The 57,671-nt window shown below is 64.0% G+C and carries 47 protein-coding genes and 1 pseudogene (1 of these 48 running past the window's edge); 24 read left to right on the forward strand and 24 right to left on the reverse strand.

The features are described from left to right. Nucleotides 1-74 precede the first annotated feature (74 nt). On the reverse strand, nt 75-287 hold the full coding sequence (locus tag IAE36_RS00715; RefSeq protein WP_028633867.1) for a PLD nuclease N-terminal domain-containing protein: 213 nt from the start codon (nt 285-287) through the stop codon (nt 75-77). Between the two features lie 58 nt (nt 288-345). Further along, entirely contained in the window at nt 346-819 is a 474-nt protein-coding gene (locus tag IAE36_RS00720) for an FAD/FMN-containing dehydrogenase (RefSeq protein ID WP_201209680.1), read from the reverse strand. Nucleotides 820-979: 160 nt separating this feature from the next. Here IAE36_RS00720 and IAE36_RS00725 point away from each other — a divergent pair, with 160 nt between their 5' ends. Beyond that, nucleotides 980-1,987, forward strand: a complete 1,008-nt coding sequence (locus IAE36_RS00725) for a GlxA family transcriptional regulator (protein ID WP_201161630.1) — start codon at nt 980-982, stop codon at nt 1,985-1,987. 26 nt (nt 1,988-2,013) lie between these two features. Here IAE36_RS00725 and IAE36_RS00730 read toward each other — a convergent pair whose 3' ends face one another. After that, nucleotides 2,014-2,685, reverse strand: a complete 672-nt coding sequence (locus tag IAE36_RS00730) for a TetR/AcrR family transcriptional regulator (protein ID WP_060481085.1) — start codon at nt 2,683-2,685, stop codon at nt 2,014-2,016. 96 nt (nt 2,686-2,781) lie between these two features. Beyond that, on the reverse strand, nt 2,782-3,663 hold the full coding sequence (locus IAE36_RS00735) for a hypothetical protein (protein ID WP_201209682.1): 882 nt from the start codon (nt 3,661-3,663) through the stop codon (nt 2,782-2,784). A gap of 197 nt (nt 3,664-3,860) precedes the next feature. On the opposite strand from IAE36_RS00735, the gene IAE36_RS00740 reads away from it, so the two are divergent. The 3 genes from IAE36_RS00740 (at nt 3,861) to IAE36_RS00750 (ending at nt 7,193) form a co-directional block, all read left to right on the forward strand. Continuing rightward, the gene (locus tag IAE36_RS00740; RefSeq protein ID WP_201209684.1) at nt 3,861-4,841 is read left to right on the forward strand and encodes an aliphatic sulfonate ABC transporter substrate-binding protein; all 981 of its coding nucleotides are present in this window, start codon (nt 3,861-3,863) and stop codon (nt 4,839-4,841) included. A 17-nt stretch (nt 4,842-4,858) separates the two neighbouring features. Further along, nucleotides 4,859-6,250, forward strand: a complete 1,392-nt coding sequence (locus tag IAE36_RS00745; RefSeq protein WP_201209686.1) for an LLM class flavin-dependent oxidoreductase — start codon at nt 4,859-4,861, stop codon at nt 6,248-6,250. 106 nt (nt 6,251-6,356) lie between these two features. Beyond that, entirely contained in the window at nt 6,357-7,193 is an 837-nt protein-coding gene (locus IAE36_RS00750; protein ID WP_060481089.1) for a bifunctional allantoicase/(S)-ureidoglycine aminohydrolase, read from the forward strand. Nucleotides 7,194-7,250: 57 nt separating this feature from the next. Here the strand turns inward: IAE36_RS00750 and sodC are convergent, their stop codons facing one another. The 3 genes from sodC to ggt all read right to left on the reverse strand — a co-directional run bounded on the left by sodC (nt 7,251) and on the right by ggt (nt 10,607). Then, on the reverse strand, nt 7,251-7,766 hold the full coding sequence (gene sodC, locus IAE36_RS00755; RefSeq protein WP_201209687.1) for a superoxide dismutase family protein: 516 nt from the start codon (nt 7,764-7,766) through the stop codon (nt 7,251-7,253). A 102-nt stretch (nt 7,767-7,868) separates the two neighbouring features. Continuing rightward, complete coding sequence (locus tag IAE36_RS00760; protein WP_201209688.1) at nt 7,869-8,750, reverse strand: LysR family transcriptional regulator; 882 nt, start codon at nt 8,748-8,750, stop codon at nt 7,869-7,871. Nucleotides 8,751-8,816: 66 nt separating this feature from the next. Beyond that, nucleotides 8,817-10,607, reverse strand: coding sequence for a gamma-glutamyltransferase (ggt, locus tag IAE36_RS00765; protein ID WP_201209689.1), 1,791 nt, complete (start codon nt 10,605-10,607; stop codon nt 8,817-8,819). A gap of 192 nt (nt 10,608-10,799) precedes the next feature. Here ggt and IAE36_RS00770 point away from each other — a divergent pair, with 192 nt between their 5' ends. Both IAE36_RS00770 and IAE36_RS00775 read left to right on the forward strand, forming a co-directional pair. Continuing rightward, nucleotides 10,800-11,198, forward strand: coding sequence for a MerR family transcriptional regulator (locus tag IAE36_RS00770; protein WP_060481093.1), 399 nt, complete (start codon nt 10,800-10,802; stop codon nt 11,196-11,198). 17 nt (nt 11,199-11,215) lie between these two features. Continuing rightward, on the forward strand, nt 11,216-12,115 hold the full coding sequence (locus IAE36_RS00775) for a hydroxymethylglutaryl-CoA lyase (protein WP_201209690.1): 900 nt from the start codon (nt 11,216-11,218) through the stop codon (nt 12,113-12,115). Nucleotides 12,116-12,649: 534 nt separating this feature from the next. Here IAE36_RS00775 and IAE36_RS00780 read toward each other — a convergent pair. Then, nucleotides 12,650-13,168, reverse strand: coding sequence for an MgtC/SapB family protein (locus IAE36_RS00780; protein ID WP_028633854.1), 519 nt, complete (start codon nt 13,166-13,168; stop codon nt 12,650-12,652). A gap of 169 nt (nt 13,169-13,337) precedes the next feature. Here IAE36_RS00780 and IAE36_RS00785 point away from each other — a divergent pair, with 169 nt between their 5' ends. From IAE36_RS00785 to IAE36_RS00800, 4 genes are all read left to right on the forward strand, one after another. Next, nucleotides 13,338-13,577 (forward strand): DUF3203 family protein, encoded by a 240-nt coding sequence (locus IAE36_RS00785; protein WP_201209691.1) that lies wholly within the window; start codon nt 13,338-13,340, stop codon nt 13,575-13,577. A 120-nt stretch (nt 13,578-13,697) separates the two neighbouring features. Then, a complete protein-coding gene (gene ccoG / locus IAE36_RS00790) occupies nt 13,698-15,101 on the forward strand; it encodes a cytochrome c oxidase accessory protein CcoG (RefSeq protein ID WP_201209692.1) in 1,404 nt (467 codons plus the stop codon). A 50-nt stretch (nt 15,102-15,151) separates the two neighbouring features. Continuing rightward, on the forward strand, nt 15,152-16,561 hold the full coding sequence (gene mapR / locus IAE36_RS00795; protein ID WP_201209694.1) for a GntR family transcriptional regulator MpaR: 1,410 nt from the start codon (nt 15,152-15,154) through the stop codon (nt 16,559-16,561). A 511-nt stretch (nt 16,562-17,072) separates the two neighbouring features. Next, nucleotides 17,073-18,689, forward strand: a complete 1,617-nt coding sequence (locus IAE36_RS00800) for an ATP-binding protein (protein WP_442967435.1) — start codon at nt 17,073-17,075, stop codon at nt 18,687-18,689. Here the strand turns inward: IAE36_RS00800 and IAE36_RS00805 are convergent. From IAE36_RS00805 to IAE36_RS00820, 4 genes are all read right to left on the reverse strand, one after another. Continuing rightward, nucleotides 18,673-19,419: an SDR family oxidoreductase gene (locus tag IAE36_RS00805; RefSeq protein ID WP_201209698.1), complete on the reverse strand. Its 747-nt coding sequence runs from the start codon at nt 19,417-19,419 to the stop codon at nt 18,673-18,675. The genes IAE36_RS00800 and IAE36_RS00805 overlap by 17 nt on opposite strands. 105 nt (nt 19,420-19,524) lie before the next feature. Then, nucleotides 19,525-21,060, reverse strand: a complete 1,536-nt coding sequence (locus IAE36_RS00810) for a DHA2 family efflux MFS transporter permease subunit (RefSeq protein ID WP_201209700.1) — start codon at nt 21,058-21,060, stop codon at nt 19,525-19,527. After that, nucleotides 21,057-22,250: an HlyD family secretion protein gene (locus IAE36_RS00815; RefSeq protein WP_201161617.1), complete on the reverse strand. Its 1,194-nt coding sequence runs from the start codon at nt 22,248-22,250 to the stop codon at nt 21,057-21,059. Before IAE36_RS00815 ends, IAE36_RS00810 begins: the two co-directional genes overlap by 4 nt. A gap of 30 nt (nt 22,251-22,280) precedes the next feature. Beyond that, nucleotides 22,281-22,754, reverse strand: a complete 474-nt coding sequence (locus IAE36_RS00820; RefSeq protein WP_201209702.1) for a MarR family winged helix-turn-helix transcriptional regulator — start codon at nt 22,752-22,754, stop codon at nt 22,281-22,283. Nucleotides 22,755-23,031: 277 nt separating this feature from the next. On the opposite strand from IAE36_RS00820, the gene IAE36_RS00825 reads away from it, so the two are divergent. Then, on the forward strand, nt 23,032-24,036 hold the full coding sequence (locus tag IAE36_RS00825; protein WP_201209704.1) for a FecR family protein: 1,005 nt from the start codon (nt 23,032-23,034) through the stop codon (nt 24,034-24,036). 9 nt (nt 24,037-24,045) lie between these two features. Here IAE36_RS00825 and IAE36_RS00830 read toward each other — a convergent pair whose 3' ends face one another. Further along, on the reverse strand, nt 24,046-25,365 hold the full coding sequence (locus IAE36_RS00830) for a Na+/H+ antiporter family protein (protein WP_201209706.1): 1,320 nt from the start codon (nt 25,363-25,365) through the stop codon (nt 24,046-24,048). A 535-nt stretch (nt 25,366-25,900) separates the two neighbouring features. Here IAE36_RS00830 and IAE36_RS23960 point away from each other — a divergent pair. The 6 genes and pseudogenes from IAE36_RS23960 to IAE36_RS00855 all read left to right on the forward strand — a co-directional run. Next, nucleotides 25,901-26,866 (forward strand): annotated as a pseudogene (locus IAE36_RS23960) (PDC sensor domain-containing protein); the annotation flags it as partial. Between the two features lie 102 nt (nt 26,867-26,968). Then, nucleotides 26,969-27,724: a methyl-accepting chemotaxis protein gene (locus IAE36_RS23965; protein WP_371262495.1), complete on the forward strand. Its 756-nt coding sequence runs from the start codon at nt 26,969-26,971 to the stop codon at nt 27,722-27,724. Between the two features lie 72 nt (nt 27,725-27,796). After that, nucleotides 27,797-28,819 carry an ABC transporter substrate-binding protein gene (locus IAE36_RS00840; protein ID WP_201209710.1) on the forward strand — a complete coding sequence of 341 codons (1,023 nt, stop codon included), beginning with the start codon at nt 27,797-27,799 and terminating at the stop codon, nt 28,817-28,819. Beyond that, a complete protein-coding gene (locus IAE36_RS00845) occupies nt 28,816-29,664 on the forward strand; it encodes an ABC transporter permease (RefSeq protein ID WP_201209712.1) in 849 nt (282 codons plus the stop codon). The genes IAE36_RS00840 and IAE36_RS00845 overlap by 4 nt, the downstream gene beginning before the upstream one ends. 86 nt (nt 29,665-29,750) lie before the next feature. Then, nucleotides 29,751-30,668 (forward strand): AEC family transporter, encoded by a 918-nt coding sequence (locus tag IAE36_RS00850; protein WP_201209714.1) that lies wholly within the window; start codon nt 29,751-29,753, stop codon nt 30,666-30,668. Nucleotides 30,669-30,914: 246 nt separating this feature from the next. Continuing rightward, a complete protein-coding gene (locus tag IAE36_RS00855) occupies nt 30,915-31,766 on the forward strand; it encodes a CAP domain-containing protein (protein WP_201161610.1) in 852 nt (283 codons plus the stop codon). 31 nt (nt 31,767-31,797) lie between these two features. On the opposite strand, the gene IAE36_RS00860 is transcribed toward IAE36_RS00855, so the two are convergent. Further along, on the reverse strand, nt 31,798-32,766 hold the full coding sequence (locus IAE36_RS00860; protein ID WP_201209716.1) for a GlxA family transcriptional regulator: 969 nt from the start codon (nt 32,764-32,766) through the stop codon (nt 31,798-31,800). A gap of 101 nt (nt 32,767-32,867) precedes the next feature. Here IAE36_RS00860 and IAE36_RS00865 point away from each other — a divergent pair, with 101 nt between their 5' ends. The 3 genes from IAE36_RS00865 to IAE36_RS00875 all read left to right on the forward strand — a co-directional run bounded on the left by IAE36_RS00865 (nt 32,868) and on the right by IAE36_RS00875 (nt 37,543). Further along, nucleotides 32,868-33,479 (forward strand): LysE family translocator, encoded by a 612-nt coding sequence (locus IAE36_RS00865; RefSeq protein ID WP_201209718.1) that lies wholly within the window; start codon nt 32,868-32,870, stop codon nt 33,477-33,479. A 211-nt stretch (nt 33,480-33,690) separates the two neighbouring features. Continuing rightward, a complete protein-coding gene (locus tag IAE36_RS00870; RefSeq protein ID WP_201209719.1) occupies nt 33,691-36,108 on the forward strand; it encodes a glucose/quinate/shikimate family membrane-bound PQQ-dependent dehydrogenase in 2,418 nt (805 codons plus the stop codon). A gap of 166 nt (nt 36,109-36,274) precedes the next feature. Then, nucleotides 36,275-37,543 (forward strand): carbohydrate porin, encoded by a 1,269-nt coding sequence (locus IAE36_RS00875; RefSeq protein ID WP_201209720.1) that lies wholly within the window; start codon nt 36,275-36,277, stop codon nt 37,541-37,543. Here the strand turns inward: IAE36_RS00875 and argE are convergent. Next, nucleotides 37,527-38,705, reverse strand: coding sequence for an acetylornithine deacetylase (gene argE, locus IAE36_RS00880; RefSeq protein ID WP_201209721.1), 1,179 nt, complete (start codon nt 38,703-38,705; stop codon nt 37,527-37,529). The two genes, IAE36_RS00875 and argE, sit on opposite strands and share 17 nt — an antisense overlap. Next, on the reverse strand, nt 38,698-39,375 hold the full coding sequence (locus IAE36_RS00885) for a DUF1028 domain-containing protein (protein WP_201209722.1): 678 nt from the start codon (nt 39,373-39,375) through the stop codon (nt 38,698-38,700). The genes argE and IAE36_RS00885 overlap by 8 nt, the downstream gene beginning before the upstream one ends. Nucleotides 39,376-39,674: 299 nt before the next feature. On the opposite strand from IAE36_RS00885, the gene IAE36_RS00890 reads away from it, so the two are divergent. Both IAE36_RS00890 and IAE36_RS00895 read left to right on the forward strand, forming a co-directional pair. Beyond that, on the forward strand, nt 39,675-40,994 hold the full coding sequence (locus IAE36_RS00890; RefSeq protein ID WP_028633833.1) for a flavin-containing monooxygenase: 1,320 nt from the start codon (nt 39,675-39,677) through the stop codon (nt 40,992-40,994). Beyond that, nucleotides 40,994-41,410, forward strand: a complete 417-nt coding sequence (locus IAE36_RS00895) for a RidA family protein (protein WP_201161602.1) — start codon at nt 40,994-40,996, stop codon at nt 41,408-41,410. Before IAE36_RS00890 ends, IAE36_RS00895 begins: the two co-directional genes overlap by 1 nt. A 13-nt stretch (nt 41,411-41,423) precedes the next feature. Here the strand turns inward: IAE36_RS00895 and IAE36_RS00900 are convergent, their stop codons facing one another. From IAE36_RS00900 to pgm, 4 genes are all read right to left on the reverse strand, one after another. After that, nucleotides 41,424-43,829 (reverse strand): TonB-dependent receptor, encoded by a 2,406-nt coding sequence (locus IAE36_RS00900; protein WP_201209723.1) that lies wholly within the window; start codon nt 43,827-43,829, stop codon nt 41,424-41,426. Between the two features lie 66 nt (nt 43,830-43,895). Further along, nucleotides 43,896-44,855, reverse strand: a complete 960-nt coding sequence (locus IAE36_RS00905; RefSeq protein ID WP_201209724.1) for a FecR domain-containing protein — start codon at nt 44,853-44,855, stop codon at nt 43,896-43,898. Next, nucleotides 44,852-45,364 (reverse strand): sigma-70 family RNA polymerase sigma factor, encoded by a 513-nt coding sequence (locus tag IAE36_RS00910; RefSeq protein WP_201209726.1) that lies wholly within the window; start codon nt 45,362-45,364, stop codon nt 44,852-44,854. Before IAE36_RS00910 ends, IAE36_RS00905 begins: the two co-directional genes overlap by 4 nt. A 79-nt stretch (nt 45,365-45,443) precedes the next feature. Next, nucleotides 45,444-47,081 carry a phosphoglucomutase (alpha-D-glucose-1,6-bisphosphate-dependent) gene (gene pgm / locus IAE36_RS00915; RefSeq protein ID WP_201209728.1) on the reverse strand — a complete coding sequence of 546 codons (1,638 nt, stop codon included), beginning with the start codon at nt 47,079-47,081 and terminating at the stop codon, nt 45,444-45,446. Nucleotides 47,082-47,239: 158 nt separating this feature from the next. Here pgm and IAE36_RS00920 point away from each other — a divergent pair, with 158 nt between their 5' ends. Beyond that, nucleotides 47,240-47,887 carry a DUF1345 domain-containing protein gene (locus tag IAE36_RS00920; protein WP_201209730.1) on the forward strand — a complete coding sequence of 216 codons (648 nt, stop codon included), beginning with the start codon at nt 47,240-47,242 and terminating at the stop codon, nt 47,885-47,887. Between the two features lie 272 nt (nt 47,888-48,159). Continuing rightward, a complete protein-coding gene (locus IAE36_RS00925) occupies nt 48,160-48,420 on the forward strand; it encodes a DUF1652 domain-containing protein (RefSeq protein ID WP_028633826.1) in 261 nt (86 codons plus the stop codon). Here IAE36_RS00925 and IAE36_RS00930 read toward each other — a convergent pair. From IAE36_RS00930 to IAE36_RS00945, 4 genes are all read right to left on the reverse strand, one after another. Further along, nucleotides 48,417-50,504: a putative bifunctional diguanylate cyclase/phosphodiesterase gene (locus IAE36_RS00930; protein WP_201209732.1), complete on the reverse strand. Its 2,088-nt coding sequence runs from the start codon at nt 50,502-50,504 to the stop codon at nt 48,417-48,419. The two genes, IAE36_RS00925 and IAE36_RS00930, sit on opposite strands and share 4 nt — an antisense overlap. 109 nt (nt 50,505-50,613) lie before the next feature. Continuing rightward, on the reverse strand, nt 50,614-52,101 hold the full coding sequence (locus IAE36_RS00935; protein WP_060481118.1) for an efflux transporter outer membrane subunit: 1,488 nt from the start codon (nt 52,099-52,101) through the stop codon (nt 50,614-50,616). Next, the gene (locus tag IAE36_RS00940) at nt 52,098-55,205 is read right to left on the reverse strand and encodes an efflux RND transporter permease subunit (protein ID WP_201209733.1); all 3,108 of its coding nucleotides are present in this window, start codon (nt 55,203-55,205) and stop codon (nt 52,098-52,100) included. The genes IAE36_RS00935 and IAE36_RS00940 overlap by 4 nt, the downstream gene beginning before the upstream one ends. 31 nt (nt 55,206-55,236) lie before the next feature. Continuing rightward, on the reverse strand, nt 55,237-57,671 hold the 3' portion of the coding sequence (locus IAE36_RS00945; protein WP_201209734.1) for an MdtB/MuxB family multidrug efflux RND transporter permease subunit. The gene runs 661 nt beyond the window's last position; only the last 2,435 of its 3,096 coding nucleotides appear in the window; its start codon lies beyond the right edge, outside the window; it ends in the stop codon at nt 55,237-55,239.

Here is a 57,671-nt window from a genome sequence, read left to right on the forward strand (position 1 = left end):
AGGGCACTTTGCCTTGGCACGGGCTGCAATCACAGCGTTCAGTGTTTAAACAGGGGCGCGCTACTAGATGCTACCTACTTCTCTTCCAGCACCGAGCGCCCCTTGACGGCGCGTGGCCCGCGTACCGCCCAGGCCAGAAGGCCCAGCACAGGCAACCAGACTACAACGATCACCCAGAGCATCTTGCGCTCTGCGCGTCGGTCGCTGCCGATGATGTGCCAGATGGCCCACGTCTCCAGCAGAACCACGAAGATTGCGACGAAGAACCACATTGTTCCGATTTCCATGAGCATCCTCCCAATGGCACTTACTGTATTGGTGCACGCCGAGGGCTCAGGGTTCCGTTCATTGTGTGGCCTGGGCCTGCTCAAGTGCCGAGCGCAGTGCCTGCGCGTCGGCGAAGCTGCGTTGGCTGACCCATGTGCCGCGGTCCAGTTGCAACCACTGCACCTGCCCTTCCTCACCCTGGTATCGGCTGGCTACCTGCCCCTCTCGATCAAGCAGTACACGGTAAGTGTAATCGCGCATTGCGGGGACGGCGAACAGCTTGCTGATCAGGGCTGGCATGCGCTGGATATCAGCCACGAAGACTGCGTGCCGGGCCTCCAGATACCCTTTGGGCAGCTCGGCCATGGCGGCCTTGACCAGTTTGGCGCCGTCCATGTCACGCGCCACCAGCAGAATGCGGGTGTCTGCATCCAGGGTGTACGGGCGGTCGTATTGGTCCAGCAAGGTCCAGGGTGCCAGCTTGCTGCCCGGCTCGGCAGCCTGCGCCCACAGCGGTAACAGACAGAACAACAGGGCAACGGCGTATTTCATGAGGGCGTCCTCAGTGGCGGGGACGCCAGCATAACCACAATGCGTGTCGCCAGACAGCGTGCCTGTACGCGACCTGCACATAGACACGCCCACCCAGGCGATTGTCTTTCGCCGGGGCACCGGCCACACTCAGCGGGCCAGCCAGCAAGCGGAGTCCAGAGTGGCCACAGCACGTCAGTTCAGCAAGAAGACCAGTACCAGCAACATGCTGAGGCTGAAGTCTGCCAGCGCCAGCGCGCTGACACCCTATCGGGTTGATTTCGTCCTGCTCGAACACTTCTCCATGGCCAGCTTCACCGTGGCCATGGACGTGCTGGTCACGGCCAACTTGCTGCGCGCTGACAGCTTCCAGTTCACCCCGCTGTCCCTCGACGGTGACCGGGTGCTCAGTGACCTGGGGCTGGAACTGGTGGCCACCGAACTGTCGCCCCAGGCACTCAAACACCTGGACCTGCTGGTGATCTGCGGCGGCCTGCGCACGCCCCTGAAATACCCGGAGCTGGACCGCCTGCTGGACGACTGCGCCAGCCAGGGCATGGCCCTTGGCGGCCTGTGGAACGGCGCCTGGTTTCTCGGCCGCGCCGGGGTGCTGGACGATTATGGTTGCAGTATCCACCCCGAACAACGCGCCAGCCTGTCGGAACGCAGCCCGCAGACGCGCATCACCCCGGCCAGCTTCACGCTCGACCGCGACCGCCTCAGCGCCGCCAGCCCCAATGGGGCCATGGAACTGATGCTGGGCCTGGTGCGCAGGCTGTACGGTGACGGCCTCGCCGAGGGAGTGGAGGAAATCCTGTCGTTCTCGGGCGCACGCTACAGGCAGGTTGGCCCAGGCGCGAAAAAATCGATGAGCCTGCACCTGCGCACCATTGTCGAGCTGATGGAAAACAACCTGGAGGAAACCCTCAGCCTCGACCAGCTCGCCGCCTACAGCGGCCGCTCGCGGCGGCAGATCGACCGGCTGTTCCAGGCGCAGCTGGGGACGTCACCCCGGCGGTACTACATGGAGCTGCGCATCACCAAGAGCCGCCGGCTGCTGCAGTATTCCGACCTCTCGGTGATGGAGGTGGCCGTGGCCTGTGGCTTTGTGTCGGTGTCCCACTTCAGCAAATGCTACGCAGCGTATTTTGGCTACCCGCCTTCACGTGAACAGCGGCTGGGGGACTGAGCACCCCATTGCACAGGTGGGCCGGCTCAGGCGCGGATGTACCCCAATACTGCGTCGCAGATCATCGCCTTGTGGCGCTGCTTGATGTCGTCGTCCAGCAGGTCGATCTGGAAGATTTCACCGAAGGTATGCCGGTTGGACACCCGGTAGAAGCAGAACGCGCTCATCAGCATGTGCAGGTCGATCACCTGAATGCCTGCGCGGAACACGCCTTCCTGCACGCCCCGCTGCAAGGTGTTGCCCAGCGCCTGCAGCACCAGGCTACTCATTTCGCGAATGACCGGTGACTGCTTGACGTATTCACCGTAATGGATGTTTTCGGTGCAGATGATCCGCACGAAGTCGACATTGCGGTCATGGTGATCGAAGGTGAACTCCACCAGCCGGCGGATGGCCTGCTCGGCCGGCAATGATTCCAGGTCCAGGCTTTGCTCGGTCTTGCGAATGTCGCCATACAGCTTGACCAGGCACTCGCAATACAGCTGCTCCTTGCTGCCGAAGTAGTAGTAGATCATGCGCTTCGAAGTTGCGGTGCGTTCGGCAATGGCATCCACCCGTGCCCCAGCCAGGCCCTGCTGGACAAACTCGATGATGGCGGCCTGAAGGATGTCCTCACGGGTTTTTTCGGGGTTGTTCTTGCGCGTGCGGCGCCCCCGTTCTTGTTCGTGTGGGCCGGGGCTGACTACGGAATCACTCATACCACTCACAGGCTCTTTATTGGAATGTGCGCGGATTATCCGTGAGCCGGGCGGTGCAGGGAAGCGTGGCGTTGGTCGCAGGGCTTCCGCCCGCCATCACTGGTTGGCGACCTGGGTGGGCTCGGCGGGCGGTGCCAAATGCAGTACGCGGTTGCGCCCACCTTCGGCGAGCAGGTAACCCCCTTTGCCGTCGGCCACGATCGACTGCGGCGCCTTGAGGAACGACAGCACGGTCTGCTGCGTGCCATCGGGGCGAATGCGCAGCAGCCGGGCCCGGTGCGTGTTGTCTTCGCTGATCCACAGGCCGCGCTGGTCGCAGTACAGGAAGGTGGGGTTGCTAAGGCCCTCGACCACGACCGGGTCTTTGCCGTCCTTGGACAATGCCCTCACCCGGCCATCGGCCTTTTGGGTGTACAACAGGCGACCGTCGCACCGGGTAAGGCCTTCGGCTTCGGTCAAACCCGAGCGCAGCACATCGACGTGCCCGTTACGCCAGTCATAGCGCATCAGGCGGCCATCGCCCTTGCGGTCTTCAACAGCGTACAGGTGGTCACCCTCATTCCACAGGCCCTGTACGGCGATGCCGTCGAACAACGGCGTTACCTGGCCGTTACGGGCCAGGCTGACCGGCGCAAGCCCTCCTTCCTGGCTGAACACCCAGCCACCTCTCGCGGCGACCATACCGTCCGGTTTGGACAATTTATCGATGAGCACTTTGCGCTCGCCGTCGGCGGTGATCCGCAAGATGCTGCCGCGGCCGTCATCCAGTTCACGGCTGACCAGCAGGCTGCCGTCGGCCTGCGGCAACAGCGATGCCGCCTTGGCGACGTCCGTGTGCAGCACGTCTACATCCCAGCCAGGTGCGGCTTGTACGGGGTAGAAACTTTGCCAGGCAAAAAAGCCGAGGGTGGCGATCACCAGGCCAGAGGTGGCGGCAAAAGCCAGGCGGGTGCTGCGCTTGCGCAGGGTCAGCGGCATACAGGGGCTCCATTATTCTGCGCGTGATCCTATCAACCAGATGTGAAAAAAATGTCGAGCGCAGGACGATCATTACAAAACAAAAGGATATATAAATAACAAAATGATATAGCCATTAGAAATATAAAAATTGAAAGTTTGTGATTGGCTGCTTAGTTTTGATGGCATTCATTACCTCTCGCCCCAGGAGACCTGCCATGCCCAATCGCGTTTTTTCACCCCTGCGCCGCCTATTGGTGGGCGGTCTGCTGGCAGGCCTTGCCGGCGCCCTGCTCCCCACCTCGTCAGCGGTGGCCGATGAGGCCAAAACCCTGCGTATCGGTTATCAGAAGTTCAACAGCATCAACATCCTCAAAGGCAGTGGCGCACTGGAAAAAGCCCTGGCACCCCAAGGCGTGACAGTGAGCTGGCATGAGTTCGCCGCCGGCCCACAGTTGCTCGAAGCCCTTAGCACAGGTGCCATCGACCTCGGCCATGCAGCGGATGCCCCCTCGGTATTCGCCCAGGCTGCCGGCAAGCCGGTGGTCTACCTGGCTGCCGAGCAGCCTTACCCACGTGGCATCGGCCTGGTGGTGCGCGAACAGGACCAGCTGACCGCGGTGCAGGACCTCAAGGGCAAGCGCGTTGCCACCGGCCGCGGCTGGAACGCCCAATACCTGCTGGCTGTTGCCTTGGAGCAGGCCGGCCTGAGCTACCAGGACATCACTCCCGCCTACGTCAACAACGCCGCCGATGCTGTGGCGGCGCTGCAATCAGGTAGCGTACAGGCGGCGACACTGTGGGACCCGTTCCTGGCTGCCGCCGAAAGCCAGCCCGGCCTGAAAAACCTGCGTGATGGCACCGGTCTGTCCAACAACCGCACCTTCTACCTCTCCACTGCCCCATTTGCCGACCAGAACCGCGCCTTGCTCAAAACGTTCTTCGCCGAGCTGGCCAAGGTCAGCCAGTGGGCCAATACCAAGCCGGCCGACGTCGCGGCCTTGCTGGCGCCACAGCTGGGTATCAGCGCCAGCGTGCTGGAGGTGGCCAGCGAACGGCGCAACTACAATGCCGTGCCCATCACCCCACAGATCGTTGCCGAACAGCAGAAGCTGGCGGATACCTTCCAGGGGCTTGGCCTGATCCCGCGCAAGTTGCAGGTGGCCGATGCGGTCTACCCCACTTCCGTACTGCCTTGAACCGGAGTCTGCCTGCCATGCCCCGCCCTATCCGCTTCAATGCGTTCAGCATGAATGCCGCCAGCCATCAATCCCCCGGCCTGTGGCGCCACCCGCGCAATACCAGCGTGGCTTTCAACCAACTGAGCTACTGGACCGACCTGGCCCGGCTGCTGGAAAAGGGCTTGTTCGATGCGCTGTTCATCGCCGACGTGCTGGGTATCTACGATGTCTACCAGGGCAGCGCGGATGCGGCGTTGCGCGGTGGCGTGCAAGTGCCGGTGAATGACCCGTTACTGCTGGTGCCTGCCATGGCCGGCGTTACCGAGCACCTGGGCTTTGGTGTGACCTTTTCCCTCACTTATGAACACCCCTACCCGTTCGCACGGCGCATGTCCACGCTCGATCACCTGAGCAATGGGCGCGTGGGGTGGAACATCGTGACCGGCTACCTGGACAGCGCCGCCCGCAACCTGGGGCTGCCCAGGCAACTGGGGCACGATGAACGCTATGACCTGGCTGAAGAGTACCTTGAGGTGCTGTACAAGCTTTGGGAAAAAAGCTGGGAGGATGATGCCGTGGTGCTGGACCGTGAAAGCGGCCGTTACACCGACCCCTCGCGCGTGCATCTCATTGAACATGCTGGGGAGCACTTCCAGGTGCCGGGCATGCACCTGTGCCAGCCGTCGCCACAACGTACACCGGTTCTGTTCCAGGCCGGCGCGTCAGCGCGCGGTCAGCAATTTGCGGCGCGGCATGCCGAATGCGTGTTCATCAGCGGGCCGACGCCGACGGTGCTGCGCCGCTACGCCGAGGGCGTGCGCCAGGCCGCTGCGGCGGTGGGGCGTGGCCGTGATCAGGTGCTGATCTACGCCCAGGCGCTGCTGATCGTTGCGCCCACCCATGACGAGGCCCAGGCCCGCTTCGATGAATACCGCCGGTACGTGGACCTGGATGCTGCGCTGGCGCTGCTGTCCGGGTGGACGGGCATCGATTTCGCAGGCCTGGACCCTGACGCGCCCATAGAATACGTGGAAAACGACGCCGGCCGCGCGGCGCTGGCGGCCTTCACCGCGGCCGACCCAGAGCGGCGCTGGACGGTTGCCGAAGCGGCACGGTTCATTGGCCTGGGTGGGCGCGGCCCGGTACTGCTCGGCACGCCGGCAGAGGTGGCTGACCAGCTGGAGCACTGGATGGACCAGACCGGTATCGATGGTTTCAACCTGACCTATGCCGTGCAGCCGGACGACCTGACCCACGTTGTGGAACTGCTGGTGCCGGAGTTGCAGCGGCGCGGCCGCTACCCGCTGCAGTATGCCGACGGTACGTTGCGCAACAAGCTGTTTGGCAACGGTGACAGGCTGCCCCGCCAGCACGCGGGGCAGCACGTCAGTATTCAGCCAGCAAATACCGGGTATTCCAACATTTAATTTGTGGATGCGCCCGGCTCGCCCCTATTCTGTCGCCACGTCCCCTGCGCCGCACCGGCCGGTGCGGTTCACGGCATGGGGATAGAACAACAAGTCGAGATCATCCATGTCGAAACACACCTACTTCGCCCCCCACGGTGGGCACCCGGCTCAAACCGAGCTGCTGACTGACCGTGCCATGTTCACCGAAGCCTATGCTGTAATCCCCAAAGGCGTGATGCGTGACATCGTCACCAGCCACCTGCCGTTCTGGGACAAGATGCGCATGTGGGTCATCGCCAGGCCTTTGACCGGTTTTGCCGAGACCTTCTCCCAGTACATCGTCGAAGTCGCACCAGAAGGCGGCAGCGAGCGGCCTGAACTGGACCCCAACGCAGAGGCCGTGGTGTTCATCGTCGAAGGTGAACTGGACATCACCGTGGAAGGCAAGCACCACACCCTGGTGCCGGGCGGGTATGCGTTCCTGGCCCCGGGTGCTGAATGGAGCCTGCGCAACAACAGCAAGGCCAACGTCACATTCCACTGGCTGCGCAAGCACTACCAGAAGGTGGAAGGCCTCGACGTGCCCGAATCGTTCGTGACCCATCGCGACAACGCCACCGTCATCGAAATGCCCGGCACCGAAGGCCGCTGGATTACCACGCGCTTTGTGGACATGGCCGACATGCGCCATGACATGCACGTGAACATCGTTACCTTCCAGCCAGGCGGCGTGATCCCGTTCGCCGAAACCCATGTGATGGAACATGGCCTGTACGTGCTGGAGGGCAAGGCGGTTTACCGCCTGAACCAGGACTGGGTCGAGGTGGAAGCTGGCGACTTCATGTGGCTGCGCGCCTTCTGCCCGCAAGCCTGCTATGCCGGTGGCCCAGGTAACTTCAGCTACCTGTTGTACAAGGACGTGAACCGCCACGTACACCTGACGCTGAACCCCAAGCGCTGAGGCATCGGGGCCGCTTGCCGGCCCCGACTGCGCAAAAAGCGCCCGTTTGCGGCGGGGTTACTGAACGACCCCGCACGCCATCCGCGCACCACCGCCACCCAGCTTCTCAGGGTGGTCACTGTGGTTGTCGCCGCCGGCATGCACCATCAGGGCATGGCCTTTGAAGTCCTCTGCCTTCAGGCGCGGCGCCAGTACCGGGTAGGTCGCCTTGCCATCTGCACCTACATAAAGGGCAGGCAAGTCACCGCGGTGGCCGCTGTCATCGTACGGGCCTTTGTGTGCGTTGGTTTTGTCTGGGTCCCAGTGCCCACCGGCAGCCCCCGCCGGTACGGCCTTGCCGGCGTCTTCAGACGGCGCGCAGGATGCATTTTGATGCAGGTGGAAGCCATGCACGCCAGGCGGAAGGTCTTTCAGATCAGGCGTGAGCAAGGTGCCATACTTGTTCTGCTCAATGCTGATGGTGCCGATCGACTTGCCTGGGCCGTCGGGGCCCGCGAGCTTCAGCTCCACCGTCTGCGCGGCCTGGGCAAGGCCGGTGGTGGCCAGCAATGCGGCGAATACAGCTGCTTTCATAGGGGTTCTCCTTGGCTGAAAAGGGCGGGCGTCGTACCCACGTAAAGCATGGGACTACGCCCCATGCCAGTCATTCCATCCTGCCACAGCCTGAAACACTTGTTAGAGGCTGCCGCCTGCCAGCAACTGCTGCAGCACACCGGCCAACGCCTTGACCATGGCGTCCGCTGCCGACCGGTGCACGATGACGATTTCATAGCTGTCTATCTCTGGCAGCCCTTGCCCGGCGCCGAGAATCTGGTGGTCAGCCGTGGCCGCCCGGGGTGGCAGCAGGCTGATGCCCATGCCATCGGCCACCGCTGCCTGGATACCACTGAGGCTTGAGCTGGTGAAGCTGATGCGCCAGCGCCTCCCAGTGCTCTCAATGGCATTGATCATGTCCTCGCGGTACAGCCCGCGTGGCGGGAACGTCACCAGTGGCACCGGGTCCAGCTCGAAAGCAGGTTGCCGTGCGCTGTCTATCCACTGCAGGCGTTCTGGCCAGGAAGCGATGCCTTCACGGGTGCCCCGCCGCTGCTTGAGCAGCATCAGGTCCAGTTCGCCGTTGTCGTAGGCCTGGCTCAGGTCGCGGCACAAGCCGCTGGTCACCTCCAGCTTCACCTGCGGGTGCTGGCGGCTGAAGGCCGACAAGGCGTTGGTGGTGCGCCCGCCGACAAAGTCCTCGGGCACGCCCAAGCGCACCGTGGTGCCCACCATGGCGCCGGCCAGGGCTTCGAGCATCTGGTCATTCAGGGCCAACATGTGGCGGGCATAGCCCAGCAGCGTCTGCCCGGCGTCAGTGGGCAGCACGTCGCGGTTGCCACGCACCAGCAAGCGGTGCCCGACCATGTCCTCCAGGCGCCGCACCTTCTGGCTGATGGTCGACTGGGTGGAGTGCAGCCGTGTGGCCGCCGTGGTGAAACTGCCGCAGTCGGCCACCACCACGATGGCCCGCAGCAGGTCGAGGTCGAACAAGGCTGTATTCGATTTGGCGCCGACGGTCATGGTGACATTCATTTCCCAAATGCAGAGGCTGCGTTCTAGCACGCTCGCCCAAAGCCTGCAAAGCACTCAGTCACCGACCGCAACCCCTTCGCGTCGCGGGTCCGCACCGCCCACCCAGCCTGCTGCGCTGCGCTGGATGATCTGCAGCCCGCTGGTCATCGCCATGGGCGTCACGTCATGCCCCCAGGCCGCCAGTTGCCGTATCAGCGCCGGGCTGGTCAGGCCGGCCTCCACTTCAGTGCCCGCATTACGGCTGCCGAAGTTGGGCAGGCCGGCAGCCTGTTGCGGGTTCAGCTTCCAGTCCAGCAGGCCGATCAAGGCCTTGCTCACGTAGCCGATGATCTGCGAACCGCCAGGTGAGCCAAGGCTTGCCACCCATTCGCCGCTGCCGCGCGCGAACACCAGCGTCGGCGCCATGGCTGACAATGGCCGCTTGCCGGGTTGCACACGGTTGGCCACTGGCCTGCCCTGCTCCTGGGCGATGAATGAAAAGTCGGTAAGGTGATTGTTCAGCAAGAACCCTTTGACCATCAGGTGTGAACCGAACGCCGCCTCAACCGACGTCGTCATGGCCAGGGCCTGACCACGGTCATCGACAGCGCTGACGTGCGAGGTGGAGATGCGCAGCGGTGAACGGTCAGGCGCCAGTGCCAGGCTGGCGCCCTGAGGCTGCCCCGGGCGGGCCCGCTTCATGCTGTACTCCCCCACCAGCGCCGCACGGCGGCTCAGGTAGGCAGGGTCGGTCATGGCCTTCACCGGTACCGGTACGTAATCGCTATCGGCCAGGTATTGCGCGCGATCGGCATAGGCCAGGCGCTCAGCTTCGGCGATCAGGTGCACCGCACGGGGCGTTGCCTCCAACCGGGCAGCGGACGGCACAGGCTGCGGTGGCAGGCGGGCCAGGTCATTGGCTGACGATGTTTTTTGCAGCGCGTCGAGGATGCCCAAGGTCTGCAGCACCGCTACCCCACCTGAAGACGGCGGCGGCATGCCGCAGATACGCCACGCCTTGTAGGGGCCACACACCGGCTCGCGCTGCTTGGCCTGGTAGTGCTGCAGGTCTTGCAGTGTCAGGTAGCCCGCATTGGTGTGGGCCTGCACGGTTGTGACGATGGCCTGGGCAATGTCGCCCTGGTAGAACGCCCCGGCCCCTTGCTCGGCGATCTGCCCCAGGGTGTGCGCCAGCTCAGGGTTGCGCAGCAGGGTCCCGACCGCCAGCGGCCGCCCATGCTCATCAAGGAAGTAGCGGGCCATGGCCGGTGAGCGGGCAACATAGGGGTCGCCGGCCAACAGCGTGTGCAGCCGTTCAGATACCGGGAAACCGTCGCGGGCCAAGGTAATCGCTGGCGCGAACAGCGCGCGCCAAGGCAGCTTGCCATGCTGGGCATGGGCCAGTTCCAAGGCCCGGAGCACACCCGGCACGCCGACGGCACGGCCACCGATCTGCGCCTCGCGGAACGGCATGGGCGTGCCATCAGGGCCGAGGAACAGCGTCTCGCTCACCGCTGCCGGCGCTGTTTCGCGCCCGTCGAATGCCTGCACCTGTTGGCCATCCCAGTACAGGATGAACGCGCCACCGCCAATGCCACTGGATTGAGGCTCGACCAGGGTCAGCACCATTTGCATGGCAATTGCAGCATCGATGGCGCTGCCACCTGCACGCAGTATTGCCCGCCCTGCCTCGCTGGCAAGCGGGTTGGCAGCCGCCGCCATGTGCTTGCTCGCAGTGACCGGTTGCAGGCCGCTGCGGTAGCCGGAGCTGAGCTCCGGTGGTGCAGGCAGCACCTGATCGGCGTACGTTGATGCAGACGCCAGGAGCAGACACAGCGTGCCGATCAACGGGGTTCCAGGTTTCATGTAGTCGCCTCCTGCGCGGGGCCTCAAGCCAGCCAGGCCCCCTGTGGCAAAAGCGCAGAGGATACAGTCCTAACGCAGTTCGAACAAAACCGCCGCTATCACAACCCTGCCAACCACAGACCCTTCGCTTGCACTTGACGTAAACGTCAACCTGCCTTCAGGATGACCCCGTACCCCACCCAGAGTCACCGCATGAGTACCCAGACCTACAGCATCTCCGACCTGTCCCGCGAGCTGGATATCACCACCCGCGCCATCCGCTTTTATGAGGAACAGGGCCTGCTGCGCCCGGAGCGACGGGGCCTTGAACGCATCTATTCGGCACGTGACAAGGTCAGCCTCAAGCTCATCCTGCGCGGCAAGCGCATCGGGTTTTCCCTCGCCGAATGCCGTGAACTGATCGAGCTGTACGACCCCTCGGGCGGTAACCTCAAGCAGCTCACCAGCATGCTGGCCAAAATCGCCGAACGCCGCGCGCAGCTGGAGCAGCAGATGCTCGATATCCATCAGATGCAGCTTGAGCTGGACACCGCCCAGGAGCGCTGCGAGCAAGCGCTGGCCACCACGCTCGACAACAACGCCAGCCATTGACGCACAGGAACCCCGACATGCCATTGCCCCAATACGCCCGACTGGTTGAAGTAGGCCCCCGTGACGGGCTGCAGAACGAAGCGCAGCACATTAGCGTCGCAGACAAGGTCAGGCTGGTGGACGACCTCACCGCTGCGGGCCTGAGCTACATCGAAGTGGGCAGCTTCGTGTCGCCAAAATGGGTACCCCAGATGGCAGGCTCGGCCGAGGTGTTTGCCGCCATCGGCCAACGCGCGGGTGTCACCTATGCGGCCCTGGCACCTAACCTGCGCGGGTTCGAAGATGCGGTTGCTGCGGGTGTCAGGGAGGTGGCGGTGTTCGCTGCCGCGTCCGAAGCATTTTCGCAGCGCAACATCAACTGCTCCATCAGTGACAGCCTGAAACGCTTCGAGCCGATCATGGAGGCTGCCCGGGCCCAGGGCATCAGGGTGCGTGGTTATGTTTCATGTGTGCTTGGCTGCCCCTATGAGGGGAAGGTCCTGGCCGAGCAGGTAGCGCCCGTTGCCAAAGCGTTGTACGACATGGGCTGTTACGAGGTTTCGCTGGGCGACACCATTGGCACCGGCACCGCAGGCGATACCCGGCGGCTGTTCGAGGTGGTGTCGGCGCAAGTGCCCCGCGAGCAGCTGGCCGGGCATTTCCACGACACCTATGGCCAGGCCCTGGCCAATGTCTATGCCAGCCTGCTGGAAGGTATCAGCGTATTCGACAGCTCGGTAGCGGGCTTGGGTGGCTGCCCCTATGCCAAGGGCGCGACCGGCAATGTGGCCACAGAAGATGTGGTCTACCTGCTGCAGGGGTTGGGTATCGACACCGGCATCGATCTGGGCCGCCTGGTTGCAGCGGGTGAGCGCATCAGTGCCATCCTTGGCCGGCAGAATGGCTCGCGGGTGGCAAGCGCCCGCCGTGCGCAGTGATTCATCAAGGTGTCACGCAGGTGTGCGTCGAGTGTTACCGGCCTGTGCAGGTGAAGTGAAAAAGCGGGTATCAGGGAAACATCTGGACAGCATTTAGTGCTGCAAGCTCAGACCTAAATTTTTCAACTAACTGATTTATAAGGCTTTTTAAAAGTTGGCACGCACCCTGCTATATCTTCCGTACAACAAGAACAACAAAGCAGCGATCAATAAGAACAACAGGTAACGGCTCTGACATAACAAGAACAACACGGCAGAGGCGTAGCAAGCAGATCTTTTTGGAGTCGATAGGCTTTTCGGGGCACGCCCCGCGGCCTGGCACAGAACAATAAAACTACCTTCAGGTAGCCGCAGCCAGGTTCGTATCAGCAGTGATGAAAGCAGGTCAGCGCTCAAAAAAATACGTTTGCTCTTGGCCCCGGATGGGGGCCACCCGCTCCACCAGGGCAGGCTGACAAAAACAACAACAGGCCGGTCCCAATAATAAGAAACAAAGAGCAGGCAACAACGCTTTGAGGGGAGCTTCGGCTCCCCTCAGTGCTTCCTGCCCTCCTCCTCCTCGCGTTTCTCCTCATCCTGCCCCTCGGCTTTTTCTACCAGCACCGGCATCGACCCCAGTACCAGTAATGCCAGCACCGTGCTGATCAGCGCTGTGGCCTCCCGCCCCATGCCGGCAGCCGTGCCAATGGCCGCTGTCATCCACAGACCCGCAGCCGTGGTCAGGCCCTTGACGTGGCTGGTGTCACGGCCGTTGCCCTTCAGGATGGTACCCGCGCCCAGAAAACCAATGCCCGCGACTATCCCCTGGATGACCCGGCTCATAGCCTGCTCGTCAGCGCCCGCCATGCTCGGTGCCAGGACGAACAACGCAGCGCCCAGAGAAACCAGCATGTGCGTACGCACACCCGCCGACTTGCCCCTGTGCTCACGCTCGAACCCCAGCACGGCGCCCAACAGCGCTGCCATCAACAGGCGCACCAAGATGCGTGTTACCTCACGCGCGTCGGTGACATCGGCAAATTCGATCATGATTGCCTGCCAGATAATCTCCACGTCGCGTGTTCCCTCACTGATAGTGTGTTGTTGAACGGCGGCCGCCTCTGCGCGAGCCAGCCAGTGCAGTGTGGACCGTGAAGCGGGGCACAAAGTGCCGGCCGGCGGGTAGTTGCAGTAACCCGCCTGCGCTGGAGGTCCACCGATCACCTACCAAGGAGGACATCCCATGCCTGTTGAAACCAACCCCGAAACTCAGCGCTGCCTGCTCATCTCGGACGGCGTGCGGCTGGAGGCCCAAGGCCCTGACATTGAAATCATCACCGACGAGCGCCTGCGCATGTCCGTTGCGGCGCTGGCAGATCACCGGGTGCCGATCACCGAGGCGGAGGCCGACGCCCTCACCGTTGCAGGTGCGGTCGATAGCCGCAGGCATCTGAAGACCACCGCTCCAGGCTCGATAATCTGAGGCCTGCAGCTCATGCCCGGGTATCTGATATGGTTTTTATCTAAAAATCTGAGCCTGTGCCGATAACAGCCTCAGGGCCATAGTGCTCATGCCTGATCGAGGCCTGATGAGCACGGAGCCATGAACGATAGAATCCCTTATGCAGAGATCGCGGTAGTTCCAGCCAAGGTACAACCAAGGCCCGTTGTGGCCGGTATCCATACCCGCAGCTTCAGCGGCGTTTTCCGAAACCTGCGCATCGGCTTTGCCGGGGCGCTGTTTCTGCTGTTCTTCGGTACAGCCTGGCTCCAGTGGAACGGGCGCCAGGCTGTGCTGTGGGACCTGGGCAACAGCAAGTTCCACATCTTCGGTGCCACGTTCTGGCCCCAGGACTTCATCCTGCTGTCCGCGTTGTTGATCATCTGCGCGTTCGGGCTGTTTGCCATTACGGTTTACGCAGGGCGCGTGTGGTGCGGCTACAGTTGCCCGCAAAGCACGTGGACCTGGCTGTTCATGTGGTGCGAAAAGGTCACCGAGGGCGACCGTAACCAGCGCATCAAACTGGCTGCAGCGCCGTGGAGCGCCAACAAGCTGGTACGCCGGTTGGCCAAGCACAGCCTGTGGCTTGCGATCGGCCTGGTCACCGGCCTGACGTTCGTTGGCTACTTCACCCCGATACGCCCACTGGCGGCAGAGCTGCTGACCCTGCAACTGGGCGGCGTGGCGCTGTTCTGGGTGCTGTTCTTCACCGCGGCCACCTACATCAATGCCGGCCTGCTGCGCGAGGCGGTGTGCCTGCACATGTGCCCGTACGCGCGGTTCCAGAGCGTGATGTTCGACAAGGACACGCTGGCGGTGGCCTACGACCCGCGCCGTGGGGAACGCCGTGGCCCGCGCAAGAAAGGCAGCAACGCCCACGCCCAGGGCCTGGGTGATTGCATCGATTGCACCCTGTGCGTGCAGGTGTGCCCCACCGGCATCGATATCCGTGACGGCCTGCAAATGGCCTGCATCGGCTGCGCCGCGTGCATTGACGCCTGCGACGGTGTCATGGACAAGATGGGCTATGAGCGCGGGCTGATCGGCTACAAGTCCGAACACAGCCTGCAAGGCGGCACCACCCATTGGCTGCGCCCACGCCTGGCCGGTTATGCGCTGGCACTGCTGGTCATGTTCGGTGCGCTGGGGATGGCCTTGTATCTGCGGCCGATGGTGTCGCTGGATGTGATCAAGGACCGTGGCCTGTTCCGCGAAAACGCCCTGGGCCAGATCGAGAACATCTACCTGTTGAAGATCATCAACAAGACCGAACGCACCGGGCACTACCGCTTGCGGCTGCTGGACGCCGATGGTTTCAGCCTGCAGGGCAAAACCCTGTTCACGGTCGCTGCGGGGGACATGAGCGAGCTGCCGGTGTCGGTGGCGATGCTCGCCGACCGCCCCGTCAGCAGCTCACAGCCGCTGGCGTTCGAAATCAGCGACCAGGACGACCCCGCCATCAACAGCGTGGCCCACAGCCGCTTCGTCGCCCCTATGAACCGTTGATCCCTTAAACTGATATCACCTTGCCTGCCAGGCTTCGACAGAAGGCCAGAATGAAACGTTACGAACGCTTCGCCGACGACATTGCCGAACTGATCCGCTCCGGGGTATTGGGCCCCGGTCAGCGCGTCCCTTCGGTACGCTATGCCAGCCAGACCCACGGGGTAAGCCCTTCCACGGTGTTCCAGGCGTATTACCTGCTGGAGCGCCGCGGGCTGATTCGTGCCCGGCCGCGCTCTGGCTACTTCGTCAACGCCCACGCCCCACGGCAGTTCAACGAGCCGCAGGCGTTGCAACCGGCCAGCGAGTCCACCGACGTGGACGTCAGTGCGCTGGTGTTCTCGATCCTCGATTCGATCAAGGACCCGCACACCGTGCCGTTCGGGTCGGCGTTCCCAAGCCCCGAACTGTTCCCGCTGCAACGTCTGTCACGCTCACTGGCCAGCGCCAGCCGCAGCATGGACCCGCGTATGGTGGTGACCGACCTGTCACCGGGCAACCCGCAATTGCGCCGGCAGATCGCCCTGCGCTACATGGTCGGCGGCCTGATGCTGCCCATGGAAGAGCTGCTGATCACCAATGGCGCCCTGGAAGCCCTGAATTTGTGCCTGCAGGCAGTCACCCAGCCGGGTGACCTGGTCGCCATCGAAGCCCCCGCCTTCTACGCCTGCCTGCAGGTGCTGGAGCGGCTAAAGCTCAAAGCGGTGGAAATCCCGGTGCACCCGCGTGAGGGCATGGACCTCGGGACCCTGGCCCAGACCTTGGAAAAACACCCGGTCAAGGCGGTGTGGTGCATGACCACCTTCCAGAACCCGGTAGGTGCCAGCATGCCGGAGGCCAAGAAGCAGGCGTTGGTGGAACTGATTACCCGCCACCAGGTGCCGCTGATCGAGGACGATGTCTACGCAGAACTCTACTACGCACAGCAGGCACCTAAGCCGGCCAAGGCCTTCGACACTCAGGGCCTGGTCATGCACTGCGGGTCGTTCGCCAAAAGCCTGGCCCCGGGCTACCGCATCGGCTGGGTGGCAGCCGGCCGCTTCGCGCAGAAGATCGAGCGGCTGAAACTGATGACCTCGCTGTGCGCCTCGATGCCCGCCCAGGCGGCGATTGCCGATTACCTGCAGCATGGCGGCTACGACCGCCACCTGCGCAAGCTGCGCTACGCACTGGAGGGCCAGCAAGCCAGCATGCTGGCAGCCATCGGGCGCTACTTCCCGGCCCAGACGCGGGTCAGCCAACCGGCAGGGGGGTATTTCCTGTGGCTGGAACTGCCTGAGCAGATAGACGCACTGAAGCTGTTCCACATGGCCCTGGCCCAAGGCATCAGCATTGCGCCAGGGCCGATATTCTCGCCCACACGGCGCTTCGGCAACTGCATCCGCCTGAACTACGGCAGCCCCTGGGGCGACGATGCCGAGCAGGCCATGGCGACCCTTGGCCGTATCATCGCCTCGTTTTGATACAGGCAGCCCATGGTGGGGTGGCGGCCAGCTATAGTTGTCTGACTTAACCGGCCGGACACTTAGCATGCCAGCAGATAACGCCATGGGCTGTATGGAGCAGCTGCAAGCAAGGTTGCACACACTGGAGGCCGAAAATGAGCAACTCAGGCTCAAGGCTGCCAGCTTCGACGCCCTTGCCGGCAACATGGACGAAGGCCTCTGTGTGCTCGAACTGCTGGAGGATGAACATGGCCAGTACTACGACTACCGGCACGTGCTGGCCAACGATGCGTGCGTGCGCCACACCGATCACCCCAAGCACCTTGGCCTGACCGCCCGCGAAACCATCCCCGACGAGGTGGACAGTTGGCTACCCCATTTTGCAGAAGTGGCCCGGTCCGGCCAGTCCGTCCGCTTCGTGGAGCGGCTTGCCGTGTCGGACCGCTGGCTCAACCTGTCGGTCCATCGCCTGGAGCCTGCCTGCAGCAAACGCGTAATCGTGATTTTTACCGGCACCCCAGGCGAGCAGATGGCGGTTGATCGATTGCAGGCGCTTAACAAGGAGCTGGCACAGAAAGTCGGCAGGGCGCAGGCCAACAGCAAATTGCTAGGTGAGTTGGTGGACCACAGTGTCGCCAACGTGTTTGCTGCGGACCGCACCTTCCGGCTGTTGGCCATCAACCGCACGGCGCAGGAGACCTTCATGCGCTGGCGCGGCGTGGTGCCCAAGGTCGGTGAACATATCCCGCGCTTTCTTGCCCATCAGCCTGACATCATCAGCCGGTTGAAACTGTTGTGGCCGAGGATTCTCGCCGGCGAATCGTTCGTCGACACGGTGGACATAGGGCAGCCCGATGCCCAGCGCCATTACGAGGTGCGCTACAACCCGCTGCGTGACGCCGACAACGCCATCCAGGGCGGTTTTTTGTTTGCCTATGACATCACCGAGCGCGTTGCCGAGCAGGCGCGCCTGCGCCAGGTCGAAGAAACCCTGCGCCATTCACAAAAGCTTGAGGCAGTCGGCCAGTTGACCGGGGGTATTTCCCATGATTTCAACAACTTGCTGGGCAGTATTACCGGCGCGCTGGAAATTGCCGCACAACGTCAGGATGAAGGCCGTTACCCCGACGCCTCGCGGCTCATCGGCCTGGCCAGGCAGGACACCCAGCGCGCCGCGGCCCTTGTGCAACGGCTGCTGACCTTTGCACGCCAGCAAACCCTCATGCCGCAACCTGTGGACGTGCACCAACTGGTCGTTGGCATGCACGACCTGATCAAAAGCTCGCTGCACGCCAACATCGATTTCGAGGACAGCACCTGCCCCGGTCAGTGGTTGATCTCCATCGACCCGCCACAGTTGGAAAACGCGTTGCTCAACCTGTGCATCAACGCCCGCGATGCCATGCCGCTGGGTGGCCGGTTGTCCATCCGCAGTACCAATACGGCGGTGGATGCACTGCAAGCCCAACGCCTGCACCTACCCGCCGGCGATTACGTGCAGATACGGGTCAGCGACAGTGGTATCGGGATGCCCAACGAAGTGCTCGAACGCGCCGTGGAGCCGTTTTTCACGACCAAACCGCTGGGCCAGGGTTCTGGGCTTGGGCTGTCGATGGTGTATGGCTTCATCCGCCAGTCCGGCGGCCAGATGAACATCAAGAGTGTGGTGGGGTCAGGCACCTGCATCGACATCTACCTGCCCAAGGACAACGAGGCGACCCTGGCAATGGCGGTTACGCCGGAACCTGCGCAATCCCACTGCCCTGCGCCTAACCACCTGATCATGTTGGTGGAGGACGAGCACACGTTGCGCCTGGTGATCGAGGAATTGCTCGATCACCAGGGGCACACGGTCTATACCTACTCCAGCGGGCGGGATGCGCTGGCCGCCCTGCAGGGTGGGCTGCAGCCAGCCTTGCTGATTACCGACATCGGCTTGCCCGGCGGCGTAGACGGTAAGCAGCTTGCGATGGCGATGCCCGGTGACGCAGCCGTGCTGTACATCACGGGCTACACCAGCGAGCAGGTCAGCCTTGCGCCTTCGCAGCGCGGCGCCATATTGTGCAAACCCTTCGCCCTGACGGCGCTTAGCGAACAGGTCGGGCTGCTGTTGGCAGACCGGGGGCCGATCAGCGGCCGCCACTGAGGTCCACGAAAGTGCCTGTCGAGTAGGAGGCCTTGTCTGACAGCAGCCAGAGGATTGCCTCTGCAACCTCCTGAGGCTGCCCGCCGCGGCCCATGGGCAGGCTGTGCTCAAGTTTGCTGACCCGCTCGGGGTCGCCAGACAGCGCGTGAAAGCCGGTGTGTATATAACCCGGCCTAACCCCGTTAACCCTTACCCCCTCCCCCGCGAGTTCCTTGGCCAGGCCAATGGTGAAGGTGTCCAGCGCACCTTTGGAGGTGGCGTAATCCACGTATTCGTTTGGGGAGCCCAGGCGCGCTGCCATGGACGACACATTGACGATCGCGCCCCCGTGCCCGCCATGGCGGTGCGCCATGCGCAGGACCGCGTGCTTGGCACAGAGCATGGGGCCGACCACGTTGGTTTTCATTATTTTGAGCAGGCGGAATTCCGACATGTCCTCCACGCGGCTCTGCTGGGCAATGGTGCCAGCATTGTTGACCAGTGCAGTGACCGGGCCGAGTTCATGGTCGACACGCCTGAACAGCTGGATGATTTCGTCTTCGACGCTGGCATCGGCGCGCACGGCAATGGCCTTGGCGCCCAGGGCAAGGACCTGGCCAAGGATGGTTTCGGCGGCCTGGTCGTCGGCATGGTAGTTGATGCAAATGCGGTAGCCGTGCCGAGCGGCAAGCAGTGCGGTGGCAGCGCCTATGCCGCGGCTGGCACCGGTGATGACGATGACGTTGTCCATGAGATCACCGTAGGGTTGAGCGGGAAGCTTCAAGCTTCAAGCTTCAAGCTTCAAGCATATTGGATGTGGGTTGGGGTGGCGGGCTCCTGTGAGGCCTCAGGCCCATCAATGCCCACCAGCCCCCGGGCCCGCTTTCGCCGTAAACGGCGGTTTGGCGAACCATACCAACAAAATCAGGCCCGCAAACACCCACGTCATCAACGTAAAGTAATCCACCGTCGACATCATGTAAGCCTGGCCATTGAGAATTTGCTCCAACTGGGCATAGCTGTGCAAATCCGCCCCTCCTAACCGCTCGAGCGCATGCCGCGTGGCAGGGTCGAACTGGCTGATGTGCTCACTCAGATAAGCATGGTGCTGGTCCGCCCGGCGGATCCATATCCAGGTGGTCAACGACGCCGCGAAGCTCCCCCCCAGCGTGCGCAGGAACGTCGCCAGGCCCGACCCATCGGCGATCTGGTGCGGCGGCAGGTCAGACAACAAAATGCTCAACGTCGGCATGAAGAACAACGCCACCCCAATCCCCATGAACAGCTGCACCAGCGCCACGTGCTGGAAGTCCACCTCGCTGGTGAACCCCGCCCGCATGTAACAGCTGGCACCGATGGCCAGAAACGCCAGCCCCGCCAGTACCCGCAAATCAAAACGGTGCGCATACTTGCCCACGAACGGCGACATGATCACCGGCAACAGACCAATAGGCGCCACCGCCAGGCCCGCCCAGGTCGCGGTGTAGCCCATCTGCGTCTGCAGCCATTGCGGCAGGATCAGGTTGATACCGAAGAACCCCGCATACCCCCCCACCAGCACGATAGTGCCCACCCGGAAGTTGCGGTGCACAAACAGGCGCAGGTTGACCACCGGATGCCGGTCGGTGAGCTCCCAGATGACAAAAATCGCCAGGAACACCACCGAAATCAGGCTGCCGATGATGATGAACGATGACTCGAACCAGTCCAGGTCATTACCTTTGTCCAGCACCACCTGCAACGCCCCGACACCCACGATCAACGTCAGCAGGCCGATATAGTCCATCGGTTGCCGGCTGGTCACCACCGGCCGAGTGCGCATTTGCTGGCGCACCACTGCCGCCGCGAACAGGCCAATGGGTATATTGATGAAAAAGATCCACGGCCAGCTGTAACTGTCGGTGATCCAGCCACCCAGTATGGGCCCGGCGATGGGCGCCACCACCGTGACCATCGCCAGCAGGGCCAGTGCCATCCCCCGTTTGGCCGGTGGGTACACTGCAATCAGCAACGTCTGGGTCATCGGATACAACGGCCCCGCCACTACCCCCTGCAGCACCCGGAAGCCCACCAGCTCAGGCATCGACTGGGCAATGCCGCACAGAAACGACGCCAGCACGAACAGCAGCGTCGCCCACAGAAACAGCTTCACCTCGCCGAACCGGCGGCTCAGCCAGCCGGTGAGTGGCAGGGCAATCGCATTGCTCACCGCAAACGAGGTGATGACCCAGGTGCCCTGCTCGTAACTGACCCCCAGGTTGCCGGAAATGGTCGGCAAGGCAACGTTGGCGATGGTGGTGTCAAGCACCTGCATGAACGTTGCCAGCGACAGCCCGATCGTGGTCAGCAACAGGCTGGGCGGGGTGAACTGGGCCGCGGCGTTAGTGCTCATCGCTGGGCCGTCTTGCCAGGTGCGCTGTTGTCACGGATCAGTTGGGCGATCAGCTTGTCTGCCTCTCCCAACTGGCGATCGTAAACTTGCGTGGTGTAGCTGGCCTGCTGCGGCGGTTGCTGGGCCAGGGCGGGGCCGCTCTGGTCATGCAGATCGACCTCGGCCACCGTGGACAGGCCGATGCGCAGGGGGTGATCCCTGAGCTGTTCGGGGTTGATGTGAATGCGCACCGGCACGCGCTGAACGATCTTGATCCAGTTGCCCGTGGCGTTTTGTGCGGGCAGCAGCGCAAAGGCGCTGCCAGTGCCAGCGCCCAAGCTGTCCACAGTGCCTGTGTAGGTGACCGCGCCACCATACAGGTCGGCGCTGATTTCCACCGGCTGGCCAATGCGCATCTGGCGCAGCTGGGTTTCCTTGAAGTTGGCATCGATCCACACCTGGTCCAGCGGTATCACCGCCATGGTGGCAGTGCCCGGCTGCAGGCGCTGCCCCAACTGTACGGTGCGCTTGGCCACATAGCCGGTGACCGGCGCCACCAGTGTGGTACGGGCATGGTCCAGGTAGGCCTTGCGCAGGTCGGCGGCGGCGGCCATGACCTCGGGGTGCGAAGCCACCTCGGTGTCGTCCACCAGCGCCGTGCTGGTGCTGAGCTGCTGGCGGGCACTGTTGACCGCGGCCTGGGCCACGCTCAGGTCGTCGCGGGCATGGGAGAGTTCTTCAGCGGCGATGGCGCCGCTGTCAGCCAGCACCTTGCGCCGGTTGAAATCCTGCTGGGCCTTGCGCAGCTCGGCCTGGCGGGTGTCCAGTTGGGCCTTGAGCGAATCGACGTTGCTGTACAGGCCGCGCACCTGGCGAACGGTGCGCGCCAGGTTGGCCTGAGCAGACTGCAACGCGACCTCGCTGTCGGACGGGTCGAACTGCAGCAACACCTGGCCGGCGTGCACCAGGTCACCGTCATCGGCCCCGATGCTGGTGACAGTGCCTGTGACCAGTGGTGTGATCTCCACCACGTTGCCGTTGACGTAGGCATCATCGGTGCTCTCGTACCAGCGGCCAACCAGGCTGTACCACGCCCAGGTCCCCAGGCCAGCCAGTATGACCAACAGCAACAGGCCCAACAGCCAGACCTTGCGCTTGCGCGACGACTGGGGCGCTTCGGGAGGGTTCTGGGTGTCTGTGGAGGTTTCCATGACGGTACCTTGAAAAAGAGGTGGCAGGGTTCAACGGTCGCCAAAGCGACGGACCGTCAATGGGTCGCCAGCGTTCAGCAGAATCTTGGCCAGCAGGCTTTCGAGCGTTTTCAGCTCGTTGGGCGCCAGCACGCCGCACAGCTCGTTCATGGCCGCGGCGCCAATTTCCGGCAGGCGGTCGGCCAGGCGCTGGCCGTCTTCGGTCAGGGCGATGCGCACCTGTCGACGATCGTCCGGGCAGCGCGCGCGCATCAGCAGCTCCTTCTGCTCCAGCCGGTCGAGCATGCGGGTCATCGACCCGCTGTCCAGCCCCAGGTAACGGCACAACTCAGCCGGGGTATCGACCTGATACTGGGTCACGATGATCAGCACCTTGAACTGTGCAGCCGTCACGCCTTCTGACTCGAGGTGCCAGTCGAGGATGCGGTCCTTGAGAATGGCCGATCGGCCCAGCAGCATGCCGATGGCACAGGTCTGGAAGTTTTCTGGTGAAAAATGAGCCATGGGTGATCGCTCAGGCAATTATGTGAAAATATTACTGCCTAGGCAGTTAATGTCAAAGCCTTGATTAGCGAGCTACGTAAATTTCATTTTTGCGGGTACGCTCGGGTAGCGTCCTATACCCCTGCATGCGATGGGCTTTTTCCACGCGAAGGGTTCTCAAACGCGGGAAATATCGTCAGATTCGGCGAAAAATCGAAATAAATGATTTTGATTCGCCATTACTCCGGTTCTCGTCCAGCCCAGCGCAAGGTTAGAATGCGCAAAACCCGGAGCTGCAATGAACCAAGACCTCCCCAATAAACGCCCTGATGACGCCATCACCGACGCCGCGGCTCACTGGTGCATGCGCCTGCATGCCGATGATTGCCAGGCCGCCGAGCGGGAGGCATTCGCCCACTGGCTGGCGGCAGACCCTCGGCACGCTGTGGAATACCAGGCAATGCTGGAGATCTGGCAAACCGCCGACCTGCTACCCCGCAGGCACGATGTAGCGGTATCACCCAACCGATCAGGCCGGCCAGCACGGGTACGCCGCTGGCGAACCCAGGCCTGCGCAGCGGCTATCGCCCTGGCGGTGCTGCCGCTGGCGGGGTGGATGGGGTGGGAACAAGGCTGGCTGCCCAACCATTACCAGCACGTCGAGGCTGGTGATCGCTTGCAGACCGTGCAGTTGAGCGACGGCAGCACGGTGCAGCTCAACCTCAACACCGAACTGACCTACCTCAACTTCAAGGACCAGCGTCAGGTCACCCTCAAGCGTGGTGAAGCGTTCTTCAGCGTGCAACACGACAGCAGCCACCCGTTCATCGTACGTGCGGGGAACGGCCAGACTCGCGTCACCGGCACTCAATTCAATGTATGGAAGTATCAGGATCAGGTGAAGGTGACCCTGGTGGAAGGTTCGGTGCTGGTGTCCAGCGACGGCAGCGGCGGCTACCGCCTGGGCCCAGGCATGCAGGCCAATTACCGCCAGGGCGACTTCGAGCCGCAACTGGAGCAGCCTGATGACTTTGCCAACACCCTGGCCTGGCGCAGCGGCAAGCTGGTACTGGACAGCATCAGCCTGGAGCAGGCGCTGCCCATGATCAACCGCTACCTGGACAAACCGTTGCGCCTTGCCGATGCCGGTACGGGGCACATCCGCATCAGCGGCGTCTACAACACCCGCGAAGTCGGGCAACTGGTCAATAACCTGCCCAAAGTATTGCCGGTTTACCTGACCCGCAGCAAGGATGGCAGCACCGTGCTCAACCGCATTTCGCCACCCCCGCGCAAGGGCTGACGCCCTCCCCTACAACGTCATTGCCGCCAGCCAGCCGAATGCCAGCAGCGGCAAGTTGTAGTGGATGAAGGTCGGTACCACCGTGTCCCAGATATGATGGTGCTGCCCGTCCACATTCAGCCCCGAGGTCGGGCCCAGGGTCGAGTCGGAGGCCGGCGAGCCAGCATCTCCCAAGGCCCCGGCGGTGCCCACGATACACACCGTGGCCAGTGGGTCGAACCCCAACTGCACACACAGCGGCACGAAGATCGCTGCCAGGATCGGCACGGTGGAAAACGACGAGCCAATGCCCATGGTGACCAACAGGCCAACCAACAGCATCAGCAGGGCACCTATACCCTTGCTGTGATCGATCCACTGCGCCGCCGCTTCCACCAGGCTCTTCACTTCCCCGGTGGCCTTCATCACATCGGCAAAGCCCGACGCCGTAATCATGATGAAACCAATCATGGCCATCATCTTCATGCCTTCGGTGAACAGGTCATCGGTATCCCGCCATTTGACGATGCCCGACAGCGAGAAAATCAGGAAGCCGGCCATGGCCCCGATGATCATCGAGTCCAGCACCAGTTGCACGATGAAGGCGGCGACGATCGCCACCCCGGCGACCAGCAGCGTCATGGGGTTGTACTGCACGCTCACCTGCTCAACCTGCTCGATGCGCGCCAGGTCGTAGTCACGTTTCTTGCGGTAGCTGATGAACACTGCCGTCAACAGGCCTACCAGCATGCCTGCCGCTGGGATGGCCATGGCATGGGTGACATTGAGGCCAGTGATGTCCACGCCGGCGCGGGCCACGTTGGCCAGCAGAATCTGGTTGAGGAAGATGTTGCCAAACCCCACGGGCAGGAAAATGTAAGGGGTAATAAGGCCAAAGGTGATGACGCAGGCAATCAGCCGGCGGTCGATGCGCAGGCGGGTAAGCACATACAGCAGCGGCGGCACCAGCAGGGGGATGAAGGCAATATGAATGGGCAGGATGTTCTGCGAACACACGGCAACCACCAGCATCAGGCCGATCATCAGCCACTTTACCTTGCCGCCATTGGCATGCCCCTGCCGGTCGATCATGGCCAGTGCCCGGTCGGCCAGTGCGTGGGCCAGCCCGGATTTGGCAATGGCCACGGCAAAGGCGCCGAGCAAGGCATACGACAACGCCACCGTGGCCCCTCCCCCCAGGCCACCGTTGAAGGCCTTGAGGGTGCCGTCGATGCCCAGGCCACCGACCAGCCCGCCCACCAGGGCACCGATGATCAGGGCGATGACCACGTGCACGCGGGACAGGCTGAGTATCAGCATGATGCCGACCGCGGCGATCACTGCATTCATGTTGGCTTACCTCATAACGACGGAAAAAAAGCGCGCACTCTGAAGCAGTGAGCCGCAGATGTCAAAAACGCCATGTTGCGGCGTTTTACCCGCGGCCCTTCGGTTAAATTGAACGTTTGAATAAAGAAAGCGCTCTTGACGCCGATAGCCCTGTGGGGCTGCGAAGCGCCCCTTCGAAGCCATAACCCTTACTCTTAGAAAAGGGACACGCCCCATGCCTTTGCGACAACTTTCCATCCAATGGAAGATCACCCTGCTTGCCGGCCTGTGCCTGGCAGGCATCGTCACCCTGCTCGTCGGCCTGTCGCTGTACCGCATGGACCACAGCTCCGACCTGGTGAAGGCCAGCAGCATGCAGATGCTGACCGAGTCGGCCCAATCGCGCATCGAATCCCAGGGTGAAGTGCAGGCACTCAACATCCGCCGCCAGTTCATGGATGCCTACCAGTACGGTGCCGGGTTTGCCCGCCAGGTGCTGTTCCTGCGCGAGCAGGCGGAAAAACGCTTCCTTGATGCGTTCGACCTGCGTGAAGACATGACCCGCCAGGTACGCGCCGCGCTGCAGGCAAACCCTGAACTGCTCGGGCTGTCACTGGTGTTCGAGCCCAATGCGCTGGACAACAAGGACAGCCTGTTTGCCGGCAAGCCGGAGCTGGGCAGCAACGAAACCGGGCGCTTTGCCCTGTACTGGTCGCAGCCGCGCGCCGGTCAGCTGACGTCCATGGCGCTCCCGGAGCACGACATGGCCGACACCGACATCGGCCCCAGCGGCCAGCCCGCCAATACCTGGTGGGTGTGCCCGCGCACCACCGGCAAGGTCTGCGTGGTAGAGCCCTACTTCTACGACATCGACGGCCAGCAGGTGCTGATGACCAGCATCGTGTTCCCGCTCACGGTAGACGGCAAGATCATCGCCACGCTCTCGGCCGACATCAACCTGAACAGCTTGCAGGCGCTGAGCCAGGAAGCCAGTGCCAGCCTCTACGAAGGCCGTACCACAGTGGGCATCCTCAGCCCTGTGGGCTTGCTGGCCGGCTACAGCGCCGACGCCAGCAAACTGGCCCAGCGCTTCGACCAGGTGGATACCGCCAAGGGCGCCGAACTGGTACGCAAGCTGGCCGATGGCAAGATGGTCATTCTCAACGACCGCCAGCGCCTCAAGGTGCTGGCGGCCTTCCGCCCCATCCCCGACGCCAAGCCCTGGGGCGTGCTGCTGGATGTGCCGGAAAACGCCCTGACCGGCCCCGCCGAAGCCCTGAAGCAGGAACTGGATGCGCTGAATACCAGCGGCACCCTGCTGGAACTCGGCCTGGGCCTTGCCGCCGCGATTCTGGGGTTGCTGCTGGTGTGGCTGATGGCTCGCGGGGTGACCCGGCCGATTCTGGGCGTGGCCGCGATGCTCAAGGACATCGCCAGCGGCGAAGGTGACCTGACCCGCCGCCTGACCTACCAGAAGCAGGATGAACTGGGGGAGCTGGCCGGCTGGTTCAACCGGTTCCTGGACAAGTTGCAGCCGACCATCGCCGAGGTGAAGGAGTCGGTGCATGCTGCCCGTTCCACCGCCGACCAGTCGTCGGCCATCGCCACTGAAACCAGCGCCGGGATGGAGCAGCAGTATCGCCAGGTCGATCAGGTGGCCACCGCCTCCCACGAGATGAGCGCAACCGCCCAGGATGTAGCGCGCAGCGCTGCGCAGGCCGCACAGGCTGCACGCGAGGCCGACCAGGCCACCCGCGAGGGCCTGGCGGTGATCGAGCGCACCACCCACAGCATCGATGCCCTGGCATCGGACATGAGCGGCGCCATGGCCGAGGTGCAAGGCCTGGCGCAGAACAGCGAGAAGATTGGCTCAGTGCTGGAAGTGATCCGCTCCATTGCCGAACAGACCAACCTGCTGGCGCTCAACGCCGCCATTGAAGCCGCACGCGCCGGCGAGGCCGGGCGTGGCTTTGCCGTAGTCGCCGACGAAGTGCGCAACCTGGCCCAGCGCACCCAGCAGTCGGTGGAGGAAACCCGCCAGGTGATCGAAGCGCTGCAGGACGGCACCCGTGAGGTGGTAGGCGCCATGGACAATAGCCATCGCCAGGCCCAAAGCGGTGTGCAGCAGGTGGGCCAGGCGGTTACCGCGCTGCAGCGCATTGGCCAGGCGGTCACGGTGATTACCGACATGAACCTGCAGATTGCCTCGGCCGCTGAAGAGCAAAGCGCGGTGGCCGAGGAAATCAACAGCAACGTGGCGACCATTCGCGACGTCACCGAATCGCTGTCTGGCCAGGCCAACGAATCAGCGCGCGTGAGCCAATCGCTCAACAGCCTGGCCAACCAGCAGCAGGCGCTGATGGACCAGTTCCGCGTCTAAGCCTGCCAGGGCTGTTCATCCCGTCGTCTACACTTGCCCCATTCCCAAGGTGCCGTAGACGACGAGGTGTTCATGAAGAAAGGCCCAACGCTGCTATTGGGGGCGCTGCTGGCGCTGGGGCTGGGGCTGGCCAGTGCAGACAGTGCAGCGGCAGCGCAACCGCAAGCGCCGATCCACTTCGGCGCCATTGGCTGGGAAAGCGGCGCATTCACCACCGAATTGCTGCGCGTGATCGCCGAGCGCGGTTACGGCCATGCCACCGACACCCTGCCCGGCAGCACCGTCAGCATGGAAGTGGCCCTGGCGCGCAACGACCTGCAAGTGATCGCCGAAGAATGGGCTGGCCGCAGCCCGGCCTGGGTCAAGGCTGAGCAGGCCGGGCAGGTGTTCGCACTGGGCGACACCGTGAAGCATGCCGAGGAAGGCTGGTGGGTGCCGGCCTATGTGGTCGAAGGTGACACCGCTCGCAATATCAAACCCCTGGCGCCGCAGTTGCGCAGTGTCGAGGACCTGAAACAGTACCCTCAGGTGTTCCGCGACCCCGAGGCGCCAGGCAAGGGGCGCTTCCTCAACAGCCCCAGCGGCTGGACGTCTGAAACCGTCAACAGCCAGAAGCTCAAGGCCTACGGCCTGAACGACCTGTACAGCAATTTCCGCAGCGGCTCTGGCGCAGCGATGGATGCCGAAATCGGCTCGGCGATCCGGCGTGGCCAGCCGGTGCTGTTCTATTACTGGAACCCTACCCCGTTGATGGGCCGGTACAAGCTCATTCGGCTACAGGAACCGCCCTTCGACGCCCAGGCCTGGGCAACGCTCACCGATGCCGCCAACCCGGCGCCCAAGGGCAGCAGTTCATTGCCGGCCAAGCTGTCGATCGGGGTGTCCAAGGCGTTCCGTGACAACTACCCCGACCTGGTGAAGGTGTTCGAGCAGGTCGATTTGCCCATTGACCTGCTTAACCGCACCCTGGCAAGCATGAGCGAGAAACGCACACCCCCACGGGAAGCTGCACTGGCGTTCATGCGCGACAACCCGGCAGTGTGGAAAGCGTGGCTGCCCGCGGACATCGCGGCCAAGGTCGAGGCCAGCCTGTGAGTGAGGGCTTTCCACAAGCGTTGCAGTTCTCATTTGCCGACGGCATCAACAGGCTGGTGGACTGGCTGGTACTGAACTATGGCGACCACCTGCGCGCGGTGTCCGACCAACTTCTGCAGGTGCTGGTCGGGTTGGAAAACCTGCTGCGTTTGGTGCCCTGGTGGCTGCTGCTGTTACTGGTGGGCCTGGTGGCATGGCACGCCACCCGCAGCGGTGTGCGAAGCCTGGTGCTTGTGGGGTTGCTGGCGCTGATCGGCATGCTCGGGCTGTGGGACAAGCTGCTGCAAACCCTTGCCCTGGTGCTGGTGAGCACCGGCCTGTGCGTGCTGATCGGTGTACCGCTCGGTATTCTGCTGGCCGCACGCCCACTGGCCCGGCGGCTGATCATGCCAGTGCTGGACGTAATGCAGACACTGCCGGCGTTCGTCTACCTGATTCCCGTGCTGATGCTGTTCGGCCTGGGCAAAGTGCCTGCGGTGTTCGCCACCCTGATCTACGCCCTGCCACCGCTGGTGCGCCTGACCCAACTAGGCCTGGCCCAGATCGACCCTTCGCTGTTGCAAGCCGCACACGGGCTGGGCGCCAGCCGCTGGCAGCGGTTGCGGCGCATCGCACTGCCGCTGGCACTGCCGAGCATCATGGCCGGCCTCAACCAGTCGGTGATGATGGCCCTGTCGATGGTGGTGGTGGCCTCGATGATCGGTGCACGGGGGCTGGGCGAGGACGTGCTGGCGGGCATCCAGACGCTGAACGTTGGCCAGGGCATGGAAGCGGGGCTGGCCATTGTGGCGTTGGCCATGGTGATCGACCGCATCAGCCAGGCTTACGGCCGCGGGCGGCGTTGACGCAGCGACCAAAGCGTTTTCGGCGTTTCTAAAGCCTGCGCGCAACCGGTACGCTATGCGCCGTACCCGGCCACGGATCACCGAACATGCTGCACTTGCTGCTGACCACGCTGTTGCCGATCATCCTGTTGATCGCCTTGGGCACCTTTCTGCGCATCAGGGGGTTCCTGGCCGACGGTTTCTGGCCGGGTGCCGAACGCCTGAGCTACTACGTACTGCTGCCCTCGCTGTTTCTACATGGGCTGGCCACCGCCAACCTTGATGGCGTGCCGGTGTTGGGCATGGTAGCGGTGTTGATGCTCTCGACCGTGGCCGGCGCAGTGCTGCTGATGCTTTACCAGGGCATCAGCCAGCACGACGGCGCTGACTTCACGTCAGTCTTCCAGGGCGGGGTGCGCTTCAACAACTATATTGGGGCGACCCTGGCCGCCGGCATTTACGGCACGGCCGGCATTGCCTTGGCGGCGGTAGCCAACGCGGCCATCGTGCCCCTGGTCAACTTGCTTTGCGTGCTGGTGTTTGCACGCTTCAGCGCGCGCCACAGCTCGCCCCTTACGGTGCTGCGTGCGATCTTCGCCAACCCGCTGATCATCGGCTGCGCTGGCGGGCTGCTACTGCGGGTTACCGGCCTGGGCCTGCCCGCCGGCATCGAGCCGACGGTCAAGGCGCTGGGCCAGGCCGCGCTGCCACTCGGGCTGTTGTGCGTGGGCGCGGCGCTGGGCGGCGCGCGCGTGGGCCAGCAGGTGCGGCCTGTAATGGCCGCGTCGGGCTTCAAGTTCCTGGTCATGCCGACCTTGGCGTGGGCGTTGTGCCGGCTGCTTGGCCTCAGTGGCCAGGCGGCGGTGGTCGCGGTGCTGTTCCAGGCGCTACCCACCGCATCGTCCTCCTACGTCATGGCCAGGCAGATGGGCGGCAACGCACCGCTGATGGCAGCCATCATTGCGCTGCAGACAGTAACGGCTGCAGCGACCCTGCCTTTGGTGTTGATGCTGACGCTGGACTAAACCGCTGGGCCGACGCTCAAGGGAACGTGCTACCACGCTGAATCGTTGCACAAGCTCGGCCGCCTTCAGATCACCCAATCGCACTTTTGCCTCTGGCTGCGGTCCATTGCCGCTTAGGGTAAAACGCACGGCACATCGGTGCATGCCAACCCGTTCAATGGGTTGCACAGGCTCGGGCGTAAACCACCGGGCTTGTGTAGGATGAGCAGCGCGAACCACGACGCTGCCAGTTACAGGGAGATCCACATGCGCGTCCTGCCATCCGTTGCTGCCTTTTCGCTGGGCCTGCTTGTCTCGACTGGAGCGCTGGCGGTAACCGGCGAAGAGGCGCAGCTGATCGACTCGATCAATGTCTACCGCAGCACGGCACAGTCCTGTGGCACAGAGGCTTCGCTGGAGCTTCCCCCGCTCAACAGCGATACACGCCTGGCGTTGTCGCCGGAGGGCACCCGCGACCTGCAGCAGGCCATGACCCGTGCGGCCTACCCCATGGTCAACGTGCAGGCCATCAGCCTGTCCGGCCCGCGCGATGCCCGTGCGGCCATGCATGCCATCGAAGAAAGCTTTTGTCAGGTGGTGCTCGACCCGCAGTTCGTGGACATCGGCGTCAGCCAGGAAGGGCGAGACTGGCGGATCGTGCTGGCGCGCCCTCTGCTAAGCGGTCGCCTGGGTGACTGGCAGGCCGAAGGGCAGAAGGTACTGCAGGCAATCAATGCAGCACGCCAGCAACCGCGCCAGTGCGGTGGCCAGCCGTTCGCCGCCGCGCCGCCACTTACCTGGAACGCCGTACTGGCTGGAGTGGCTGCCAACCATACGCGGGCCATGGCCAACCAGAACTTCTTCGACCATATCGACAAGGATGGCCGTACGCCGGGTGATCGCGCCGAACTGGCCGGGTACCTGTACCAGCAGATTGGCGAGAACATCACCGCTGGCCGCGACACTGCGCAAAAGGTGGTTCAAGGCTGGCTCGACAGCCCTGGGCATTGCGCAACCCTGATGAACCCGGACTTCCGTGACCTGGGCGCCGCCTATGCCACCGACCCGAAAAGCGATGCTGGCATTTATTGGACCGGCCTGTTCGGCACCCCCCAGTAATCGGGCCAGGCCGGTCTGACAGGCGTCAGGCCTACCCGCCTCCTGCGCGCAACTGCTGCGCCGTACAAGCAAAACGCTTGCGCACGCATTTGCCCAGGTGGCTGGCGTCCCCCAACCCCACCTCGTAGGCGATCTGCGCCAGGCTGTGGCTTGAGTTGAGCAGGCGCCAGCGCGCCTGTTGCAGACGCATCTCGTGCCACCAGGCCTTGGCACTCATGCCCTGGCTGGCCTGGAACTGCCGGTCCAGTTGCCGCCTGCTGATCCCCAGTTCAGCCGCCAGGTGCTCCACAGGCAATGGCGTGCCCAGGTGATGGCGCATCAGCGCCTGCGCGCGTGCCACCAGTCTGCCTGTGGCGTGCCCAGGCTCCAGCGTTTGCAATGCGTGGTGGCTGTCACGGGGTTCATCCATCAGCATGTCTGCCAGCCCTTTCAGCGCTCGGGCTCGCCCACACGCTTTTGCCAGCAAGGCCACAACCAGGTCGACAACCGCGGTACCCCCCGCGCAGGTGATGCGGTCGCCATCAATGCAGAACAGCTGCTCCGGGAGCATCTGCAGGTGAGGGAACGCAGCGCGAAATTCAGCTTGATGGCGCCAGTGAATCACCGCCCTGTGTCCTCGCAGAAGGCCGCACGCTGCCAGCAAAAAAGCTGCGTTGTCCACGCCCACCAACTTCACCCCTGCCCTCGCGGCTTTTTTCAGCAGGCCTTCGTAGTCTGGCGCCTTGGCCGCCGTTGCCATGGCGCCTCGACCACCCAGCAGCACCAGGTAGTCAAAACCAGACACTTCCAGCTGATCGACTGCAGCCTCCACCTGCACCACCGCACCGCAGCTGGAGGCGACCGGCTCTGCCGTCAGCCCGGCCACTGTCCAGGCGCAATAACGCTGGCGGCTGTAATCCTCGTCGTCAGCGCTGAAACGCAGCTTGTCGAGCAGAGCACCGAAAGGAAGCAGGGCAAAATCGGGCATCGGTACGATCAGCAAGCGAATGTCGGGGTGCATACGGCTGTCCAGATATGACCATGGAATGACCAGATACTACCCTGCACCCGTCAGCAAGGCCTCCTAAACTGACGCTCTTTCCGGCAACTGGCGTTCGCAGCATGGCAATCGAAATCTGGCTTATCTACCTGCTGGCCAGTGCTGGGCTGGCCGTTACCCCTGGGCCCAACAGCCTGCTGGCCCTCACCCACGGCGCACTCTATGGCGCAGGTCGCACCCTGTTCACCATTCTCGGCGGCGTGGTGGGGTTCGTTGCGCTGATCGCCTTGGCCATGTTCGGCATCGGTGCGCTGTTGCAGGCATACCCGTCAGCGTTGAGCGGGCTGAAATGGGCGGGCGGTGCCTACCTGGTGTGGCTGGGCATTCAACTGTGGCGCAGCCCGGGGCTTCACCTCGCAGCAGCCGGGCATGGGGCTGTACAGGGCAATGGCAGCCTGTTTCTCCAAGGCCTGCTGTCGGCCCTGGCCAACCCCAAGGTACTGCTGTTCTACGGCGCCTTCTTGCCGCAGTTCATCGACCCGCAGCGCGGCCTGCCCGTGCAGTTCGCGGTGATGGCAGCCACCTTTGCCAGTGTCGAGCTTGCGGTGGAGTACCTGTTGGCCCGCTTGGCGTTTCGCATCCGGCCGTGGCTGAACCAGGGCGGCGCCGGGTTCAACCGTTGTTGCGGTGGGCTGTTCGTGGTGATTGGTTTACTGCTGCCGCTTGGCGCCTAGCTATCAACGGGTTCTACGAAAGTCTACACCTGGATTTAATAACGTTTTTAGCCGCAAGTTAACTTGTATTTGTGAGGCATTTGCCGATATTTGGCAGCATTTTATAAGTTCCAGGCCTGCGACAATCAGCCTCAGAATATTTTGTACCAACTTGTTAATTAGCAAGCTAAGCGTTTAAACTCGGCGCATTCCACCTGCTGAGATCCCTGGCATGACACACACTCCGCGCACTTCTGGCGCCTCAACCTTCGTCCTGGGCGGGCTGGGCATCATCATTGCCCTGCTTGGCCTTCTGCTGGCCGCCGGCGGCTTCAAGCTCGCCGGCCTGGGCGGTTCCTGGTACTTCCTGATCGGCGGCCTGGCCATGGCCCTGGCCGGCATCCTCATCGCCCGGCGCAAGCGGGCCGGGGCCTGGCTGTATGCCGTGTTCCTGCTGGGTACCGTGCTGTGGGCCCTGGCTGACGCCGGCCTGGTGTTCTGGCCGCTGTTCTCGCGCCTGTTCATGTTCGGCGCCATCGGCGCGGTCGTCGCCCTTGCCTACCCGATGCTGGCACGGGCCAGCGGCGCAAGCGCAGGCCGCAGCGCCTACGGCGTGGCGGCGGTCATGGGCGTAGTGCTGGCGATTGCCGCCGGCAACATGTTCGTCGCCCACCCCAGCGTTGCGCCCACTGGCAACGGCCCTGGCCTGACCCCGGTGGAGCCCGGCACCGCACAGAAAGACTGGGCCCACTATGGCAATACCGAAGGTGGCAGCCGCTTCGCAGCGCTGGACCAGATCCGCCGTGACAACGTCGACAAACTGAAAGTGGCGTGGACCTACCACACCGGCGACGTGGCCATCAGTGACGGCAACGGGGCCGAAGACCAGCTCACCCCGTTGCAGATTGGCAACAAGGTGTTCATCTGCACCCCACACAACAACCTGATCGCGCTGGATGCCGATACCGGCAAGGAGCTGTGGAAGAACGCCATCAACGCGCAGTCCAAGGTCTGGCAGCGCTGCCGTGGCATGGCTTACTTCGACGCCACCACGGCCGTGGCCCAGCCTACCCAGCCCAACAGCACCCCGGTCAGCGTCGCCAGCGTGCCTGCGGGTGCCAACTGCCAGCGCCGCCTGCTCACCAACACCATCGACGGCCGCCTGATTGCCGTGGATGCCGACAACGGTGAGTTCTGCCAGGGCTTTGGCAACAATGGCCAAGTCGACCTCAAGGCTGGCCTGGGCGATGTACCGGACTCCTACTACCAGCTGTCCTCGGCGCCGCTGATGGCCGGCACCACGGTGGTGGTTGGCGGGCGTGTTGCCGACAACGTACAGACCGACATGCCAGGCGGTGTGATCCGTGGCTTCGACGTGTATACCGGGGCCATGCGCTGGGCGTTCGACCCGGGCAACCCGCAAGACCGTCAGGCGCCACAGGGTGACAACACCTACGTGCGCAGCACCCCCAACAGCTGGGCGCCGATGTCCTACGACCCGGCGATGAACACCGTGTTCCTGCCCATGGGCTCGTCCTCCACCGACATCTACGGTGTGGAACGCAACAAGCTGGACCACACCTATGGCGCTTCGGTCCTGGCCCTGGACGCGACTACCGGCAACCAGAAGTGGGTCTATCAGACTGTCCACAACGACCTGTGGGACTTCGACCTGCCGATGCAGCCAAGCCTGATCGACTTCACCAAGGACGACGGCCAGTCGGTGCCTGCGGTGGTGATCGGCACCAAGGCCGGGCAGATCTACGTGCTGGACCGCGCCACCGGCAAGCCGCTGACCCAGGTCGACGAAGTACCGGTCAAGCCGAGCAACATCCCCAACGAGCCTTACTCGCCAACCCAGCCTAAGTCGGTGGGCATGCCGCAGATCGGTGCGCAGACCCTGACCGAGTCGGACATGTGGGGGGCCACCCCGTACGATCAGCTGCTGTGCCGCATCGACTTCAAGAAAATGCGCTACGACGGCCTGTACACCGCGCCAGGCACGGACCTGTCGCTGAGCTTCCCCGGCTCGCTGGGCGGCATGAACTGGGGCAGTATTTCCACTGACCCGGTGCATGGCTTCATCTTCGTCAACGACATGCGCCTGGGCCTGTGGATCCAGATGATCCCGTCGCAAAACCAGGGCAAGGCAGCCTCCGGTGGCGAGTCGTTGAACACCGGCATGGGCGCGGTACCGCTCAAAGGCACGCCGTATGCGGTGAACAAGAACCGCTTCCTGTCGGTGGCCGGCATTCCGTGCCAGGCTCCTCCGTTCGGCACCCTCACTGCCATCGACATGAAAACCCGCCAGGTGGCCTGGCAGGTCCCGGTTGGCACCGTGGAAGACACCGGCCCACTGGGCATCCGCATGCACCTGCCCATCAAGATCGGCCTGCCGACACTCGGTGGCACCCTGTCGACCCAAGGCGGGCTGGTATTCATTGCCGGCACCCAGGACTTCTACCTGCGCGCCTATGACAGCAGCAACGGTAACGAGATCTGGAAAGCACGCCTGCCGGTGGGTAGCCAGGGTGGCCCGATGACCTATGTGTCGCCCAAGACCGGCAAGCAGTACGTGGTGATCACCGCCGGCGGCGCACGCCAGTCGACTGACCGGGGCGACTATGTGATCGCTTACGCCCTGCCTTGAGACCGTGTCGCCCTTGGCGCGGGTGAGCCTGCTCCTACAAGGAGCAGGCGCACCCAACCCCACAGCCGGCCCGGTGCGCCGGCTTGTACAGGCGGGTGTGCTACCCGCCTGTGTGAGGGCGGTTTTACCCGCCAAGAGGCCCTGAAAGACTCCCCGAGACCCCGCAATGCTATCCGCAACCCGCATGACTCCTGCTTTGCTGCTGGCCCTGGCCAGCACCCCTGCCCTCGCCGACGGCGACCTGATGACCCGCAGCACGCTGACAGGCGACTGGGGCGGCCTGCGCCATCAGCTTGAGGCAGACGGCATCCGCTTCACCGCCGACTACAGCGGTGAAACCGCCTACAACGCTCACGGCGGCCTGCACCGCTCGGCGCGTTACTCGCAAAACGTCAAACTGGGCGTCCAGTTTGACCTGTCCAAGCTGTATGGCCTGGACAATGGCGGTAAGGTGCAGCTGACCATCAACGATCGCCGGGGCAACAGCGCCTCCGAAGACCTGGTAGGCAACCGACTGCCGATTCAGGAAAACTACGGCGGCCTCTACACCCGCCTGACCGAACTGAGCTACGAGCGCACCCTGTTTACCCCGGCGCTGAACGTGAAGCTCGGCTACATGGCCATGGGCAACGACCTGGGCGGCCTGGACAGTGGCATTTTGTGCAACTTCATGAATGCCGGTTTCTGCGGCCACCCGCTGAACATGTCCGGTGGTAGCGGCTGGACCAACTACCCCAACGCCCGTCTTGGCGTGCGCGTGAAGTACGACCTGTCGCCCGCCTGGCAACTGCGGGTTGCCGCCTTCAACGTCGACCCGGAAAGCAACGGCAATTCCAGCCGGGCCTGGCACCTGCGGCCCAAGCACACTACTGGCACCGTGGTGCCGGTTGAGCTGGTCTACAAGCTTCAGGGCGAGCTGCCCGGCGAGTACAAGCTGGGTTACTACTACGACAGCTCCGACGCCAAGCGTATCGGCAGCGACAAGCAGGTGGCGGGCCGCGGCGGCCACTACCTGCTGATTGACCAGGCCGTGTGGAACGACCCTGGCCTGCCAGGGCGCAGCCTGCATGCTTTTGGCCAGTACTCGGCGTCCAGCAAGGCGGCTTCGCCTTTCACCAAGTGGTATGGCGCAGGCGTGGTGTTGTATCAACCGTTCCAGGGGCGGCCGCGGGATACCGTGGCCCTGGGCTACGGCCGTGCGGTGCCCAACCCACGCAGCCGGGACGTCCAGCAAGCGGCTGCCTTCGATGCCGGGCGCCCCTACCCGGACATCGACAGCGCCGAGCAGTTGATCGAACTGAGTTACGGCTACCAGGCCACACCGTGGCTGAACCTGCGGCCGGATGTGCAGTACATCATCGAGCCAGGCGCGTTCTCTGGCAAAGCCATCGACAACGCCCTGGTGGTCGGGCTGCAGGTCAAGGCCAGCTTCTGACAGGCATCTGGCGCAGGTAGGCCACCAGCCTGGCCAACATCGCGTCACACGCCCGCAACTGCTCGACGCTGACGAACTCGTCGGGCTTGTGGCCCTGGTCCATGCTACCAGGGCCACACACCACGGTCGGGATACCGGCCTGGTCGAACAGCCCTCCTTCCGTGCCAAATGCCACCGTACCGAAAGCCTCCGAGCCACTGAGCAACGCCAGCAACTGCGCCGCCTCGCTGTCTGCCGGGGTCGCCAGCCCAGGGTAGGCACTCAAGGGTTGCAGGCGAATAGCGCTCTCGCGGTTGACCTTGCGCATCCGTGGCAGCAACTCGGCGTCGGCATACTGCTGCAACTCGCTGGCTACCGTGGCGGCATCGAAGCCTGGCAAGGCCCGCACTTCGAAATCGAACTCGCAATGCGCCGGCACGATATTGAGCGCCGTGCCCCCTTTGATCACGCCGGTCTGCACCGTGGAGAACGGCGGGTCGAAACGGCAGTCATGCCGTTCGGGGCTGGCCAGCGCCTCACCCAAGTCACCCAGTTTGCCAATCAGCTTGGCCGCATATTCGATGGCATTGACCCCGTACGGAGCGTACGCCGAGTGGCAGGCTGCACCCTGCACCTGGCAGCGCACGGCCAGCTTGCCCTTGTGCCCAAGCACCGGTTTGAGTTCGGTAGGCTCGCCGATCAGGCAGAGCCGGGGCTTGAGCGGGCGCTGTTCAAGGGCGGCCAGCATGGAGCGCACCCCCAGGCAGCCCACCTCTTCGTCATAGGAAAATGCCAGGTGCACAGGCATGCGCAGCGGCTCGGCCAGCAATGCCGGGACAGCCGCCAGCACCGAGGCGATGAAGCCTTTCATGTCGGCGGTGCCCCGCCCATAAAGCCGGCCGTCGTGCTCGCTGAGCGCGAACGGCGCCACCGTCCAGGCCTGGCCATCGACCGGCACCACGTCGGTATGCCCCGACAGCACAATACCCGCGACGTCTGTGGGGCCGATGGTGGCGAACAGGTTGGCCTTGGTGCCCTCTGTGTTGAGGAACAGCTCACTGGCAACGCCCAGGCTGGCCAGGTAGTCGCGCACGAAGCCGATCAGGTCGAGGTTGGAGTCGCGGCTGACCGTGGCATAGCCCACCAACCGGGCCAACAGCGCGCGGCTGGCGAACTCACTCATCGCCCGCCACCCCGTAGCTGGGGGCTGCGGTCGGGTCCAGGGCGCGGGTCACATAGTCTTGCATCTGCGGGCGATAGGCCTGCCACAAGCCCTGCAGGGCGCCGATGGGGTCGTTGTCGGCCCAGTCTACCCGCAGGTCCACCAGCGGCCAGGTCAGCTCGCCGGCAACCTTGAGCGCGGCAGAATGGACCGGCCCGGCTTCACCGCCTGCCGCCATCGCCGCGTGCATGGCGGCCAGCAGGCGGTCAGCCAGGTGCCCGCTGGCCTGCTCGAATGCCTGCACCATGGCCTCTATCACGGCGGCCGAGGCCAACAGGTTACCGGCTGCCGCGCACTGCTCCCCGGCCACGGCATGATGGGTGCCAAGCGCTTCACGCCCGGTGAACAGCGCCACCTGGCCGTGGCTGTCGATCACCGTGACCTGGCGATACTCACTCCAGCCATTGGCGCTCAGCACCTGGTCCAGGGCGGTGGCCGGGGGCAGTTGCCCGCGCTCAAGGGCGTCGAGAATCTGCGGCCCGAGGGCGGGCAAGGTGATGTTCTGCGTAGCAACCGCGCCTACCCCGGCCCTGACCCAGGGGCAGCGGGCACCGACCGCGATGCTGGAAGAACTGATGGCGATACCGACCTGGCCGGTTTCCTGGCAGCGCCCGATGATGGAGAAGGTCATGGCATGGATCCTGTTGTGCTATGCGGTTGGAAGGCATTCTGCGAGCAAACCCGAGGCCCAGGAAACCACCTTTTTCCGAGGCCTTGAGCAACAAAAAACTAACCCTTCGCCCCCCGCTGGCACGCCCGAACGGCCACCATGCACGGTGCACCCCCGGCCCGTCGGGGCCTTCGCCAATTTATCGGCAAGCACCAGCTAAATACTATTTTCGCCATTGTCCGGGCATCCCTAGTCTGGCCCCAGGTAAACGGCGGTCTTCCAACCGACCTCACAAAAACCGCCTGAACAAGGGCTCGGACATGACACTGAACAACCTCGAAATCGACACCCTCGTCGTCGGCGCCGGCCAGGCCGGTGTGGCCATGAGCGAACACCTGAGCAAGCTGGGCGTGCCGCACTTGGTACTGGAACGCAACCGCATTGCCGAAGCCTGGCGCACCGGCCGCTGGGATTCGCTGGTGGCCAACGGCCCGGTATGGCACGACCGCTTCCCGGGCCTGGCGTTCGACATGGACGCTGATGCCTTTGCCGGCAAGGACCAGGTAGCCGACTACTTCGAACACTACGTACGCAAGTACAACCTGCCGGTGCGCACCGGCATCGAGGTGCGCAAGGTAGTGCGCAACAGCGACCGCCCCGGCTTCACCATCGAAACCAACGAGGGCGTGATCCGCGCCAACCGGGTGGTGGCTGCCACCGGGCCGTTCCAGAAGCCAGTGATCCCGGCCATCGCCCCCAAGGACACCAACCTGCATCAGATCCACTCGGCGGCCTACTTCAACCCGCAGCAACTGCCTGAAGGTGCCGTGCTGGTGGTGGGCGCCGGGTCTTCCGGGGTGCAGATTGCCGAAGAACTGATGCGCGCCGGGCGCCAGGTGTACCTGTCGGTGGGGGCCCATGACCGCCCACCGCGCGCCTACCGCAACCGCGACTTCTGCTGGTGGCTGGGGGTGCTGGGCGAATGGGATGCCGAAATCGCCAAGCCTGGGCGCGAACACGTCACCATCGCGGTAAGTGGTGCCCGTGGCGGCCATACCGTCGATTTTCGCGCCCTCGCCCACCAGGGCATGACCCTGGTCGGCCTGACCCAGTCGTTCAGCGATGGCGTCGCGCACTTCCAGGACAACCTGGTAGAAAACATCAACCGCGGCGACGAGAACTACCTGGCCCTGCTCGATGCTGCCGATGCCTACGTAGCGCGCAACGGCCTGGACCTGCCCGAAGAGCCCGACGCCCGCAAACGCCTGCCCGACCCGGCCTGCATGCGCACCCCGCTGCGCCAACTGGACCTGGCCGAGGCCGGTGTGGCCACCATCATCTGGGCGACCGGCTACGGCGTGGACTTCAGCTGGCTGCAGGTGGACACCTTCGATGCCAACGGCAAGCCCCAGCACCAGCGCGGTGTCGCCCGCGAGCCCGGCGTGTACTTCCTCGGCCTGCCCTGGTTGTCGCGCCGTGGCTCCTCGTTCATCTGGGGCGTATGGCACGACGCCAAGCACGTCGCTGGCCACATCGCCACCCAGCGCACCTACCTGGCCTACCGCGACCGCGAGCAGCGCGCCGCCGATGACCAGCCACACCCCAAGCTCAGCACCGTCAGCACCCTAGGAGCCCACTGATGCCTACCCACACCCGCATCCGCATGTTCAACACCAAGGTCACCTACCCCAACCAGACCCTGGACAACGACCTGTGCCAGGCGGTGCGCGCCGGCAACACGGTCTATGTTCGCGGCCAGGTAGGCACCGACTTCGAAGGTAACCTGGTAGGCCTGGGCGACCCCCGGGCGCAGGCCGAGCAAGCCATGAAGAACGTCAAGCAATTGCTGGAAGAAGCCGGTTCCGACCTGTCGCACATCGTCAAGACCACCACCTACATCACCGACCCGCGTTTCCGCGAGCCGGTGTACAAGGAAGTGGGCAAATGGCTGAAGGGGGTGTTCCCCATTTCCACCGGCCTGGTGGTTGCCGGGCTTGCCCAGGCCGAGTGGCTGATGGAGATCGACGTGATCGCCGTCATTCCCGACCCGGCCTAGCAGCCGCCGGGGCTCAGAAGCCCACGGTGGCGGACAGCAGGTAGGTGCGCGGGGTGGACAAGGTGAGCCCCGGCTCGGCGTCATCGGGCGCACCGGCCGAGCTCCAGTAGCGGTCGTCCAGCACGTTCTCGACACTGGCGCGCAGGGTGACCTGCGTGGCGTCCACCTTGAAGGCATAGCGGGCACCCAGGTCGTAGCGCTCCCAGCCGTCGATCTTCTTGCTGTTGTTCTGGTCCAGGTACTGGGAGCTGGAGTGGGTGCCGCGCGCTGTCAGCGTCAGGCCGTCCACCCCGGGTACGTCCCATTCGGCGCCCAGGTTGACGTTGTATTCCGGAGTGGCGGGGGCGCGGTTGCCGTCATAGGCGCCGCCCACGGTATCGGTCAGTTCGCTGTCGATGTACATCACCCCGCCCAGCAGCCGCACCCCGTCCAGCGGCTCGCCGAACACGCTCAGCTCGATGCCACGGTTGTTGCGCTTGCCATTGGCACCGAACACGCGGGAGCCGGGGTTGGTTTCGTAGGCGGGCTGGCGGATACGGAACGCGCTGGCGGTGAACGCGACCTTGCCCAGGTCGTATTTGGCGCCCACTTCAACCTGGCGGCTGGTGAACGGCGGGAAGATTTCATCTTCGTTGATGGAGGTCGAAGGTGCGATCTTGCCCTGGCTCAAGCCCTCCATGTAGTTGGCGTACAACGACAGCTGGTCGGTGACTTTCAACAGCACGCCGCCCGACGGCGAGACCTTTTCTTCGTCGTAGGCTGTGTCGCCTTTCACACCATCGCTCCAGTCGTCCACCTGCACGCGCTGCCAGCGCAGGCCCAGGGTGACCAGCAGGTTGTCGTCGAAAAAGCCCAACGTGTCGGCCAGGGCCACGCCCGAGAAGCGGTTCTCGGTGTAGTCCTTGGAGTCGCGCCGGGTGGGTGTGCCAGGGGCCGGTATTGCGACTGGGTTGTACAGGTTGCTGGGCGACGACGCATAGCGGGCGCCGCCGTTGGTGAAGTCCATGTAGTAGTAGGTGGCGGCCAGGTTCACCTCGTGGCTGACCGGGCCGGTGTGGAACCAGTTGCGTAACCCGGCCATGGCCGTGCGCACCGACTCGTCACGGGTAAAATCACGTGGCTGCACAGTGAAGTCGCCCGCATCGTTGATGATCGACACGTTGTGGCGCAGGAAGTCATGGTTGCTCTTGCGCGCGCCCACAGCGCCGTAGGCAAGCAGCGATTCGCTGATGTCGTATTCGGCATGCACGGCACCGAAAGTGTCGTTGGTACGTGCCTTGCTCCAGGCCTGGGCGTAGTTGCGGTGCACATCGCTGGCCTTCGGCACCTTGGCGCGCGCGCCTACCAGCACCCGCTCCTGCGGGGCGTCGGTATCGCGCTCGGTATGGCCCAGGTCGGCCGACAGCCGCAGGCGGTCGCCGCGAAAATCCAGGCCCAGCACCGCCATTTCACGGTCGACGCTCTGGTGGTCCCATTCGGTGTCGCCCGATTGCTTCACACCGTTGAAGCGCACGCCGAACTGCTGGCCTTCACCGAAGCGCCGGCCAATGTCCACCGCGCCGCCGGCCTGGCCTGCCGAGGCATAGCTGCCTGTGAACTCGGTGATGGGCTTGTCGGTGGCGCGCTTGGGCTGCACGTTGATGCCGCCCCCTACGCTGCCACGCGGGGCGATGCCGTTGATCAGCTGGCTGGGGCCCTTGATGATGTCCACCCGGTCGGCCATTTCCATGTCGATGGAATAGGTCGGCAGCAGGCCGTACAGGCCGTTGTAGGCCACGTCGCTGTTGAACAGGCTGAAACCGCGAATGGTGAACTGCTCGAAGCGCCCGCCCGCCGGGTTGGTGGTACGTACCGAAGGGTCGCTGGCGACCAGCTCACCCAAGGTGCGCGCCTGCTGGTTCTTGACCAGGTCGCTGGTGTAGCTGGTGATACTGAACGGCGTTTCCATGAAGTCCCGCGCCCCCAGCAGGCCCTGGGCACCCTGCCGCGCCACCTGGCCGCCGGCATAGGGCTGTGCGTCGTTGCCGGCGGGCAGGCCACTGACGATGCTGGTGGGGGCGATTTCCAGGGCAGCGCCCGCTTGCGGTGCCGGCATGAGCGTAAAGGCGCCCTCGCCGACCGGCAGCAGTTGCAGGCCACTGCCGCGCAGCAGGTGCATGAAGCCTTCATCCACGCTGTAGCGGCCAGACAATCCCTCGCTGTTCAAACCACGCACCAGCGCAGGGTCCAGCGAAAGGCTCACGCCAGCCTGGTCGGCAAAGCGGGTCAAGGCCGCGCCAAGGCTGGCGGCAGGTACTTGGTAAGCCCGCCGCACGGGCTCCTCGGCCCAGGTGGGCAGGCTCAGCAGCAGGCTCATGGCAAACAACGGACGCACGGCGCGCACCAGCGGGCGCACGCGGTTGGACTTTACTGCACGCATCTGAAAAAGCTCCCCTTCATGGTCTTCTACCGGTAATGACCGGTGAGCGAAAAAAAGGGGACAGCCTCATGCGGAATTTTCTCGTGGGGCCAGGGTGACCCAATAACGGGTGCGGGCCTGCACCTGCACCGGCAGGCTGGCGGCGAGCAGGGCCAGTACCTGGTCCGTGTCGTCCAGGCGGAAGGTGCCGGTGACCCGCAACCCGTCGATGGCCGGTGACCAGCGCAGCACGCCGGGGCGATACCGGCGCAGCTCGGCCAGCAGTTCGCCCAGGCGGCGATCATCCAGGCGCAGCACGCCCTCGCGCCAGCCCAGCAGCCAGGGTTCCACAGTGGTCACGGCATCCACCCCGCTACCGAGCAGGCTAGCCTGCTGGCCGGCTTCGAGGACCACGGGCGAGCCATTCCCGGGCTGCAGGCGCACGCGGCCACCCGTCACCGATACTCGGCAACCTGAATCCAGCAGGCGCAGACAGACATCGGCGGCGCCTGACCCTTGGCCTCCCAGCTGTACCTGGCCGGTAGGCACCTGCACCCGCAGGTCGAGGTGGCCAGGGGTCTTCACCGCCACCTCTCCCCGCCTGAGTGTGATGCGCCGGCCTGGGCCGTCGATATCCACGGCGCTGTCGGTGTTCAACTGCACCGACGTGCCATCGGCCAGCCGCAATTCGCGGCGTTCGCCCACCCCGGTCCTTACGTCCGCGGCCCAGGCGTCGATAGGCAGTTCGCGGCTGATCAACCAGGCCGACGGTAACAGCACCGCCACGCCCAGTGCCTGCTTGAGCAACGCACGGCGGCCAGCATCCGGCCGGTCCAAGGTTGCCATGGCCAGGCTGCCGGGCAAGCTGCTGAAGCGCTGGCGCAGCAGCAGTGCCTTCTGCCAGGCGTGCTCATGGGCCAGGTTACTGGCCCGCCACTGCTCAAGGCGCAACAGGTCCGCATCGCTGGCACTGCCCGAGTCCAGCAGCGACAGCCAGCGCGCGGCGCCACGCAGGGCATCGCGCATTTCGGAGGGGTGCGGGTTCATTCCAGCTCGGCCAGCAGGCAATGTTCGTAGGCCTGAGCCATGTAGCGCTTTACCGAACGCTCGCAGACGCCAAGGCGCACGCCGATTTCGGCATAGCCCAAGCCCTCGATCTGGCTCCAGAGAAATGCCTTGCGCACCGCAGGCTTCAAGCCATCGAGCAGTTCGTCCAGCGCCTGCAGGGTTTCCAGCAACACCCAGCGCTGCTCGGGCGAGGGCACGTGTTGCTCGGGCAGTTGCGCCAGGGCATCCAGGTAAGCTTGTTCAAGGCTGCGGCGCTGATAGAAGTTGCTGAGCAGGCGCTTGCCCACTGTCAACAGGTAGGCACGCGGTTCGTGAATGTCGGCAAGCGGCTGAGCACTGGCCAGTACGCGCAGGAAGGTGTCCTGGCTGAGGTCGGCAGCATCCCAGGCATTGCCGATGCGCCGGCGCAGCCAGTTTTCCAGCCAGCCGCGATGCTCGCGGTAGAACGCAGGCAGGCTGGGCGTGGGCGGCGGCGCGGCATCGATCATGGGGATGGCCCTGCAGTGGAAGTAAATAGGATTAATTCTAATTTACATCGCACAGCAGGACCAACCTCTTTATCACCTGTCAGGCAATGGCGGCGTCCACAAGCACTTGGGCTTCTTGCACCAGGCGCTGAAGATGCGCTTCATCGATGAAGCTTTCGGCGTAGATCTTGTAGATGTCCTCAGTGCCCGATGGCCGTGCCGCAAACCAGCCATTGGCGGTCATCACCTTGAGGCCACCAATGGCCTGGCCGTTGCCCGGCGCATGGCTCAGCACCTGCACGATCGGCTCGCCGGCCAGTTCCGTGGACTTCACCTGCTCGGGCGCCAGCTTGCTCAGCAGCGCCTTCTGGCGGGCATCCGCCTTGGCCTCTACCCGGGTGGCGTAAGGTTTGCCGAGGGCTGCAGTCAGGTCCGCGTAGGCCTGGCCCGGGTTACGGCCGGTACGGGCAGTCATTTCCGCCGCCAGCAGCGCAGGGATCAGGCCATCCTTGTCGGTCGCCCAGACCGACCCATCACGGCGCAGGAACGAGGCCCCGGCGCTTTCTTCGCCACCAAAACCCAACGCGCCGTCGAACAGCCCCTGGGCGAAATATTTGAAGCCCACCGGCACTTCGTAGAGCTCACGGCCCAGCCGCTCGGTGACACGGTCGATCAAACCGCTGGACACCACGGTCTTGCCCACCGCTGCGTCGCTGCGCCATTGCGGGCGGTGGCGATACAGGTAATCGATGGCCACGGCCAGGTAGTTGTTGGGTTGCAGCAGGCCTTCAGGGGTGACGATGCCGTGGCGGTCGTGGTCCGGGTCGCAGGCGAAGGCCACGTCAAAACGCTCGCGCAGGCCGATCAGGCCCTGCATGGCGTAAGGCGAGGAAGGGTCCATGCGGATCTGGCCGTCCCAGTCCACGCTCATGAAGCGGAAGGTCGGGTCTACCTCGGTGTTCACCACTTCCAGGTCGAGCTTGTAGTGTTCGGCAATGGCCGACCAGTAGCGCACTCCTGCCCCACCCAGCGGGTCGACGCCCAGGCGCAGCTTGGCGGCCCGGATCACGTCGAAGTCGATCACGTTCTCCAGGTCGGCCACGTAATGGCTGACATAGTCGTGGCGGCGGGTGGTCGGCGCCAGCAGCGCCTGGGCATGGTCAATGCGCTTGACCCCGGCGAGGTCCGCCGCCAGCAGTTCATTGGCCTTGTTTTCGATCCACTTGGTGACGTCGCTGTCGGCAGGCCCACCGTTAGTGGGGTTGTACTTGAACCCACCGCTTTGGGGCGGGTTGTGCGACGGGGTAATGACGATGCCGTCGGCCAGGCCCTGCTCGCGCCCGCGGTTGTAGCACAGGATGGCGTGGGAGATGGCGGGTGTCGGGGTGTACTCGTCGTCCTTGGACAGCATCACCTGCACGCCGTTGGCGGCCAGCACCTCCAGGGCGCTGGCGGCAGCAGGTGCCGACAGGGCATGGGTATCGGCGCCAATGAACAACGGGCCGTCGATGCCCTTTTCCTGGCGATACAGGCAGATGGCCTGGGTGATCGCCAGCACATGGTACTCGTTGAAGCTCAACTCGAAGGAGGTGCCCCGGTGCCCTGAGGTGCCAAAGGCTACCCGCTGGGTCGCCACGGCCGCATCCGGGCGGCCGGTGTAATAGGCCGTGAGCAGGCGGGGGATATCAACCAGCACGCTGGCCGGTGCCGGCTTGCCTGCCAAAGGACTGAGCGTCATGCATAAACCTCGAGTTCAACGAATGGTGGGTGTTGGAACGTGCAGTGTACTGAGAGTTGCATGGCGGTGCGATGGGGCCAGTCAACAAACAACCTGGCAACCCGCCAGCTTCTGGGCGGTCTAGAGTGAAGCTCATCAGCCACTGCCTGCGAGGCCCCATGGCATTTCATCGTCTCACCCGTACCCACCCCAGGCTAACCATCGCCGCCATTGTCGGCCTGCTGAGTGGCTGGTTGATCCCAGGCGGCGACAGCGTGCAGCGCATTCTGACCGGCTGGAACCTGGGGGTATGGCTGTACTTGCTCCTGGTGCTGTGGTTGAGCTGGAACGCCAGCCCGGACAACGTACGCAAGGTGGCCCGCACCGAGGACGAAAACGCCGGGCTGGTGTTGCTCACCGTATGCGTGGCCGCCATTGCCAGCCTGGTGGCAGTGACGTTCCAGCTGGTTTCGAGCCGTGGCTTGCACGGCGACGCCCTGGCGGTGCACTACCTGTACACCGGGCTGACGATTGCCGGCTCCTGGCTGCTGATCGGCTGCATCTTCAGCCTGCACTATGCGCGGCTGTTCTATGCCGGGCAGCACCCCGAGCCGCCGCTGCGGTTCGCCGACAACGAATGCAGGCCTGACTACTGGGACTTCCATTACTTCTCTTTCACCATCAGCGTGGCGGTGCAAACATCGGACGTGGGCGTGGCCGGGCGCAACCTGCGCCGGGTGGTGCTGGCCCACTCGTTGGTGGGGTTCGTGTTCAACACGGCCATCCTGGGGTTCACCATCAACATCGCGGCAGGGCTGTTGAATTGAGGCTACCGCCTGTCCGAAAACCTCATGCGGGCGAGGAATGGAGCGCTGCCTCATGGCGCCCAGGATTCGAGGCATCTGGGCCAGGAAAACGTTTGCCCCGCGCCGGCTGTTCAGGCCGTCGGCATCCCCGTCTGTGACCTGGGTCATCCATTGATACATTTGTCATATTTGTGAACGAGAATCGCTCGGTGCAAGTGCTATGGTTACCTTCCCAGCGGTCGCATGACGCGGCCGCCCATCACCATCGTCCAGGCAAGGACAAGGAGGCTGGCATGAACAAGATGACGTTCCCCAACGCCTGCCAGGTGATGCGCTGGCACTTCCATCCGCTTGGCTTCGAAGCCAGCATGGATGCGCCTCGCAGCATGGTCGCGCGGCTGTTCGACCGTGGCACCGGTGTAACACTGCTGGCCATTGCCGGCATCCCCTGCACGGCCATCATGGCGGCAGCGGACGTCGAGCGCATCATCGAGGCGGTCGAGGCCGAAATCGATGCGTTCCAGCCAGCCTTCACACTGCGCGACGCAGGCTAGCCGACTGCAGCCAGCGCCGGGCCCATGGCCTGCAAACCGCTCATGAACTGCTCGGCCGGCACCGGCTGGCCCAGCAGGTACCCTTGCAGCGAATCACAGCCCAGGCGCGTGAGAAACGCCTGCTGCCCCCCGGTCTCTACCCCTTCAGCAACGATGCGCAGGCCTAATGCCTGGCCCAACGCCACAATGGCAGAAACGATGGCCGCATCCTCGCTGTCCTGCTCCAGTTCACGAACAAAGCCACGGTCGATCTTCAATTCGTTGGCCGGTAGCCGCTTGAGGTACAGCAAACTGGAGTAGCCCGTACCAAAGTCGTCGATAGACAGGTCTACCCCCATCTCGGAAAGCCGTCGCAGCACGGCCAGGCTGACGTCAGCGTCGTGCATGGCGGTGGTTTCCGTCACTTCCAGGGTCAGGCAGTTGGCCGGCAGGTAGTTGCTCGCCAGGGCGCTGGCCACGCTGTCAACCAACCCCGCATGGCAAAACTGGATGGCCGACAGGTTCACCGCAATACGCCAGCCGACATGCCCTTCGTTCAACCACTGGCGCATCTGCCGGCAGGCCTCGTTCAGCACCCACTCACCAATGGGCAAGATCAGCCCGGTCTTCTCCGCGAGGCCAATGAAGCGGTCGGGCAACAGCAGGCCGTGTTGAGGGTGTTCCCAGCGCAACAAGGCTTCGGCACCGATCGGCTGGCAGGCCCTGGCGTCGAACTTGGGCTGATAATGCAGACGCAACTGCCGGCGCTCCAAGGCATGGCGCAGGTCCTGCAGCAGTTGCAACTGCTGGCGGGCGTTGCTGTTCATCGACACGTCGAAAAAACTGTAGCCGTTCTTGCCCGCGCTCTTGGCGTGGTACATGGCAGCGTCCGCATTGCGCAGCAGTTCGTGTTGGTCAAGGCCATTGCCCGGGTAAAGCACAATGCCCAGGCTGGCCGACAATTGCAGCTCGTGGTCGGCCACCTGGAAGGGTCGGGACACCAGATTGACCTGCTTGACTGCCACATCCATGGCATCGGCTGGAGTCTGCAGCTCCACCAGCAGCACGAACTCGTCGCCGCCGATACGCGCCAGGGTGTCCTGGCTGTGCAAGTGACCGCGCAGGCGAGCGGCCACCGCCTTGAGCAACAAGTCACCAATGTGGTGGCCAAAGGCATCGTTCACCGGTTTGAAACCGTCCAGGTCGATGAACATCAGCGCAAAGCACCCGCCCTGCTCCGCCACCTTGGCAATCGCCTGCTCGATCCGGTCCGCCAACAGGCTGCGGTTGGGCAACGCAGTAAGGGTGTCGTGCAGCGCCAGTTGGGTGAGCTCCTGGTTGGCCAGGGTCAGCGACCTGGCCAGCTCCGCGGTGCGTACCTCAAGGCGGGCGTCCAGCACCGACGTCAGCAAGGCGACCGCCAGCACAGCCAGGGTGGGGATCAGTACCAGGTAGACCAACCCGTCGCCCTGCAGCCCACCAGGCAAGGCGCCACAATAGCTACCCACCGGGAAACTTGCCGCGGCCATGCCGGTGTAGTGCATGCCGACGATCGCCAGACCCATCACCACCGCAGCCAGGCCCCGAACCTGCCTGACATACGGCGTTTGCCTGCGCAGCCGGAAGGCGATCCACAACGCGGCCGCCGACGCCACCACGGCAATCAACAGCGATGCCATGAACAGTGAGGGGTCGTAGTCGATCCCCGGCAGCATGCGCAGCGCCGCCATGCCGGTGTAATGCATGCTGGCAATGCCGCCGCCCATGATCAGCGCCCCGAACGCCAGCTGTAGCCAGGGCAGGCGTGGCTGGCTGACCAGCCACAGGGCAAAGCCTGAGGACAGCACTGCAATCAGCAGCGACAGCGCGGTCAGGGGCAGGTCATACCCCAGGTCGACCGGAAGGCTCAGGGCAAGCATGCCCACAAAATGCATGGACCACACCCCGGTCCCCATGGCCAGCGCGCCACCCGCCATCCACAAGGCAGCCGCACGGCCTTTGGCCGTAGCGATGCGGCCGGTGAGGTCAAGGGCGGTATAGGACGCCAGGATTGCCACGCACAGCGAAATCAACACCAGCGAAGAGGAGTAGCTAGCGGTCAGCATTTGAGTTTCCGGAGACGGGCCGGGGCGGCCCGGAAAAAGCTGACGATTGTACTCAAGCTTTGGCGAAACGCACGGGGTTTTTGCTAACGAAAATGGGCCGCCCGGTGGGTCATTCCTGCTCGCTGAACGCCTGCTGTGCCTGCCAGCCGCCCCCCAGTGCCGCCACCAGTTGCACACTGGCCACCAACCGCCCTTGCAGCAGGTTCAGCGCACTGCGTTCGTTGCTCAGGGCGGTAGCCTGCACGTTGACCACATCCAGGTAGCCGATCAGCCCCGCGCGGTACTGGTTCTCGGTCAGGCGCAGGGATTCGCGGGCCGCTTCCAGGGCTTCCTGGCGCACTACCGCCTCGTCACCGTACACCTTCAACTGCACCAGCAGGTTTTCCACCTCCTTGAACCCGTCCAGCACCGTCTGCCGGTACTGCGCCACGGTCTGGTCATACACCGCCACGGTACGGTCGACCTCGGCGCTGCGTTTGCCGGCATCGAACAGTGTGAGCGCCAGTTGCGGGCCAACGGACCAGTAACGGTTGGGCAATTCGATCCAGTTGCTGAAGCTGCTGCTGGAGTACCCGCCGTTCATGCTCAGGCTCAGGTCTGGGAAGTACGCGGCACGGGAAACGCCGATATTGGCGTTGGCCGCCATCACGTTGCGCTCGGCGGCTGCGATGTCGGGGCGCCTTTCGAGCAGCTGTGACGGCAACGCCACGGGTATCTGCGGCAAGGCCGGGATGTCCTTGCTATCGGCCAAGGCAAACTGCGCTGGCGTCTTGCCCAGCAACACAGCGATGGCGTTCTCGAACTGGGCACGCTGCCACGCCAGGTCGATCAGGTCGGCCTGAGTGCTCTTGAGCTGGGTACGCGCCTGGGCCACCGCATCGGGGCCGGCAATACCGGCACGGTACTGGTTCTGGTTCATGCGCAGCGACCGCTCGTAGGCGGCGACGGTGGCCTCCAGCAAGCGTTTCTGTTCATCGATCACCCGCAGTTGCAGGTAGTTCTGCACCAGCTCGGACTGCTGGCTCAGGCGCATGGCCGCAAGGTCAGCCAGGCTGGCGTCGGCGCTGGCTTCGTTGGCATTGAGCGTTTCGCGCAGCTTGCCCCACAGGTCGATCTCCCAACTGACGCCCAACTGGGCGTTGTAGGTATTGCGGATGCCGCTGCTGTTGGTAGACAAGCTGGAACTGGAACTGCCGGTGCCCTGGGCCGAGCGGTTCTTGTTAACGCTCAGGTTCAGGCTGGGGAACAAGCCGGCACGGCTGCTGCGCACCAACGCCTGGGCCTGGCGATACTGGGCTTCGGCCTGGGCAACGCTCTGGTTATTGCTGTTGAGTTCCGCCACCAGCGCATTGAGCCGGGTGTCGCCGTAGATCTCCCACCAAGCGCCCCGGGCGATGGCATCGCCCGGCTTGGCAAGGGTCCAGCCGTCGGCATGCTTGAATTGCGCCGTGCCGGCAAGTTCAGGGCGATGGTAGTCGGGCGCCAGGGTGCAGGCGCTAAGCAGCGCCACGCTGAACGCGGCACCCAGCAGGCGCGAGCCGCGCCCGCGGGTCAGCACCTGCAAGGCACGGTGCAGTGGAGTCTTGGCAAAAGTCATAGCGGGGTTTCCAGTGCCGCGTCGGTGCGCACACCGCGCCAACGGTTGAAGCGGTGGCGCAGGCGGTCCAGGTACAGGTAGACCACCGGCGTCGTGTAAAGGGTCAGAATCTGGCTGAACACCAGGCCGCCGATGATGGTCAGCCCCAGGGGCTGGCGCATTTCCGCACCTTCGGCCTGGCTCAGCAGCAACGGCAGCGCACCGAGTATGGCGGCCAGCGTGGTCATGAGGATTGGCCGCAGGCGCAGCAGGCAGGCCCGGCGGATCGACTCTTCGGGCGACAGGCCCTGGTGCCGCTCCAGTTGCAGCGCCAGGTCGATCATCAGGATGGCGTTCTTTTTCACCACGCCGATCAGCAGGAACAACCCCAGCAGCGAGATCAGGCTGACCTCGCCACCGGTCAGGTACAGCGCCAGCAGCGCGCCGACGCCGGCCGACGGCAAGGTCGACAGAATCGTCAGCGGGTGAATGTAGCTTTCGTAGAGAATGCCCAGCACCAGATACACCAGCACCAGTGCACCGAGAATCATGAACGGCTGGCCTTGCTGGGTTTTGGCGAAGGCATCAGCCGTGCCACCCAGCTTGGCGATCACACCCTCTGGCAAGCCCAGTTTCGCTACTGCACGCTCCACGGCGGACAGTGCCTGGTCGGGGCTGAACCCTTCGGCCACGTCGAAGGCGATGTCCTCGGAGGCGAACTGGTCTTCGTGGCTGACACGGTCGTTGGCCAGGCTGTTCTCGTAATGGGCGATGGTCGACAGCGGCACCCGCGCGCCGTCTGCAGTGATGACCTGCACCTGCTCCAGCGTGCTGGGGTCCCAGGCATACTTGGGGTTTATTTCCAGCACCACCTGGTACTGGTTGAGGCTGTCGTAGATGGTCGAGATCTGCCGCTGGCTATAGGCGTTGTTCAGCACCGTGGTGACCATCTGCATGTCGATGCCAAGGCGCTTGGCCTGGTCCCGGTCGACCACCAGGGTCACCTGCTGGGTGCCAGCACCGTCGCGGGCGTCGATCGCCGTCAGTTCAGGCAAGGCGCGCAGCGCCGCGACAACCTTCGGGAACCACAGGCGCAGGGCAGCCAGGTCGCCGCTCTGCAAGGTATACAGGTACTGGGAAGAGCTCTGGTCCCTGCCGCCCCCGCCCAGTTGCAGGTCCTGGTCGGCCATCAGGAACAACCGCCCGCCCGGCACCTTGGGCATTTCCTTGCGCAGCCGCTCGATGACCTTTTGCGCATCGAGCTTACGCTCGCCGATGGGCTTCAGGCGTACCAGCACCATGGCGTTGTTGGTGCCACTGTTGCCGCCGATAAAGCCGGCCACGCTCTGCACCGCGGGGTCGGCGAGCAAGGCGCGGCGGTAGGTTTCCATCTTTGGCTGCATCACGCTGAACGACAGGCCGTCGTCCCCCCGGATGAAGCCCATCAGCTGGCCGGTGTCCTGTTGCGGCATCAGGGTCTTGGGTACCACCACGTACAGCGCGATATTCACGCCGATGGTGGCCAGCAGGCTGAGCAAGGTCAGGCGGCGATGGCGCAGGGCCCAACCCAGGCTGCGGTCGTAGGCGCCGACCATGCGCTGGTGCACCGCCTCGCTCCAGCGCTGCAGGCGGGTTTGCTCGGCCTGGTGCGGCTTGAGCCAGCGGGCGCAGAGCATGGGGGTGAGGGTCAGCGACACCAGCAGCGAGACCATGATCGCCGCCGCCAGGGTGATCGAGAACTCCTGGAACAAGTTGCGCACGATGCCACCCATGAACAGGATGGACACGAACACGGCCACCAGCGACACGTTCATCGACAGCAGCGTGAAGCCGACTTCCTTGGCCCCCAGAAACGCCGCTTTCATCGGTGGCTGGCCGCCCTCGATGTGGCGGGAAATGTTCTCCAGCACCACGATGGCATCGTCCACCACCAGGCCAGTGGCCAGAATCAGCGCCATCAGTGACAGGTTGTTGAGCGAGAACCCGCACAGGTACATCACCGCGAAGGTACCGACCAGGGACACCGGCACCGCCAGGCTGGGGATCAGCGAAGCGCGCAGGCTACCCAGGAACAGGTACACCACCAGGATCACCAGTACCACGGCAATCAGCAGGGTGTGTTCGGCCTCCTTGAGGGTGGCCTTGATCACCGGTGAACGGTCCATGGCCACGTTCAGTTGCACGCTTGCCGGCAGCAGCGACTGCAAGGCGGGCAGTTGCGCCTTGATCTGGTCCACGGTCTGGATGATGTTCGCCCCGGCCTGGCGGTTGACCACCAGCAATACCGCGCTCTGATCGTTGAAGAAGCCGCTGTTGTAGCGGTTTTCCACGCCATCGGTGATGGTCGCCACATCGGACAACCGCAGGAGGGTGCCATTCTGCTGGCGGATCACAACCGGCCCGTAATCCTGCGCACGCTCCAGCTGGTCGTTAGCGCGTACCTGCCAACTGCGCTCGGCATCCTCGACGAAGCCCATGGGCCGGCGCTGGTTGGCGTTGGCGACCGCAGTACGCACCTCGTCCAGCGACAGGCCGTACTGGCTGAGCAACTGTGGCTCCACAGAAATACGCACGGCCGGCAACGAACTGCCGCCAATCTGCACCTCCCCTACCCCAGGCACCTGGGCCAGGCTCTGGGACAGGATCGTGTCGGCCAAGTCGTACAGCTGGCCTTTCTGCAGCACATCCGAGGTCAGCGACAACACCATGACCGGTGCCTGGGACGGGTTGATCTTCTTGTAGGTGGGCATGCTGCGCATGCCACTGGGCAACAGGTTACGGGTGGCGTTGATGGCCGCCTGCACTTCGCGGGCCGCGCCATCGATGTCGCGCCCAAGCTCGAAACCGATGATCACCCGGGTAGAGCCCTGGTTGGAGCTGCTGGTGAGCGTGGTGACACCCGCGATACTGCCCAGTTTGCGCTCCAGCGGGGTCGCAACGGTGGATGCCATGACCTCCGGGCTGGCACCGGGCAGGTTGGCCGACACGACGATTACCGGGAAGTCCATCTGCGGCAACGGCGACACCGGCAGCAGGCCGAAGCTCACGGCGCCCAGCAGCATGATGGCCAGGCTCAGCAGCATGGTCGCCACTGGCCGGCGAATGAAAGGACCAGAGAGGTTCATCGGCCACTCCCGGGCACTGGTGTCAGGGCGCTCATGCCGGCTCCTGCACCGGGCGCTGCCTGCCGAAGCGGCGTGCCAGGCGGTCGAAGTACAGGTAGATGACTGGCGTGGTGAACAGTGTCAGCACCTGGCTGACCAGCAACCCGCCGACCATCACCAGGCCCAGCGGCTGGCGCAATTCAGCGCCGGAGCCTGTGGCCAGCATCAGCGGCACTGCGCCGAACAGCGCGGCCAGGGTGGTCATCAGAATGGGCCGGAAACGCAGCAGCGCCGCTTGATAGATAGCGTCCCGCGGGGCCATGCCCTGATGCCGCTCTGCCTCAAGGGCGAAGTCGATCATCATGATGGCGTTTTTCTTGACGATCCCGATCAGCAGGATGATGCCGATGATGGCGATCATGCCCAGGTCGTTGCCACTGATCAGCAAGGCCAACAGGGCCCCAACCGCCGCCGAGGGCAAGGTCGAAAGAATGGTCACCGGGTGGATGTAACTTTCGTACAGCACGCCCAGCACGATGTACATGGTCACCACCGCCGCCAGAATCAGCAGCAAGGTGCTGGACAGCGAAGCCTGGAACGCCTGCGCGGCGCCCTGGAAACGGGTTTGCACGCCCAAGGGCATGCCGATGGCCTGTTGCACCTGCTCGATCACCTGCACCGCTTCGCCTAGCGAGGCGCCATGGGCCAGGTTGAACGACAGGGTCACCGCCGGGAACTGGCCGATATGGGAAATGGCCAGCTGTGCCTGGCGTTGCTCGATGCGCGCCAGCGCCGAGAGCCGCACCTGGCCACCCTCGCTGGCCTTCACGTGAATCGACTCCAGGGCCTGCGGGCCGATCACCGCGGCGTCCTCGGCCTGCAACACCACCCGATACTGGCTGGCCTGGGTGTAGATGGTGGAGATCTGCCGCTGGCCGAAAGCGTCATACAGTGCGTTGGTGATCTGCGACACGCTTACGCCCAGGCGGCTGGCCAGGTCCCGGTCTATCACCAGGTACACCTGCAGGCCCTGGTCCTGCAGGTCGCTGGCCACGTCGGCCAGTTCCGGGCGTTGCTGCAAGGCCTGCACCAGCTTGCCGCTCCACTGGCCCAGCAGGTCGGCATCCGGTGAAGACAGGGTGAACTGGTACTGGGTACGGCTGACCCGGTCCTCGATGCTCAGGTCCTGCACCGGCTGCATGAACAGGCGGATGCCCACCAGCTTGTCGAGCTTGGGCTGCAGGCGGCTGATCACCTCGCTGGCGGTGACGTCACGGTCACCGTGGGGCTTGAGGTTGATCAGCAAGCGGCCGCTGTTGAGGGTGGCGTTGTCGCCGTCCACGCCAATGTAGGACGAGAGGCTCTGCACCGCAGGGTCCTGCAGGATGACCCGGCTCAAGGCTTGCTGACGCTCGCTCATGGCAGCGAACGAGGTGGACTGCGGTGCCTCGGAGATACCCTGGATAACGCCTGTGTCCTGCACCGGGAAGAAGCCCTTGGGCACCACCATGTACAGGATCACGGTGAGCGCCAGGCTGGCCACGGCCACCAGCAGGGTCAGCGGCTGGCGCTTGAGCACCCATTGCAGGGCGTTGCCGTAGTGCTTGATCAGCCAGTCGATCCAGGCGCCGCTGGCACGGTAGAAGCGCCCCTGCTCCTCGGGCGTGGGCTCGCGCTTCAGCAGCCGAGCGCACATCATCGGGGTGAGGGTGAGCGACACCACCAGGGAAATCAGGATCGCCACTGCCAGAGTGATGGCGAATTCCCGGAACAGGCGGCCCACCACGTCGGCCATGAACAGCAGCGGGATGAGCACGGCAATCAGCGAGAAGGTCAGGGAAATGAGGGTGAAGCCGATCTGCCGGGCACCTTTCAGGGCCGCCTGCATCGGCGTCTCGCCTTCTTCGATGTGCCGGGAAATGTTCTCCAGCATGACGATGGCATCATCCACCACGAAGCCGGTGGCGATGGTCAGGGCCATCAGGGTGAGGTTGTTCACCGAGAACCCTGCCAGGTACATGACCCCGAAGGTGCCGACCAACGACAACGGCACTGCAATCGACGGGATGAGGGTTGCGCTGACCCGGCGCAGGAACAGGAACGTCACCATCACCACCAGGGCAATGGCGATCAGCAGTTCATGCTGCACGTCGCGCACGGCGGCGCGGATGGTCTGGGTGCGGTCGGTGAGCACCGACACGTCCAGGCCGGCAGGCAGGTTGTCAGTGATCGACGGCAACAGGCTCTTAATGCGGTCCACCACCTCGATCACGTTGGCACCGGGCTGGCGCTGGATGTTCAGCAGCACCGCGTGGTTTTCGTTGGCCCAGGCGGCCAGCCGCTCGTTTTCGGCGCCGTCGACGATTTCGGCGACGTCTTTCAGGCGCAGGGGTGCGCCGTTCTTGTACGTAAGGATGAGATTGGCGTATTCCGCGGGCGAGCGCAGCTGGTCGTTGGCGTCGAGCATGGACACCCGCGTAGGGCCGT

Source organism: Pseudomonas sp. S36 (assembly GCF_016647875.1).
GTDB classification, from domain to species: domain Bacteria; phylum Pseudomonadota; class Gammaproteobacteria; order Pseudomonadales; family Pseudomonadaceae; genus Aquipseudomonas; species Aquipseudomonas parafulva.

Bases quoted from the DNA above. Each gene is read 5' to 3' on its own strand.
- IAE36_RS00810 (WP_201209700.1), bottom strand. From the start codon at position 21,060: ATGAGCACTAACGCCGCGGCCCAGTTCACCCCGCCCAGCCTGTTGCTG.
- IAE36_RS00875 (WP_201209720.1), top strand. From the start codon at position 36,275: ATGCTATCCGCAACCCGCATGACTCCTGCTTTGCTGCTGGCCCTGGCC.
- IAE36_RS00740 (WP_201209684.1), top strand. From the start codon at position 3,861: ATGCCCAATCGCGTTTTTTCACCCCTGCGCCGCCTATTGGTGGGCGGT.
- ggt (WP_201209689.1), bottom strand. From the start codon at position 10,607: ATGAAACCTGGAACCCCGTTGATCGGCACGCTGTGTCTGCTCCTGGCG.
- IAE36_RS00935 (WP_060481118.1), bottom strand. From the start codon at position 52,101: ATGACTTTTGCCAAGACTCCACTGCACCGTGCCTTGCAGGTGCTGACC.
- IAE36_RS00905 (WP_201209724.1), bottom strand. From the start codon at position 44,855: ATGAACCCGCACCCCTCCGAAATGCGCGATGCCCTGCGTGGCGCCGCG.
- IAE36_RS00805 (WP_201209698.1), bottom strand. From the start codon at position 19,419: ATGGACAACGTCATCGTCATCACCGGTGCCAGCCGCGGCATAGGCGCT.
- IAE36_RS00785 (WP_201209691.1), top strand. From the start codon at position 13,338: ATGCCTGTTGAAACCAACCCCGAAACTCAGCGCTGCCTGCTCATCTCG.
- IAE36_RS00870 (WP_201209719.1), top strand. From the start codon at position 33,691: ATGACACACACTCCGCGCACTTCTGGCGCCTCAACCTTCGTCCTGGGC.
- IAE36_RS00920 (WP_201209730.1), top strand. From the start codon at position 47,240: ATGGCATTTCATCGTCTCACCCGTACCCACCCCAGGCTAACCATCGCC.
- IAE36_RS00820 (WP_201209702.1), bottom strand. From the start codon at position 22,754: ATGGCTCATTTTTCACCAGAAAACTTCCAGACCTGTGCCATCGGCATG.
- IAE36_RS00745 (WP_201209686.1), top strand. From the start codon at position 4,859: ATGCCCCGCCCTATCCGCTTCAATGCGTTCAGCATGAATGCCGCCAGC.
- IAE36_RS00840 (WP_201209710.1), top strand. From the start codon at position 27,797: ATGAAGAAAGGCCCAACGCTGCTATTGGGGGCGCTGCTGGCGCTGGGG.
- IAE36_RS00830 (WP_201209706.1), bottom strand. From the start codon at position 25,365: ATGAATGCAGTGATCGCCGCGGTCGGCATCATGCTGATACTCAGCCTG.
- IAE36_RS00855 (WP_201161610.1), top strand. From the start codon at position 30,915: ATGCGCGTCCTGCCATCCGTTGCTGCCTTTTCGCTGGGCCTGCTTGTC.
- ccoG (WP_201209692.1), top strand. From the start codon at position 13,698: ATGAACGATAGAATCCCTTATGCAGAGATCGCGGTAGTTCCAGCCAAG.
- IAE36_RS00900 (WP_201209723.1), bottom strand. From the start codon at position 43,829: ATGCGTGCAGTAAAGTCCAACCGCGTGCGCCCGCTGGTGCGCGCCGTG.
- IAE36_RS00940 (WP_201209733.1), bottom strand. From the start codon at position 55,205: ATGAACCTCTCTGGTCCTTTCATTCGCCGGCCAGTGGCGACCATGCTG.
- mapR (WP_201209694.1), top strand. From the start codon at position 15,152: ATGAAACGTTACGAACGCTTCGCCGACGACATTGCCGAACTGATCCGC.
- IAE36_RS00825 (WP_201209704.1), top strand. From the start codon at position 23,032: ATGAACCAAGACCTCCCCAATAAACGCCCTGATGACGCCATCACCGAC.
- IAE36_RS00815 (WP_201161617.1), bottom strand. From the start codon at position 22,250: ATGGAAACCTCCACAGACACCCAGAACCCTCCCGAAGCGCCCCAGTCG.
- IAE36_RS00895 (WP_201161602.1), top strand. From the start codon at position 40,994: ATGCCTACCCACACCCGCATCCGCATGTTCAACACCAAGGTCACCTAC.
- IAE36_RS00775 (WP_201209690.1), top strand. From the start codon at position 11,216: ATGCCATTGCCCCAATACGCCCGACTGGTTGAAGTAGGCCCCCGTGAC.
- IAE36_RS00850 (WP_201209714.1), top strand. From the start codon at position 29,751: ATGCTGCACTTGCTGCTGACCACGCTGTTGCCGATCATCCTGTTGATC.
- IAE36_RS00885 (WP_201209722.1), bottom strand. From the start codon at position 39,375: ATGACCTTCTCCATCATCGGGCGCTGCCAGGAAACCGGCCAGGTCGGT.
- IAE36_RS00760 (WP_201209688.1), bottom strand. From the start codon at position 8,750: ATGACCGTCGGCGCCAAATCGAATACAGCCTTGTTCGACCTCGACCTG.
- IAE36_RS00930 (WP_201209732.1), bottom strand. From the start codon at position 50,504: ATGCTGACCGCTAGCTACTCCTCTTCGCTGGTGTTGATTTCGCTGTGC.
- IAE36_RS00890 (WP_028633833.1), top strand. From the start codon at position 39,675: ATGACACTGAACAACCTCGAAATCGACACCCTCGTCGTCGGCGCCGGC.
- IAE36_RS00860 (WP_201209716.1), bottom strand. From the start codon at position 32,766: ATGCACCCCGACATTCGCTTGCTGATCGTACCGATGCCCGATTTTGCC.
- IAE36_RS00770 (WP_060481093.1), top strand. From the start codon at position 10,800: ATGAGTACCCAGACCTACAGCATCTCCGACCTGTCCCGCGAGCTGGAT.
- IAE36_RS00800 (WP_442967435.1), top strand. From the start codon at position 17,073: ATGGCGGTTGATCGATTGCAGGCGCTTAACAAGGAGCTGGCACAGAAA.
- IAE36_RS23965 (WP_371262495.1), top strand. From the start codon at position 26,969: ATGGAGCAGCAGTATCGCCAGGTCGATCAGGTGGCCACCGCCTCCCAC.
- IAE36_RS00715 (WP_028633867.1), bottom strand. From the start codon at position 287: ATGGAAATCGGAACAATGTGGTTCTTCGTCGCAATCTTCGTGGTTCTG.
- pgm (WP_201209728.1), bottom strand. From the start codon at position 47,081: ATGACGCTCAGTCCTTTGGCAGGCAAGCCGGCACCGGCCAGCGTGCTG.
- sodC (WP_201209687.1), bottom strand. From the start codon at position 7,766: ATGAAAGCAGCTGTATTCGCCGCATTGCTGGCCACCACCGGCCTTGCC.
- IAE36_RS00865 (WP_201209718.1), top strand. From the start codon at position 32,868: ATGGCAATCGAAATCTGGCTTATCTACCTGCTGGCCAGTGCTGGGCTG.
- argE (WP_201209721.1), bottom strand. From the start codon at position 38,705: ATGAGTGAGTTCGCCAGCCGCGCGCTGTTGGCCCGGTTGGTGGGCTAT.
- IAE36_RS00720 (WP_201209680.1), bottom strand. From the start codon at position 819: ATGAAATACGCCGTTGCCCTGTTGTTCTGTCTGTTACCGCTGTGGGCG.
- IAE36_RS00910 (WP_201209726.1), bottom strand. From the start codon at position 45,364: ATGATCGATGCCGCGCCGCCGCCCACGCCCAGCCTGCCTGCGTTCTAC.
- IAE36_RS00925 (WP_028633826.1), top strand. From the start codon at position 48,160: ATGAACAAGATGACGTTCCCCAACGCCTGCCAGGTGATGCGCTGGCAC.
- IAE36_RS00735 (WP_201209682.1), bottom strand. From the start codon at position 3,663: ATGCCGCTGACCCTGCGCAAGCGCAGCACCCGCCTGGCTTTTGCCGCC.
- IAE36_RS00750 (WP_060481089.1), top strand. From the start codon at position 6,357: ATGTCGAAACACACCTACTTCGCCCCCCACGGTGGGCACCCGGCTCAA.
- IAE36_RS00730 (WP_060481085.1), bottom strand. From the start codon at position 2,685: ATGAGTGATTCCGTAGTCAGCCCCGGCCCACACGAACAAGAACGGGGG.